49 protein-coding genes and 1 pseudogene (2 of these 50 only partly in view) are annotated in these 57,671 nt (G+C 54.8%); 17 read left to right on the top strand and 33 right to left on the bottom strand.

Annotated features, from left to right (window positions below):
* Both KRAC_RS19805 and KRAC_RS19800 read right to left on the bottom strand, forming a co-directional pair.
* Positions 1–134, bottom strand: partial view of a hypothetical protein gene (locus KRAC_RS19805; protein ID WP_040443910.1) — the beginning only. 259 nt of this gene lie to the left of the window's left edge; only the first 134 of its 393 coding nucleotides appear in the window; the start codon lies at positions 132–134; the stop codon falls past the left edge of the window.
* Positions 135–172: 38 nt separating this feature from the next.
* Positions 173–1,090: a hypothetical protein gene (locus KRAC_RS19800; protein ID WP_007910070.1), complete on the bottom strand. Its 918-nt coding sequence runs from the start codon at positions 1,088–1,090 to the stop codon at positions 173–175.
* A 516-nt stretch (positions 1,091–1,606) separates the two neighbouring features.
* Here KRAC_RS19800 and KRAC_RS19795 point away from each other — a divergent pair.
* A complete protein-coding gene (locus tag KRAC_RS19795) occupies positions 1,607–2,701 on the top strand; it encodes a hypothetical protein (protein ID WP_007910069.1) in 1,095 nt (364 codons plus the stop codon).
* Between the two features lie 205 nt (positions 2,702–2,906).
* Here KRAC_RS19795 and KRAC_RS19790 read toward each other — a convergent pair whose 3' ends face one another.
* Positions 2,907–4,304 carry a S53 family peptidase gene (locus KRAC_RS19790; protein WP_007910067.1) on the bottom strand — a complete coding sequence of 466 codons (1,398 nt, stop codon included), beginning with the start codon at positions 4,302–4,304 and terminating at the stop codon, positions 2,907–2,909.
* Between the two features lie 501 nt (positions 4,305–4,805).
* Entirely contained in the window at positions 4,806–5,681 is an 876-nt protein-coding gene (locus KRAC_RS19785; protein WP_007910064.1) for a sigma-70 family RNA polymerase sigma factor, read from the bottom strand.
* A 200-nt stretch (positions 5,682–5,881) separates the two neighbouring features.
* On the opposite strand from KRAC_RS19785, the gene KRAC_RS19780 reads away from it, so the two are divergent.
* Both KRAC_RS19780 and KRAC_RS66230 read left to right on the top strand, forming a co-directional pair.
* Positions 5,882–6,181, top strand: a complete 300-nt coding sequence (locus KRAC_RS19780; RefSeq protein ID WP_007910063.1) for a hypothetical protein — start codon at positions 5,882–5,884, stop codon at positions 6,179–6,181.
* Positions 6,182–6,316: 135 nt separating this feature from the next.
* Positions 6,317–6,907 carry an IS630 family transposase gene (locus KRAC_RS66230; protein WP_007910061.1) on the top strand — a complete coding sequence of 197 codons (591 nt, stop codon included), beginning with the start codon at positions 6,317–6,319 and terminating at the stop codon, positions 6,905–6,907.
* 131 nt (positions 6,908–7,038) lie between these two features.
* Here KRAC_RS66230 and KRAC_RS19770 read toward each other — a convergent pair whose 3' ends face one another.
* The 4 genes from KRAC_RS19770 to KRAC_RS19755 all read right to left on the bottom strand — a co-directional run bounded on the left by KRAC_RS19770 (position 7,039) and on the right by KRAC_RS19755 (position 11,680).
* Entirely contained in the window at positions 7,039–7,959 is a 921-nt protein-coding gene (locus KRAC_RS19770) for a DUF4118 domain-containing protein (RefSeq protein WP_040443906.1), read from the bottom strand.
* Positions 7,960–8,074: 115 nt separating this feature from the next.
* Positions 8,075–8,941, bottom strand: a complete 867-nt coding sequence (gene argB, locus KRAC_RS19765) for an acetylglutamate kinase (protein ID WP_007910058.1) — start codon at positions 8,939–8,941, stop codon at positions 8,075–8,077.
* Between the two features lie 155 nt (positions 8,942–9,096).
* Complete coding sequence (gene kdpA, locus KRAC_RS19760) at positions 9,097–10,797, bottom strand: potassium-transporting ATPase subunit KdpA (RefSeq protein ID WP_007910056.1); 1,701 nt, start codon at positions 10,795–10,797, stop codon at positions 9,097–9,099.
* Between the two features lie 64 nt (positions 10,798–10,861).
* The gene (locus KRAC_RS19755) at positions 10,862–11,680 is read right to left on the bottom strand and encodes a potassium-transporting ATPase subunit C (RefSeq protein ID WP_007910054.1); all 819 of its coding nucleotides are present in this window, start codon (positions 11,678–11,680) and stop codon (positions 10,862–10,864) included.
* 549 nt (positions 11,681–12,229) lie between these two features.
* On the opposite strand from KRAC_RS19755, the gene KRAC_RS66225 reads away from it, so the two are divergent.
* Together KRAC_RS66225 and KRAC_RS19750 are read left to right on the top strand one after the other, a co-directional pair.
* Positions 12,230–12,892: a zinc ribbon domain-containing protein gene (locus tag KRAC_RS66225; RefSeq protein WP_007910052.1), complete on the top strand. Its 663-nt coding sequence runs from the start codon at positions 12,230–12,232 to the stop codon at positions 12,890–12,892.
* A complete protein-coding gene (locus tag KRAC_RS19750) occupies positions 12,889–14,778 on the top strand; it encodes a tetratricopeptide repeat protein (RefSeq protein ID WP_007910050.1) in 1,890 nt (629 codons plus the stop codon). The genes KRAC_RS66225 and KRAC_RS19750 overlap by 4 nt, the downstream gene beginning before the upstream one ends.
* 305 nt (positions 14,779–15,083) lie before the next feature.
* On the opposite strand, the gene KRAC_RS19745 is transcribed toward KRAC_RS19750, so the two are convergent.
* The 3 genes from KRAC_RS19745 to KRAC_RS19730 all read right to left on the bottom strand — a co-directional run bounded on the left by KRAC_RS19745 (position 15,084) and on the right by KRAC_RS19730 (position 18,742).
* Entirely contained in the window at positions 15,084–16,496 is a 1,413-nt protein-coding gene (locus tag KRAC_RS19745; RefSeq protein WP_040443904.1) for a DUF2254 domain-containing protein, read from the bottom strand.
* A 227-nt stretch (positions 16,497–16,723) separates the two neighbouring features.
* Positions 16,724–18,094, bottom strand: coding sequence for an RNA-guided endonuclease InsQ/TnpB family protein (locus KRAC_RS19740; protein ID WP_075164317.1), 1,371 nt, complete (start codon positions 18,092–18,094; stop codon positions 16,724–16,726).
* Positions 18,095–18,547: 453 nt separating this feature from the next.
* Positions 18,548–18,742: a hypothetical protein gene (locus KRAC_RS19730; RefSeq protein WP_007910043.1), complete on the bottom strand. Its 195-nt coding sequence runs from the start codon at positions 18,740–18,742 to the stop codon at positions 18,548–18,550.
* Positions 18,743–19,497: 755 nt separating this feature from the next.
* Here KRAC_RS19730 and KRAC_RS19720 point away from each other — a divergent pair.
* Together KRAC_RS19720 and KRAC_RS19715 are read left to right on the top strand one after the other, a co-directional pair.
* A complete protein-coding gene (locus KRAC_RS19720) occupies positions 19,498–20,529 on the top strand; it encodes a sodium:calcium antiporter (protein WP_007910040.1) in 1,032 nt (343 codons plus the stop codon).
* A gap of 49 nt (positions 20,530–20,578) precedes the next feature.
* Positions 20,579–20,830, top strand: a complete 252-nt coding sequence (locus KRAC_RS19715; protein WP_040443900.1) for a hypothetical protein — start codon at positions 20,579–20,581, stop codon at positions 20,828–20,830.
* Positions 20,831–21,344: 514 nt separating this feature from the next.
* On the opposite strand, the gene kdpC is transcribed toward KRAC_RS19715, so the two are convergent.
* The 7 genes from kdpC to KRAC_RS19685 all read right to left on the bottom strand — a co-directional run bounded on the left by kdpC (position 21,345) and on the right by KRAC_RS19685 (position 29,098).
* Positions 21,345–21,941 carry a potassium-transporting ATPase subunit KdpC gene (gene kdpC, locus KRAC_RS19710; protein ID WP_007910038.1) on the bottom strand — a complete coding sequence of 199 codons (597 nt, stop codon included), beginning with the start codon at positions 21,939–21,941 and terminating at the stop codon, positions 21,345–21,347.
* Between the two features lie 19 nt (positions 21,942–21,960).
* A complete protein-coding gene (gene kdpB, locus KRAC_RS19705) occupies positions 21,961–24,129 on the bottom strand; it encodes a potassium-transporting ATPase subunit KdpB (protein WP_007910037.1) in 2,169 nt (722 codons plus the stop codon).
* Between the two features lie 4 nt (positions 24,130–24,133).
* On the bottom strand, positions 24,134–25,867 hold the full coding sequence (kdpA, locus tag KRAC_RS19700; RefSeq protein WP_007910036.1) for a potassium-transporting ATPase subunit KdpA: 1,734 nt from the start codon (positions 25,865–25,867) through the stop codon (positions 24,134–24,136).
* 24 nt (positions 25,868–25,891) lie between these two features.
* Positions 25,892–25,987, bottom strand: a complete 96-nt coding sequence (locus KRAC_RS66220; protein WP_007910034.1) for a potassium-transporting ATPase subunit F — start codon at positions 25,985–25,987, stop codon at positions 25,892–25,894.
* Positions 25,988–26,130: 143 nt separating this feature from the next.
* Positions 26,131–26,556: a response regulator transcription factor gene (locus KRAC_RS19695; RefSeq protein ID WP_007910032.1), complete on the bottom strand. Its 426-nt coding sequence runs from the start codon at positions 26,554–26,556 to the stop codon at positions 26,131–26,133.
* Between the two features lie 164 nt (positions 26,557–26,720).
* Positions 26,721–27,428: a response regulator transcription factor gene (locus tag KRAC_RS19690; protein WP_007910030.1), complete on the bottom strand. Its 708-nt coding sequence runs from the start codon at positions 27,426–27,428 to the stop codon at positions 26,721–26,723.
* An 11-nt stretch (positions 27,429–27,439) separates the two neighbouring features.
* Positions 27,440–29,098, bottom strand: coding sequence for an ATP-binding protein (locus KRAC_RS19685; protein ID WP_007910028.1), 1,659 nt, complete (start codon positions 29,096–29,098; stop codon positions 27,440–27,442).
* A 367-nt stretch (positions 29,099–29,465) separates the two neighbouring features.
* Here KRAC_RS19685 and KRAC_RS19680 point away from each other — a divergent pair, with 367 nt between their 5' ends.
* Positions 29,466–29,852: a DUF7712 family protein gene (locus KRAC_RS19680; RefSeq protein WP_007910024.1), complete on the top strand. Its 387-nt coding sequence runs from the start codon at positions 29,466–29,468 to the stop codon at positions 29,850–29,852.
* Between the two features lie 79 nt (positions 29,853–29,931).
* On the opposite strand, the pseudogene KRAC_RS66215 reads toward KRAC_RS19680, so the two are convergent.
* Positions 29,932–31,213, bottom strand: a pseudogene (locus KRAC_RS66215) (zinc ribbon domain-containing protein).
* A 63-nt stretch (positions 31,214–31,276) separates the two neighbouring features.
* On the opposite strand from KRAC_RS66215, the gene KRAC_RS76115 reads away from it, so the two are divergent.
* Positions 31,277–31,432: a hypothetical protein gene (locus tag KRAC_RS76115; RefSeq protein WP_244422312.1), complete on the top strand. Its 156-nt coding sequence runs from the start codon at positions 31,277–31,279 to the stop codon at positions 31,430–31,432.
* A gap of 411 nt (positions 31,433–31,843) precedes the next feature.
* Here the strand turns inward: KRAC_RS76115 and KRAC_RS19660 are convergent, their stop codons facing one another.
* From KRAC_RS19660 to KRAC_RS19605, 12 genes are all read right to left on the bottom strand, one after another.
* A complete protein-coding gene (locus tag KRAC_RS19660) occupies positions 31,844–33,076 on the bottom strand; it encodes an RNA-guided endonuclease InsQ/TnpB family protein (RefSeq protein WP_007910021.1) in 1,233 nt (410 codons plus the stop codon).
* A 157-nt stretch (positions 33,077–33,233) separates the two neighbouring features.
* Positions 33,234–34,265 (bottom strand): endonuclease/exonuclease/phosphatase family protein, encoded by a 1,032-nt coding sequence (locus tag KRAC_RS19655; protein WP_007910019.1) that lies wholly within the window; start codon positions 34,263–34,265, stop codon positions 33,234–33,236.
* A gap of 72 nt (positions 34,266–34,337) precedes the next feature.
* Positions 34,338–35,000, bottom strand: coding sequence for a response regulator (locus tag KRAC_RS19650; protein ID WP_007910010.1), 663 nt, complete (start codon positions 34,998–35,000; stop codon positions 34,338–34,340).
* A complete protein-coding gene (locus tag KRAC_RS19645; RefSeq protein ID WP_052568420.1) occupies positions 34,993–36,099 on the bottom strand; it encodes a sensor histidine kinase in 1,107 nt (368 codons plus the stop codon). The genes KRAC_RS19650 and KRAC_RS19645 overlap by 8 nt, the downstream gene beginning before the upstream one ends.
* Positions 36,100–36,337: 238 nt before the next feature.
* A complete protein-coding gene (locus KRAC_RS19640) occupies positions 36,338–38,743 on the bottom strand; it encodes an ABC transporter permease (RefSeq protein WP_007910006.1) in 2,406 nt (801 codons plus the stop codon).
* Complete coding sequence (locus KRAC_RS19635; RefSeq protein WP_007910005.1) at positions 38,740–39,504, bottom strand: ABC transporter ATP-binding protein; 765 nt, start codon at positions 39,502–39,504, stop codon at positions 38,740–38,742. Before KRAC_RS19635 ends, KRAC_RS19640 begins: the two co-directional genes overlap by 4 nt.
* Positions 39,505–39,636: 132 nt before the next feature.
* Complete coding sequence (locus KRAC_RS19630) at positions 39,637–40,584, bottom strand: LLM class flavin-dependent oxidoreductase (protein ID WP_007910003.1); 948 nt, start codon at positions 40,582–40,584, stop codon at positions 39,637–39,639.
* A gap of 160 nt (positions 40,585–40,744) precedes the next feature.
* Positions 40,745–41,740: an extracellular catalytic domain type 1 short-chain-length polyhydroxyalkanoate depolymerase gene (locus KRAC_RS19625; RefSeq protein WP_007910001.1), complete on the bottom strand. Its 996-nt coding sequence runs from the start codon at positions 41,738–41,740 to the stop codon at positions 40,745–40,747.
* Between the two features lie 23 nt (positions 41,741–41,763).
* On the bottom strand, positions 41,764–43,047 hold the full coding sequence (locus KRAC_RS19620) for an acyltransferase family protein (protein WP_007909999.1): 1,284 nt from the start codon (positions 43,045–43,047) through the stop codon (positions 41,764–41,766).
* Positions 43,022–44,530, bottom strand: coding sequence for an AMP-binding protein (locus KRAC_RS19615; protein WP_007909988.1), 1,509 nt, complete (start codon positions 44,528–44,530; stop codon positions 43,022–43,024). The genes KRAC_RS19620 and KRAC_RS19615 overlap by 26 nt, the downstream gene beginning before the upstream one ends.
* 52 nt (positions 44,531–44,582) lie before the next feature.
* Positions 44,583–45,980 carry an MFS transporter gene (locus KRAC_RS19610; protein WP_007909987.1) on the bottom strand — a complete coding sequence of 466 codons (1,398 nt, stop codon included), beginning with the start codon at positions 45,978–45,980 and terminating at the stop codon, positions 44,583–44,585.
* Between the two features lie 302 nt (positions 45,981–46,282).
* Complete coding sequence (locus KRAC_RS19605; protein WP_007909986.1) at positions 46,283–47,161, bottom strand: AraC family transcriptional regulator; 879 nt, start codon at positions 47,159–47,161, stop codon at positions 46,283–46,285.
* 154 nt (positions 47,162–47,315) lie between these two features.
* On the opposite strand from KRAC_RS19605, the gene KRAC_RS19600 reads away from it, so the two are divergent.
* The 7 genes from KRAC_RS19600 to KRAC_RS19570 all read left to right on the top strand — a co-directional run bounded on the left by KRAC_RS19600 (position 47,316) and on the right by KRAC_RS19570 (position 53,442).
* Positions 47,316–48,128, top strand: a complete 813-nt coding sequence (locus KRAC_RS19600) for a helix-turn-helix domain-containing protein (RefSeq protein WP_007909985.1) — start codon at positions 47,316–47,318, stop codon at positions 48,126–48,128.
* A 116-nt stretch (positions 48,129–48,244) separates the two neighbouring features.
* Positions 48,245–48,511, top strand: coding sequence for a hypothetical protein (locus KRAC_RS19595; RefSeq protein ID WP_007909984.1), 267 nt, complete (start codon positions 48,245–48,247; stop codon positions 48,509–48,511).
* A gap of 63 nt (positions 48,512–48,574) precedes the next feature.
* Positions 48,575–50,479: a hypothetical protein gene (locus tag KRAC_RS19590; protein WP_040443892.1), complete on the top strand. Its 1,905-nt coding sequence runs from the start codon at positions 48,575–48,577 to the stop codon at positions 50,477–50,479.
* Positions 50,480–50,789: 310 nt separating this feature from the next.
* Positions 50,790–51,365 carry a hypothetical protein gene (locus KRAC_RS19585; RefSeq protein ID WP_007909982.1) on the top strand — a complete coding sequence of 192 codons (576 nt, stop codon included), beginning with the start codon at positions 50,790–50,792 and terminating at the stop codon, positions 51,363–51,365.
* A 63-nt stretch (positions 51,366–51,428) separates the two neighbouring features.
* Entirely contained in the window at positions 51,429–51,779 is a 351-nt protein-coding gene (locus KRAC_RS19580; RefSeq protein WP_040443890.1) for a hypothetical protein, read from the top strand.
* Positions 51,780–52,036: 257 nt separating this feature from the next.
* Positions 52,037–52,558, top strand: a complete 522-nt coding sequence (locus tag KRAC_RS19575) for a CHAP domain-containing protein (RefSeq protein WP_007909980.1) — start codon at positions 52,037–52,039, stop codon at positions 52,556–52,558.
* A 101-nt stretch (positions 52,559–52,659) separates the two neighbouring features.
* Positions 52,660–53,442: a histidine kinase gene (locus KRAC_RS19570; protein WP_007909979.1), complete on the top strand. Its 783-nt coding sequence runs from the start codon at positions 52,660–52,662 to the stop codon at positions 53,440–53,442.
* An 83-nt stretch (positions 53,443–53,525) separates the two neighbouring features.
* On the opposite strand, the gene KRAC_RS19565 is transcribed toward KRAC_RS19570, so the two are convergent.
* Positions 53,526–54,071 (bottom strand): NADPH-dependent FMN reductase, encoded by a 546-nt coding sequence (locus KRAC_RS19565; RefSeq protein ID WP_007909978.1) that lies wholly within the window; start codon positions 54,069–54,071, stop codon positions 53,526–53,528.
* 360 nt (positions 54,072–54,431) lie between these two features.
* On the opposite strand from KRAC_RS19565, the gene KRAC_RS19560 reads away from it, so the two are divergent.
* The gene (locus KRAC_RS19560) at positions 54,432–57,014 is read left to right on the top strand and encodes a helix-turn-helix domain-containing protein (protein WP_007909977.1); all 2,583 of its coding nucleotides are present in this window, start codon (positions 54,432–54,434) and stop codon (positions 57,012–57,014) included.
* Positions 57,015–57,107: 93 nt separating this feature from the next.
* Here the strand turns inward: KRAC_RS19560 and KRAC_RS19555 are convergent, their stop codons facing one another.
* Positions 57,108–57,671 carry the 3' portion of a hypothetical protein gene (locus tag KRAC_RS19555; RefSeq protein WP_007909976.1) on the bottom strand. Its footprint extends 438 nt past the window's final position, so only the last 564 of its 1,002 coding nucleotides appear in the window; its start codon lies beyond the right edge, outside the window; its stop codon occupies positions 57,108–57,110.

Below are 57,671 nucleotides of genomic sequence, written 5' to 3'. Positions count from 1 at the left end.
TCGCGCAGGCGTTCCAGAATACCCAGTTCCTGAGCAATAGAGGGCAGGACGAAAGAGGAATCGCTGAGCATGGCCAGCGAGACAAAGCAGATCCCATCCGCGAAGTCGTTCTGGAGAGAGGACGACCCCTTCAACCTCGCCAGGGATTACCCCTGGACCCCTGTGTGCGCTATCAGAAGTATTGATAGGTGCGCCAGGTCTTGTTGGTATAGTGTTTTTTGACGGAGCTAATGTAGTCGAGGGCGTTAGCGGGATACCACTGACCGCTGTACCAGGAGCCCATACATCCCCAGATGTCGCCCGCATGATAGGGGGGATAACCTGCTGTGGGAGCGTTGGTGTAGCTGGCCTGGCCATCATAGCAGGTGCGAATGAGGCCATAGACGTACTCGGCGCCAAAGGCGGTATCGTCGCGCATCATCGGCCAGGCGCTCTTCCAGTACTGGTAGGTGAGCTGGAGCAGGCCCCAGTATTGATAGCAGGCCTTGCCATCCCAGGTGCCAGGCGGACAGACAGACTGATTGGTGGTAGCGCCGCCCTTGGTGCTTTGCACCCAGTAGGATTCTACTACTGCCTGGGCGCGTACGATATCGGGATCGATGCCCCATTTGCAGGCCACCCATTGCAGGATCTCGTCGGTAGTGCCGGTGAAGTTGCCGGTGATCTGGTGGGTGTATTTGTTTTGTTTGGGGTCAAGCTGGGCCAGTTGGGATGTTGTGGGCACGCGATGATTGGCGTCGGCGTTCTGGGGGCGTGGCTCCCAGGATGAGCGTTGAACGCGGGCGGCGCACTCCGCCTCGCCAGGCAGAGCTGAGCCAGGGGGCAGCATGCCCATTGTAGTAGTAACGGTGGTAGGAGCAGGCTTTGTAGGCGTTGGTGGCACGGGAGTTGGCGTTGGGCGTGAGGAGAAGTGCCAGCCATCTTTAGGAGGTGTGGAAATCGGCATAGCAACCTGAGCCTTGCGAGGAAGAGGCGCGGAAGACGATGAGGAACCCATGCTGCACGCGGTGATGACGCAGAGGACGAGGAGCATGGAAAGACTCGCCATTATACGCATACCTTGCACACGTAAAAGAGACATTCGGCGCATGGGTCCTCTCTCCTGATCCTCAGTATCGCTGTTTACTACCTGCTTATTCGCTTTCTCAATATATAAGACGGAGAACATGAAGATCTTTCTATGTGATTCCCCGAAAGTCCTGGTTGGCTTCTTGACTTAGAGCGCGCCCTAAGTATTAAGCGAGGTATAAGCATGAGAAACGCAACAATGCCGCATCTCACATGCTTATACCCCTTTATGGGGATTTTTGACAAACTAGCGCTAAAATGCTGATAGAATGACTTGATTTTCTATACGCGACAATTTATACTTTTGAGGTATTCGATCCTTTCGGAAGTTTTAATCAGAAGTTTAACTTTTTGCATACGTTACGGCGTTTCAGTGGTTAGCCAGAGCTGAAAACTGATAGTAAGCCTCTGTAGGTTGAAGCTTCTGGATAGACGAAGAATTTCTCCTGGGATATCGAGGGGCGCCAAGTTCTGCCTGATTGCTTATAACCCTTATGGCCTCGATGCATATAAAAAATCACAAAAAGGGAGAAAATCTGTGGCCTTACACAAAAAAATGCTAAACCTCTCGTCTCTGGGTGTGTTGATGCTGTCTACGCTGCTGGCTTTAAGCATCTCTTTGATGGGCAGTGGATCGGCAGCGGCTGCCACCAGTGCGGCATCGAACATCACACCACGTTTCTACTATTTCCATCATGACCCGCCCAAGAATGCCTTGAGGAGCAACCATGTTCCTGCCGCCCTGGCGACATGGACCTCGACGTTCACGGTTGATGGAGTCACTTACCCCTATACCATGGTTGGTACCGACCCCACGCAGGGATCGAAGACGACCAAAATTCCAGTCAATATCGTACCCATCAAGGTAGTCTTTGGGAATACTGTGTTTGATGGATCGAAGAAAGTCGATTCTGTAACAGATTCGCCTCTCTTCAAAAAAGAGGATTTCCAGACCGGACATACGCAGTATACCGATGCCATTCAGCGTGCCTCGTTCTGGAAATCGATCCAGAAGTTCAGCCCTAACTATCACGTCCTGCTGGACAAACCCAACGTTAAGAAGACCTTTACTATCAATGTTGCTCCGGGTCAGGGCGAGCTCGTATCCACGAATACCAACCACATTTATGGCAATATCGATGATATCAACTGGTGGGATACACAGATGCAGCAGTTGCTGGGGCAATACAAGGCAACCTCCAACGGCCTGACCATCTTCTTGACCTATGATGTGCTCATCGAGCTGGGCGTGGGTGGTTATCATAACTCGACCGGGCAGGGCCTACCTGGCGACCTGACCTATGCCTGGGCGTCGTACTACGACCAGTACCTCTACAGTGGCTTCTCGAACACGGGTGCCTTGAGTCATGAGCTGGCTGAGTGGGTTGCTGACCCATACACAACTAATGTTGTACCAAGCTGGTCGGTGCCATCTGAGCCGCAGTATGGGTGCAGCGATGTCCTTGAGGTTGGTGATCCCCTGGTGGGCGTCGTCTTCCACAAGGATGGCTATACCCTCCAGGACGAGGTCAACTTCTCCTGGTTCTCGCGCCAGAGTCCCTCTATTGGCTACAAGGGGCGCTACACCTATCTGGGGAACAAAGACTTTACGAGCTACTCGGTAAGCTGCTAGCAGAGTTGGGTCCCTTATCGGATAAGCGTGCAGTAATCAGGCAGAACGGTTTAGCTTCCTCGTATCCCTCTAGAACGATGTGTGGTCCGCGACGCGTGCTTTTGCAGCGTCGGGCTGGGATAGAACACAGAGAAGCGGAGGACTCATTGGCGAGTCCTCCGCTTCTCTGTGTGGGCCTCTTGCTCTTCTTTAGAAGCCTATTACATTAGTGTAGTGAAGCAATGTTTGCGGCATTGTTCTCGCCGCAGGAGAATGGTATAAGCACGGACAGGAGTTTGGAGACGTCGGGGGTACCCCAACCGGTTGCCGCATCCCAGCCTTTACCGGCGCTGTAGCCAGGAATGGTGACCGTATTCCCGTTGGCGTCTGCGTAGGCATAGCCGTTATTGCCAACAGTGGTGTCGTGGAAGACCTGTTTGGCGAGCGAGGTATGCCCAATCAGATAGAAAGCGGGATTGAGGAAGCCCAGGCGATGGTTGGCCTTCTGCGCGCCAAGCGCAGTGATGCCTGCCCACTGGGGAGACCCGGCGCTGGTGCCACCGAAGATGAAGATTCCGCCAGTAATTCCAGACTCACTCCAGACGGTCAGCACACCACCATTGATGGCGGCATTGTAGGAGACGTCAGGCTCGCCACGGAAGTTTTTAATCCCCTGGGTGCCGTACTGGTAGAATGGCTTGCGGTAGATGGTGCTGAAGCCACCGCCGCCCGCGCTGCCAAACTGAGGCTCATTCCAGACTACCTCACTCTGGTACGCACCGGTCACGGGATCAGCGATGAGCTGAGTACCGCCAATGGAGGTCACCAGGGGATCAGCAGCGGGAGAAGATGCGCTCAGAAAGAAGTTGCCGGAGCCATCGCAGCTAGGCTGCGAAGAACCCTGGTCGCCAGCGGAGGCAAAGAGCGTGATGTGCTTCTGGGTCGCCTCAAAGAAGAGCTGATGCTCTTTCTTGAGCAGCTTGGGATCGACACAGGTCTCGCCCTCACCAAAGCTCTGTGAGATCACATCGCCCAGGTTGTGGTCAACCGCGTAACGGGTCGCGCTGAGGATATCCTCATCGTTATTGGTTTTGGCCAGGACCAGGTTGATCGTGGCGTCGGGAGCGACGGCATGCGCCCACTCGACATCCAGGGAGATCTCACCAGACCAGCCGACCTGGTTGGCATCGTTGGGATCAAAAGGTGTTAGACCATCAGGAGCGATGATATTGAGGGGCGCATCCTGAAGACCAAAGGTCTTATCGAAGAGTTGCAAATCACTGGCAATCGCCGGAGCGCTAAAGGCGTCGACGATCACAATGTTGCGACCCTTGCCGGTGATACCGGAATTAAGAACGGACTGAATGTTATATGCCGTGCGAATCTGCTGTGGACCGTAGCAGCGAACTGCCGCAGTCGCAGACTGGCACTTGAACGTGGGACCATCCTGGACCTTACCCGCATATACGTGCTGTGGGTTGATGGTGACCGCATTCGGATTGACGTGTCCAGCCGCGTGCGCCGCCTGGCCGGTGCCTAGCGTGAAGCTAGCCAGCAGGCCAAGCATAGCAGTGGAGGCAAATAACACTCTGGGCATGCGACGAAAAAAGGAATTTTTCGGCATAATGTTCTCCAGCTCTAGGAGTCGTATTAAAAAAGAGTGAAGAGCAGAAATGGCACCAGAAACAGTATAGATGGTTATCTATGTAATTTCGGTGTTTGTAGCATGTCTAGATGGTTGCTATTTGGTGGAGATTCATCGAAATTGGTGAATATTTTACTTCATTTGCACCCGATAGGACATATGGGTAGGTAGCAGAAGGCATGGTGGGCGGTGTGGGGAGGATAGCGTGAGAAATGAGTGAGCAGAAAGTTTGCTTATTGGCTGTTGCTGGACGCTGCGAAAGCTCTTTTAATACCAATTCGCAATCTATCGTAGAAAGAATGGTGGTCTCCCCCGCTTTCTTCCCATCGACTCCACCTGTTTTTCTCCAATCTCCGACCTATAGTGCAACGCATCAAAGGGAATGCGGCCTCCCCCTCGTACTCCGTCTGTTGCTCGAGAGAGCACTGGCGAGACCGCCGAATAGGTATTCAGGTATGTGCTGCAGAGAGCAGCGGCTTGTCAGTCGTCGAGGACCGCAAGGTGCAACTGGCGCAGGCGTGCAGGATCGGAAATCGCGGTGATCGCGGTGATCTTGCCTCCCCTGGTTGAGAGATCGAGGACGCTGAGCAGCCGCCCGTACGGGGCCACGACGACTCCCACTGAGCCATTCACCAGCGCTGGTTGTGTTGCCTGGGCACGTCCCACAAACTGTTTCGCCACAGCCGCCGCACCATGAATCTCTCCTGGTACGCCCGCAGGCACGGACATTTGATAGCGTCGGAGCACCACATCTGGATCGAGCACGGCAAGCAGCGCGTCGAAGTTCCCTTCGCGCGCGGCGGTGAGAAAGGCTTCGACCACTTCTCGGCTGGCGGCCAGGTCTGCATCCTGCATGGGTGCTCTTGCTCGCACCCGGCGGCGTGCACGGCTGGCAAGCTGCCTGGCCGCGGCGACTTCACGCTCCACGATAGGCGCGATCTCGTCGAAGGGCACGGCGAAGATGTCGTGCAGGACAAAGGCGAGGCGCTCGGCGGGAGCAAGCGTATCGAGCACCACCAGCAGCGCCAGACCCACCGAATCGGCCAGTTCCATCTCTTGCTCCGGGTCGATCGCTCTTTCACCGCCCGTCACTGCTTGAGGCACCGACGCTTCCAGGGACTCCTCGCGCCGCGCGTGACGAGCACGGAGCATATCGAGGCACACCCGTGCGACCACCGTCATCAACCATGCGCCCAGGTTCGCGATGCTGCTGGGATCGGAGCTGCTGAGACGCAGCCAGGACTCCTGCACGGCATCGTCCACCTCGTCGAGCCGACCCAGCAGCCGATAGGCCACTGCCCGCAGGTGGGGGCGCTCGGCCTCGAAGCGCTGCGCTAACCAGGTATATTCGTCCATCGGTCACATTCCTTCGTTTTGTTTCGTCGAAGTAATGACGAAGGAAACCCGGCCGATGTGACAGGGGAGACGCACTCCCCGATGATCCGCCGACTGGACGACCCTGTCAAGATCAAGATGCGCCGATGGTGGGTGTTCTCCACCGGCCGCCATTGGAAAAGCACAACGAACCAGGTGTAAAAGTGAAAGGAAATGTTCCCATGAAAGTAGCGATTTCCCATACCAAAGTGAAGCCCGACAAGCGCGCCGAAATCGATGCGGCGGGCAAGCGCGTGCTGGAGGCGCTTGAACGAGAACGGCCGCAGGGCATTCTGTATGCCGTCTGCCCGCTCCCCGACGGTGAGAACTTTGTCACTCTCCTCGTCACTGACGACGGGGTAGACAATCCTTTGTTGGCCTTGCCGGAATATCGGGCGTTCGCAGAGAACTTCAAGACCTGGATAGCTGAGCCGCCGACCGCCGAACAGTTGACGGCAGCCAGCTCCTATCGGTCCTTCTAAAGACCCAGGAGTCAAGGGTCTGGCGAGTATGACCGTGAGAGCAGCCTCGCTCGCCAGGTTCTCACGGCGATCTCCAGTGACCAGCAGTGCGAGAAGACGTGGCCGAATGGCTCGTGAAGCACGTGAGTGCGGCTCGTGAAACAGAGCAGCATCTTTGAACAACGCGTCGGGCACAGTGTCGATGACAGCACCATCTATCGCTTGCTCAATCGGCATGGCTGGCGCAAGGTGATGCCGCGGCCCAAGCATCCGAAAAGCGATCTGGAGACGCAAGAGGCGTTTAAAAAAAACTTCCCCGCTCTGGTGGATGCAGCAGTTGCCATGCGCGAACCGGGCGATGAACGCCCTATCCTCATCATGGCGCAAGATGAAGGGTGTTTTGGCCGGATCAGTCAGGTGAGACGCTGTTGTGCCCCTCCCGGCGTCCGCCCTCATGTCCCAGCTCAACTCGTGCGAGAATATGTGTATGCCTATGCCGCAGTCGCCCCTGCGCAAGGTCAGCTAGTTTCGCTGATTTTGCCGGAGATCTCTACAGCGATGATGAACCTCTTCCTGGAACATGTTAGCCGTAGCTTCTCGGATCATTTCATTGTCATGCAAGTCGATCAAGCGGGATGGCATCGTACTCAGGAGTTGCTCATCCCAGCAAATATCCGGTTGATCCCTCAGCCTGCGTACAGCCCCGAAGTGAATCCTGTCGAGCATGTTTGGGGGCTGCGCTGCTAAAGCACGTGCTTTAGCAGCGCAGCCTCCCAGCACAGCCCACGCGACGATACTCATGTACGCGTCGTCCACAGACGTTCCCAGATTATTTTTTTGAAAGCCCATTAGCAGCGTCCAGCTATCACGGCTCAATGCTATTGTTCATTCGCTGAGAGAGCTTGCATGCGGAAGTGGGCGCGTTCAATGACCAGGATGGCCTGGTCGAGAAAGGTCCAGAAGAAGGTGGCCCACTCTGTATGGCGTCGCTCCTCTTCGTGGAAGAGTTGATCATCGGCCAGCCAGGGGATGGGATGTTTGAGGCGCAGGCAGAGCACGCCCAGGACCTGGCTAGGTGTACGCAGCGGGATGAGACGCAGGATCTGACCCTCCTCCTCAGGGTGCGCGATGGAGGGGAGCGGCTTCTCCAGGCTCGTCTGCCCCGTGAGCTTTTTGGCGGAAGCAAGCTCTGAGGGCGAGAGGACGAAGTCTTCGATGCTTATTGGGGCCTCTGCCTGGCGCACGAGGTTGCCCTGCTTATCGGGAAGGAGCAGGGCGCATGCCTGCACGCCCCAGGGCGCAAAGACTCTGACCATGGACAAAGCAATGCTCTGCAATTGTTCGGAAAGCTGTTCTGTACTATTAATCACGCGCCCAACTTCATAGAGGATACGTGCCTCGCGTTCGCGTCGCCAGGCCTCCTGGATGCTGCGGCGCATGATGCCAGCCAGTTGCCCGGTTAGCAAGGCTGCCACTAGAAAGACAATGAGCGCCAGCACCTCCTCCCAGCGCGAGATGGTAAATGTGTAGAGAGGAGGGACAAGCCAGAAGTCAAAGGAGAAGACAGCTACAAGTGCCGCGAGCAGGGCTGCATAGCGGCCTCGCGTACTTGCCAGGGCCAGAATGAGCAGGAGATAGATCACGGAAATGTTCGGGATCGTAGGATAGAGGTGAAACACGTAGATGAACGCGGTACATAGCAAGGCTCCGGCGATGCCCAGCGTGCTGTCTATAAGGTAACTTCGCCAGTTTCTTTTGAGTTGTACGGGGACCTGGGGAATCTGTTGTATAGTACGCATCGCAGCCTCCTCAAGCATATGTATATTGCGGTGCATTGCACTACTTACGTACGTGTCTATGCAGGGCGCTTACATCTAGCCCGGAGGCGTAGGCGCGTACGTAAGTAGCACTGATTTAGCGTACGAATTTTGTCCCTATCGGGAGGTCTTCCAGAGTATGCAAGAGCACATGTGAGGTGCAGCCATTCGCGATCTGGACGCAGGGTACCTCCTCAAGAGCGTGTAGGCAGGCGTGTACCTTGGGAAGCATGCCGTCTCGAATGACATGTTCTCCAATCAGTGCCTGGGCCTGTTGCTCATTCAACTCTGAGATGATTGTACCATCAGCATTGTAGATGCCGTCAATATTACTTAGAAATGTTAACCGGGTTGCGTTTAGTGCGCCGGCAAGGTGAGAGGCGACCAGGTCCGCGTTCATGTTGAGGCTGCTGCCGTCAGGTCCCAAACCCAGGGGAGCCAGGACTGGTATATACCCATCATCAAGCACCTGGCGTATCAGGGTGGGATTGATCGTGTCTATGTCGCCCACATAGCCCAGGCGCTCGTCAGCGATGTGTCCCTGTATCAGGTTGCCATCGGTGCCACAGAGGCCAACAGCCTGTCCGCCAAGGCGCGCTATCGTGGTCACGATCTCTTGATTGATTTGGCCACATAAAACCATGCGCACCACGTCCAGCGTCTGGGCGTCTGTCACCCGCAGGCCATGTTCAAAGTGAATGGGGATGTGGAGCTTCGAGAGCCACTCGTTGATGATGGGTCCTCCTCCATGTACCAGGACGATGTTCGCACCCAGAATTTGTAAACAGATGCAATCTTGGAGCACGCTCCGCTGATACTCCAGGGTGCTGCCCCCTAACTTGATGACAAAGGTCTTGCCTTTGAGTTGGGAAAATGAGCATTTGTTGGTGCTGGTATGTCCCATGGGGATGAACTCATGCCTGTTCCATGGCCGATCGGCCGCCGGTACTGATGCGTTTATCATAGATCGTAACTCCTCGTGAACGCCTAGAAGTCTTGAACTGCCTCACCTCTACTCCATCAGAGTAGAGGTGTATGCTCTTCTACTGTATCCGATAAACAATCAAAAAAGTGTATGAAGGCGAGTGCTGGATATCAAAAGATGGTCAAGATATAGCTCTACCCCAGGTGTAATTGCTCGGCAATTGGCCCGAGGGAGAGGGCGGCAAAGTAGGTCAGGCCGACAACGATGATGGCGGTAAAAATGATCACCGTGCCAAACATAACGGAATCGGTATGGAATTTTCCGATGGACATTGGGCGTCGATCTTGCATGCTGAACTTGCCAGCCAGCGCCAGGGCTGGAATGGCCAGGCCAAAGCGTCCAATAAGCATGACAATGGCCGTGGTGATGTTGTAGGAGGGCGAGTTCGCGCTCAGCCCCGCGAAGTTCTGGCCGTTGTTAGCCATTGAGGAGGCATAGGCATACAGAATTTCGGTGAGGCCATGTGCCCCGGTATTTGTCGTTAGGCCCGCCAGGCCGGGCGCGGTGACGACCGCCAGGGCCGTAAAGGTCACGACCGCGATTGAACCCAGGAGCGTATAGAGCGCCAGGAGCTTCATCTCGGGTGGTTCGATTTTCTTGCCCAAGTACTCGGGGGTACGCCCAATCATCAGGCCAGTCAGGAAGAGGCCAATTAGCGCTATCATGATGATACTGTAGATGCCGGTCCCTAGGCCGCCATAGATGATTTCGCCCAGCAGCATATTGACGAGTGGTACTGTGCCCCCGATGGGGGTATAGCTGTCATGCATGGAGTTATATGAACCGGTCGCCCCGTTTGACGTAGTTATAGCCGTCAGCACAGAGCCGCCGATACCAAAGCGGACCTCTTTGCCCTCCATGTTGCCGGCGCCGCCGGTGATATAGGGCGTGAGCGCGGGATTGCCGCGTTGTTCGGCCCAGCCGCAGAGAAGCAGACCTGCGACAAAGAGAATCGTCATGGCCCAGAAAAGGACCCAGCCCTGGCGCGTATTGCCAACCATCATGCCAAAGGTATAGGTGAGAGATGCTGGTAGTATCACAATTGCCAGCATCTCAAGCACGTTTGTCAGGGGAGTGGGATTTTCAAAGGGATGGGCGCCATTGACGTTAAAGAAGCCCCCTCCATTGGTACCCAGGTTCTTGATCCATTCAAGCGCGGCAATGGGGCCTTGCGCTATCAGCTGCGTGTTGCCCTCAAGCGTCTTCACCTCGGTATAAGGATGAAAGTTCATGGGCACGCCCTGCCAGATGAGCACCAGGCTACCAAGCAGAGAGATGGGGAGAAGAACCCAGAGGAGAGAGCGTACTAAGTCGAACCAGAAATTACCCAGAAAGGGTGTGCGCTCCCGAGCCAGACCGCGAATAAAGGCTATCCCAATTGCCAGGCCCGCCGCCCCGGCCAGGAAGTTTTGTGTCGCGAGGCCAACAATCTGTGTCAAATAGCTCATAGTCGTCTCACCCGCGTAGGCTTGCCAGGTGGTTGTGGTAGAGAAGCTAATGGCGGTGTTGAAGGCCAGGTCTGGCGTCATTGGTGTGGTCATATGGGCCGCATCGAACCAGGGGAGGAACTGTTGCACACGCAGCAGAGCATAGAGCGCCAGCGTGCCAATCAGCGTGAAGACGATAAAGGAGATACTATATTGTCTAAAGTTCATCTCACGCGTGGCATCAAGTTTACTTACGCGGTAGATGGCGCGTTCGACTGGGCAAAGGAGCGGATCAAGCCAGGTTCGTTCACGCGCGAAGACACGCTTAAGGTATATCCCCACGGGCTTCACCAGGAGGATCACCACCAAAAGAAAGGCTCCGTATTGCAGGAGGGCTAAGGAACTCATCTTCGTTCTTCCTTCGTTACATTTCGTTTTGTTGCAGGCTTCCTGCTACAAGGACGCCAGGTATTTAGTGCGACCCGCTGGGTAAACCATAGTTGGTATCCAGGTCAAGGTTGAGTTCCAGCACATTGACGCGTGGCTCTCCAAAGATGCCAAGATCCCGCCCATCGGTATGTTTGGCGATAAGTGCTCGCACCTGCTCAGTTGTCAGGGTCGCATTCTTGCGGTCTGAGCCATGGCGGGCCTTTACAATGCGTTCTACCTGGAGCAGGGCGGCTTCGACAGAGATATGCGGATCGAGGCCACTGCCGCTGGCGGTAACAATATCGGCCGGAAGCAAGGTATTGGGGGGCAGGTCATTTTCTTTGAGGAACTGGGTGGCGTAGGTCTTGATACCATCATAGGTACCGGGGACGTAGTAGGTATGAGGTTTGCCCGCAACGGGGGTCGCGTTGTCCGGGATCTTGTCACCAGGCTTGAGTGTAACGAGTGTGCCGTTCCCTTCAAGCAACTGGGGGTTTGTCGGCCCCAGGTTAGAGCCGCTAGAACTGCTGGCGTTATAGCCCGCGGCGCTTGGGCGACCATGAAAATATTCAGGGCGGGTAAATTGCTGTCCAATGAGACGGGAACCAATTACCTGGTGTTGCTGATTGTAGAGGAGGCTACCGTTGGCCTGGTCAGGGAAGAGGAGTTGACCCAGGCCGTAGACGAGGGCGGGAAAGATCACCCCGCAGAGCAGTAGGAGGAGAGCGAAAAGCTTGAAGGCGCCCCAGGAATAGCTCAGGATGTTATTGTCTTTCCTGGGAGAAGGCTCGTGTAAGCTCCTGGAAGATTGCTCAGGTTCTTCCTTCGCGGCCTCAGGACGTGTGGTTTGTTTTTGCTTCATAAAAATCCTCGCTTGATGTTGCTAACGTTCAGGGCAAGGATGCGTGAACGCTGGTGATAGCTGGTTAAAGACGGATACGAGTGTAAGCACGCTCGTTTATTGTTCTCTATATAGTCTAGCTTTGGAGATATCAAAGGGGTGTAAGAGGAGAGGGAGAAGCCTTCAAAAAGTGCTCAAGGAAAGGGTCTGTTATGGTAGCATTCAGAAGAAAAGCTCCCTCTTTAACGAATATGTCCATTCTTGAGCGAATCTTTATGTGTAGCTCTTGCTTTTTCTCAAGTTGGTGGCGTAGTGTTTTGGAGGTGAATCCTTTCCCATTCCTGCTCTGCCTGCCCCCACGTGGAGAGGTGTGGAGTACACAGAAGACTCTCTGCTTTCGATATTGCTGGCAAACCTTTTCTCTCGACTTTTCAGCGCCTTCGGCGCTTCACATCATTTGTGTGGTGGCAGGTTGAGCGGCCATCACATATCAGAAAAAGCGAGCCGCGGAGCGGCGAGGAGAGTTGGCCAGCAATATCTGCTTTCGGAATGTCTCATGAGGAGATTTCTATGCGCAACTGTCCTAATTGCCATCAACCGGTCGGTGCCAGTGACGATATCTGCGAAAATTGTGGCGCTGTCCTTGATAGTGCACTGGCTGCTCCGACTTTTACTGCTGCCTCCGCTTCAATGCGGCTACCTGCAGCCATTCCATCTGCCGTGATTACTGCGACAACTCCTGCTGTCTGCCCTAACTGTCACAGTGCTCTACAACCAGGCGATGATATCTGCGAGCAGTGTGGCATGGTTGTAACTGCAACTACGAATAGTGCTGTTGTTAATCCTACCAGCACGCCGACAGCTCAGCAGTGTCCCCAATGTCACGGTCCACGCATACCGGGCGTTAAGTTTTGTAATCGTTGTGGCTTTAGTTATGTAGGTGTTACGGGACCGACTACTTTGAGCAACTCTACCTCGGTTGCAAGCCCACCATCTACCTTACAGGTGGGAAATATACTTAATAATAAATATGAGATTATCCGTGTCATTGGGGCGGGCGGTATGGGTGCGGTCTACCTGGCGTATGACCAGGTCTTGAAACGCCAGGTGGTGATTAAGGCGCTGCTGAGCGATGATGATCCTGATATGGTGGCTCAGAGTGTGAAAGAGCGCGAGTTCCTGGCTGCGATCAAGCATGCCAATATTGTCTCGATACGCTTGCATATCTCATGACGCAGATGGACCTGGCAAATCCGATCTTTGGCATGCCATCCTCCGAATACTACAAGGCTTTTCGCGATTATCCTGCGCTCTATCGTCTGCTGGCCAAGGGGACGCACAGCAAACCTGCGCAACGTTTTCATAGTGCGGAACAATTGAGCGATCAGCTGGCTGGAGTTCTGCGTCAGATTGTGGGTGGCACGCTAGGCGTACCTGTGAGCTCGAATCTCTTTGTGCCAGGGATTATGACGACGACTGGCAAGTTGGGCTTTCGCGGTGAGGCGGTCTTAGATGAGGGTGATAAGGCGATCGACCACCTGCGTTTTGGTGACCAGGCGCTACGTGGAGGCAACTACGTTAGCGCGGAAAGTTTTTACAAACAGGCCGCAAAGATTAACCCCAACAGTGTCGACGCCCATCTCCGGCTCGCTGAAGTGTATATCGATACCAGCGAATTTGGCATGGCTCTGGCTGAAGTTACGAAGGTACAGCGTATGGCTCCTGGTAACTGGAAGGTTGCCTGGTACACCGGACGCTTACTGGAGGCGCAGGAGAAGTATGCTGCGGCGGCTGACTACATTGCGACTGCTCCGCTGACCCAGATAGAAGCGTACAGTGTCGTTACTGCCAGTGGCAGCAAAAATGTAGGACCCAGGCGCGTCCATGACTGTGATCAGCTCAATATCGATGCTGAAATTATCCTGGCTAATCAACAATTGTTCAATGCTGCCCACAACGTTACCTACCCTGGCGAGCGTACTGCTGTGGAGCGCATTACTGCTGGCATGGAGGAATATGTCGGGCACCTGACTGTCATGCAGCACGAGTTTGACCAGGCTAGCAACACGGCTAATGCGCAGGATAGTCATCTCCGTAATGCTTACCAGGCCTACCTGGCAGCCAGCAGTGTCCTGCACACCAGGATTCAACGCCAACCGAGTATCGTTGAAGATAGGTCAACGCTGCCAGCCTGCCACATTGGTATCGACCAGCACCTGGCGCAACCCAACACCTGGGTCAACGGCGGCATTGCAGACAATATCGACTGTTTGAGCGATATCAACTATACCCACCTGCAAGGGACAACCAGTACTGGTGGTGGCTACAATGATGTAATATCATTTTTAAACACCGCACTTATCGGCGCCATACTGCTCAGTATTATCTTCGTAGGCTGGCTGCTCATCTCTACCTGGCGTATGGCGGCGGTCACTCACCGTGTGATCAATGTCGGGCTCAGCCTGTCGCTACTCGTCGGACTGATCTTCAGTCTTATGATCATTGGTACCCTGCTCAATTTCACCGGACTCCCAGGCACACATACTGCCAGTCAGGACGGGGCCTATCGGCAACTAGTCAAAGACGATTACGACAGTGTCTACTACGCAGCAAAACTGAAACGCTACGGCACCGATGCCAACGCTGATGAGTCTCGCTGGCTGATCGCGCTGACCTTCAACGATACGACCACAGCGAGTGGTGCAGACCACTGGGCCGCTGACTGGGGCACCAACATCCAGCAGGTACAACAGCTAATCGCCAACGCCCAGAACAACCAGACCTGGAATGAAGAGATCCAACCTCTCTCCGATATCCATTCTAGCTGGAACAAATACATTACCATCGACAGACAGATCCGCGCAGCCGCCAACAACGGCAGCGATCCACAGCATATCCATAACGCTGAGGTCATCAGCACCGGACCATCCAACGCTGCCTTCGGCACCTTCTCAGACGCCGTTACTGCTCTGAGCAAAGCCAACTACGATCACTACAATATCACACTCAGTAGCACCCAGAACACCCTGAACATCTACACCTCGCTCAGCGCTATACTCTACCCCCTCATCGGTCTCTGCGCCGCCTGGGGCATTTACACACGACTCAACGAATTCTAGCCAACCACACAGATGGGCCAGCATACACCACGAGGAAAACAATCCTATACTGGCCCACCTTCTACCTCACCTCCACAACGATCATCACTATCATCCTGCAAGGCAAGTGCCTCATTGATACGAATATAAGACGTGGGAGACGCCAAGGTTGCGCTTGTCACCCATCTCCGCATAGGGCAACACTTACCACTCAGGCTCAATCAGTTATTCTCACTGTGCTGATTGCCAACAAGGTTTGCCTCAATCGATTCTATCAGTCAATCCGGCAAACTTTGCTGGCGAGTTACATGTAGCCTTCTTGCTTTTCAGAGGAGAGTGCAAGGCAGATCGCTCGTTGCCGGCTGAGATTCGAGAGCGCTGCCAGTGGGGGCAAAATCGGCGATGAAAGCCGCCAGGAGATCGCTATCCTCCTCATTGCGGAGTCGGGTTGCGACATCGTGAATAGCATTGAGCGCGTTCGCCAGGACGATCTCGACGCGCTGGTTGCCGCCGGTGTAGTGCTTGATCTCGGCGAAGACTGCCAGGTACTCCTCGAAGGAAGGCTGTCGGATTTTCAGTATGCCTGCCCGATTGTTGAAGTAATAGGTGTCCGGCTGCGATTGACGGCGTACCAGGCGTTCAAGCACGGCTTGCAGATACTTAATGCAGAGAATACCGGTTGTCGGGTCGTTGACTGCGGGTGAGAGCGCACGCAGAGCGATATCTGCGAGTTGGCGAACGCCGAAGCGGATATCCTGGGCAATGTCGCGCTCGCGCTCGATGTAGATACAGTGCAGCAGCGTTTTCCGGAAGGCCTCATCGACGGCGTGCGCGGGCCAGATATGCGCGATGACCGTCTCCTCTGTCACGAAATCGCCGGGGCTGACGAGCAGGTGGACCTGGAGCCGAAGGAACTCGATATCCTGGAGCAGGTGCGTGATCGAGATGCGCTGAATGTAACCGGCAAGGGGTGCGCGCAACTGGGCTGGTTTCTCGCTTGTATGCCAGGTCTGGATGAGGGAGAAGACTTCGTCCTTGTGCAGCTCATGCGACCAGGTGGGGGACGGCGCATCAATGGCCTCCATCGTCTGTGTGGCGATGCGCGCGGCGATATCCGATACCTGGATGATCTGCCCGGTATGGTGAATAAAGATCAGCAGCAGAGCTAGACCGAGGAAACCCAGATTGATCCCGACGGTGATGCTGACCGTGGGAAGAAAGCCGGGATCAAAAGGCGCGGGGTCGCGCACGGTCATAAGCACAATCAGTGAGTAGGCGAAAATGGCGAAGAAGCCCCCTGCAACCACCTGCGTCACGCGGTCCTGAAGGAAGCTACGCAGCGCGCGTGGTGTATACTGACTGGAGAGCAGTTGCAGGACGACGATGGTGATGGAGAAGGTGAGGCCCGCGACCGTGATGAGCGAACCCGCAATAATCGAGAGAATCGTGCTGGCTTCGGCTGACCCACCACTGAAGAGCAGAGGCACGTTTTTGACCTGAAAAGTGTGGTCAACCATCAGGAGAAAGATTGCCAGAAACGGACCAAACAACGAGACAAGCGCGGGAACGAACCAGAATGAGTTCAGTAGCGCACGCATGGAGTCATCAAGCGTCTTTTTGACCTCATCAAACATGGAGACCTCGCTAAAGCTGGCTACCAGCCAGAGAAGGATAGACGCTCCCACAACCCACAACAAACAGAGAGCGCCGATAGCCGACCAGACTTCCCGGCACTCCATCGAAATTATTTTTCAAGCATTTTTTTCAAGACATATAATACCATATTTTTACGCCGCGCGGTACGACACATCGAGTGCCTGCTGGGAGATGGTGCGTTAAGCGGCAACGATCCACTACGCACCCTGATGGGACCTTGCCTTATGACGCTTAATGTCTGTGCACAGTCCTATTGGGTGAAGTACCCCACGCCTAAAGGCGGGGGCTTCGACAGTGGCCAGCGCCCTCCTCAGAGGACACCAGTTGCTGTGGGACGCTTCCCGCCCCGACCCACCTTCCTGGTGGGGTTGCCTTTCTTGCGATCAGGAATGGCTCCTTGCAGCTCATAGCGGCGCAGAATGTTTCGCGCGGCATTTTCATCGCGATCCAGCTCGGTCCCACACGTGGGGCAGGAATGCCATCGCACCGAGAGATCCTTGGGGACCAGAACCCCGCAGCCACTACATTTCTGGCTCGTCTGCTGGGGCGCCACCTTCACCACCATGCCGCCAGCCTCTTCCGCTTTGCAGGCACACAGCGTGATGAAACGGCCCCAGGCCGCGTCAAGGATACTTTTGTTCAGGCCGCTCTTGGCAGCCGCTCCATTGGGCAGATAGTGCGTCGCCGCCCCTGCTGTCGCGCCACCTTCGCTTCCCTCTGTCGTTGTAGGGGCCTCCTCCTTCTTGGGCTTGGGTCTTGCCGTCATATTGGGGATCTGCAATGCCTCAAACACCAGGATCCCATACTGATTGACCAGGCGGTGAGACGTTTGGTGCAGGAAGTCCTGTCGACGATGGCGCACCTTGCGATAGAGTCGTGTCAACGCCCGCTTGGCCCGGCTGCGTCGATGACTGCCTCGCTTGCGCCGAGAGAGCCTACGATAGGCCTCTTTGATCTGCTGCTCGGTGGAACGGTAGATGCGAGGGTTGGCGATCTGCTCCCCCGTAGAGAGGGTAGCATAGGAGGTGATGCCCACATCAACCCCCACCGTCTTGTTGGAGAGATGCACCAGCGTTGCACTGACGGCCTGCTCCACGCTGAAGACGGCATACCATTGATCTCCATCGCGTTTGATCGTGCAGGCTTTGATGCTGCCTTTGATGGGTCGATGCATCAGCATCTTGAGATGCCCAATCTTCGAAAGCTTCAGCCGACAGGTTTTCTTCCCCTTTTTGTCATGAGAGGTGAGAGCGCCAAGGATCTGGTAGCCGCTCTGCGGATAGGTGAAGGAATGATAGCGGGTGGCGGATTTGTACCTCGGGTATCCTGGAATTTGACCCTCAGCGACACGACGAAAGAAGGCTTTCATGGCTTTGTCGAGGCGTCTCAGTACATCCTGTTGCACCTGCGAATAGATCTCCTGATACTCGGGTCGCACTTCTTTGACCTGAGGCAATTGATCGGCTTGCATACCATAGGAGACCGAGATGCCTGCCATCTTATAGGCGGCGGTGCGTTCTTCCAGACTCGCATTGTACAATTCTTTACAGCGCCGAAGGGTCCACAGAAGAGTGCTTTCTTGTTTGCGAGTGGGGTACAAGCGATAGACATAGGCTTTGAGGCGTTCAGGCAACGCTATCTCATCTGGCTGTGATCCTGGTGTCTCCTTCGCGTCTTCCATGTCTCCCCTCCTCTCACGGCATTTCTGCTCACTTCGGTGCTGAGACCTTGTTACAGGTATAGAACATGTTTTCAAGAATCAGTATACAGAAGCCTCGCTTTTCTGTCAAATCCTTGCATTCCTTTGTTGCCCCAACCACCCAAGCCACTCCCAAACGGAACGGCCCTTGTATCCTCATGGCTCAAGCCAGGGGTTTTACGGGCCGGTTCGATAAAAACGGAGTACTCCTCTCCACCGAAAGTGAGCAAGACCCTCAAATGGCTCATCCGCACTTCCCATGCTCCATACTAGAGCGGCTTCCTGGGTGGAAGAGAGCTTGGTATCAATGGATAATGCGTGCGTAATAACCAAGTTCTCTGGCCTGAGGATCAACGTTCTCGGCCAGAGAACCTGGTTGGGTGCTTGTTGGGACTCTACAACTAGCCACGAAGAAAAGAAGAGTATCTCACCCGATTAGGGAGCGTGGTTTTCCCTTTGCTCTTGGGGAAGAATAATGCGCAGGTAAACGAAAGCCAGCGCGAGCAAAAGGACGCCAAAGAAGGCTCCGCCAACGCGCATCGAGGTGGGCGAGGATGAAGCAACAATGCTCCAACCAATACAATAGAGGCCGAAAAGCAAACTGAGAGATGGTGCGAAAAATCGACGCATAGCCGTGCTCTTTCTCCTTGTGAAAACATGAGTTGTCCACTGTGGTGTTTGCTACAAACGATCACAAGCTTTGACAAAGCTTATCAAGATCGAGAACGCTCCGATAACGACAGCCACAACCAGTAGATCAAGCATGCTCTTTCTCCTTTGGAAGAGTGAAGAAGAGGCAAAAAAGATATTGAAGAAACGCTTTGGAAGGGAAACAAGGGGCACCGCGATTGTGTGCGATGTGGTCATCTCTCGGAATGGGGGAAATGTACCAGAACCGGTCATCTTTCGGAGTCCCTTCTTTTCTGCCTTTTCAAGACACAAAGACATCTGAAAACCGACCAGCCTTCCCGGTACACCTTTCTCCAGGCAAAAAGCTCGTGTAGGTATATGCTTCTGCCTATTGCTTCATAGTATAGTTCATGCTTCTCGAAAATGCAATCTGGCATTGTGTCAAAGACTGTCTACTTCCTTGTCTTCACAGCCTCATCATGCTATACTTATTGCCACAATCTATATTTATGTATTTCTGGAAAGCACCGGGAAGTCTGGTCGGTTACGGTGTCTTTGTACATTTCATCACCATGTGATGGATGCACAAAGGCGCAGCAACCTGATCGCTCTCGGTGCTTTTCTTTGTGGAAAATTAGAGTCCATCACTTGACACACGAAGTGGAAACGTCCTGTCGCCGTTGATATGATGCTTCTGCAAAATAATGCTTTGCTCTGCACGAGCCGAAACCTTGGCTTAGAACAGGACTATCAATATGTTTCCTTTTAATATCTCTTCATCTTTGCCTGTGGCTCTTGGGCTGTTTTTCGTTTCGCTCATCATCGTGATCGCCGCATCCACACGGTTTACACGCAAACTAGAGGAGTTATGTGTCGCATTCAATCTTTCGATTGGTATGCTGAGCCTGTTGAGTGCTCTCGGAGCCAATATTCCAAATTATGTTGCTTCCGCCCTCGCGATTTTTGCTGGTCATGACGATGTTGGTATTGGCATCATCGTTGGCTCGAATATTTACAATCTTGCCATTATTCTCGGTCTCTGCACCTTCTTTACTCCTGAACGTGCTGGGATGACATTGAATACACAGGAGAAACGAGATATCCGCACGATTGTCCGTTATACCTTTGTGATTACGCTCCTTTCATTCGTGGTCATCGCCTGGCTTCCAGGCGAACCTAGCCTGAGCACCATCCATACCACACACATTGCCCTTCTATTGGCTGCCCTGGGGACACTGGGCATCTTTGGCGCATTCCTGCTTCACCTCATCAGGCGCCCACGTGGCGGTGAAGGAACATCTCTGCATCCTCATGATCATTCCAAACGGGAAGCGTCATGGTCCATGCTTCGCCTAGGGAGTGAAATCATCTTTACTCTGGTCGTTGCATTGGGTGGGGTCCTGGTAATGGTCCAGTCAGGACAAACGATGACTGCCGATGTCCATATGCCCTCAGTTCTCGCAGGCTTGCTTGTGCTTGCTGTCGCCACATCATTGCCCAACACCGTCGTTGCCATCAGCCTCGTGCGTACTGGTGAAGCTGCGGCATGTATCGAAGAAGTTTGTAATAGTGGAAGTATTAATACCGCGCTGGGCATCGTCTTGCCACTCGTATTTTGGCCAGGTTTCCTGAAGGACCGTTTCGTGCTCTTTTTGGATGCTCCGCTTACCCTGGTGCTCGCCATAGGTGTATTCTTCTGGGTAGTGAGAGGCCGCATCAGTCGGATCGCGGGTGCTCTCCTGCTCGTGACGTATATGGCTTGGGTGCTTCTCCGTTTGTGGATGTAGACGACATCTTGCTATTTTTCTCCCTTCTGCTCAGGGAGAAGTCAAGACGTTGATAGCAGAGGAACGTCAGGACGATCGTGAAGAACATGGGAAAGACGCTTTTTGCGAGGAGGAAGAGAGCAAAAGCGAAGACTATCGCGAGCAAAGACAAACAAATCACCATGAACCGTTTCTTTTCGTTTTGGACAACACATCTTTCATGGCTCTGCTGACTTTGTTGGCCCGGTTGTTCTTCTTGAACATCTGTCATGGTGATATCCTTCTTGCCGAGATCTCCTGCTTTTTGAAGAACAGACTGTGATAGTTCCTACTATAGCGCACAGATGATCAAAAGATTGTCAAGAAAAGACCTACGGAGGTAAGAGGTCACTCAGAAGCTTTCGGCGTAGAGTATTTGCATGAAATACATGTTTTGCAGAATAACAGCAGACTCTTCTGACAGAGCTTCCGCCTTGCCTCTTTCCTCTCACAGGCAGTTGATGGCAGTGAAGTTGCCTCAATGCAGGAGGAGCCAAGAACAGAATGAACGTTTCCATCTCCTAGAGATTGGAGCGTTCATCATGATGAGAACGCAAAAGAGGCTGAAGCGATGCGGTTTCACTTCAGCCTCTTTCCCTTTGACTCCAGAACCTGGATAGATAGTAATCTTCTATTCCCTTCACCTCCAACAGCTCATGGATGTCACTCAGTAGTTCCTCTACTTGGCATAAGCACGTACAAAAAAGCGTGGCTCTCGCTTATGAGAGCCACGCCCAACTGAGGTGCGGGAGGGTACAGGGAGTGCCCGTGTAGTGGACAGGCACTCCCCTACGTAATTAGGAATTTAGCTTGTCCAGGTCGAGATTGAGTTGCAGGACATTGACATGTGGCTCGCCGAAGATCAGGAGGAAGCGCCCCTGGATATGATCATCAACAAGCTTCTTGACGACGTCCTCACTCAGACCACGCTCACGCGCGATGCGTGGGACCTGGAAGTAGGCCCCGGCGGGCGTGATATCGGGGTCCAGGCCTGAGGCTGAGGTCGTAACCAGGTCAACGGGAACTGGCACGCCTGGATTTTCCTTTTGCAAGGCCTGTGTGCGTTGCTGGATAGCATCTTGCAAGTTCTTATTGGTTGGTCCCAGGTTGGAGCCAGCCGAGTTCTCGGCGTTATAGGGCTGAGCCTTGCTGCCATCATCTGACAGGGTTGCTGAGGGACGGCCATGGAAGTACTTTGGCAATGTCCACTCCTGCCCGATAAGATCGGAACCCACGAGTTGCCCATTCACATAGTGCATGCTGCCATTGGCCTGGTAGGGAAAGAGTAACTGGGCCAGGCCAGTTACGATTCCGGGATAGATCAGGCCCGTCACGATAGTGAGAACGATAGTGATCGCGATGGCAGGTCGAAGCACTTTAATAACGGTTTTCATAGCGTAACCTCTTCTCCTCCTAAAGCGTCAGGTGCAAGGCGACCAGGATCAGGTCGATCAATTTGATGCCGATGAACGGGATGATGATGCCACCAACACCGTAGATCAGCAGGTTACGGCGTAGAAGAGGACCGGCGCCAATCGGGCGGAACTTCACACCGCGCAGGGCCAGGGGGACGAGCGCGATAATGATGATCGCGTTAAAGATAACCGCCGAGAGTACCGCGCTATGTGGCGTCGCCAGCCCCATGATATTGAGTGCGTTCAGTTGCGGATAGGTAACCGCGAAGGCCGCTGGAATGATCGCGAAGTACTTGGCAACGTCGTTGGCGATGCTGAAGGTGGTCAGCGCGCCACGGGTGATCAGCAACTGTTTGCCAACCTCTACGACCTCAATCAACTTGGTAGGGTTGGAATCGAGGTCCACCATGTTTGCAGCCTCTTTCGCGGCCTGCGTGCCCGTATTCATCGCCACGCCGACATCGGCCTGGGCCAGGGCGGGCGCGTCGTTGGTGCCGTCACCGGTCATGGCAACCATACGGCCGCCGACCTGCTGCTCGCGGATAAGCTTCATCTTGGTCTCAGGTGTGGCCTGGGCCAGGAAGTCATCGACGCCAGCTTCTTTAGCGATGGCTGCCGCGGTAAGGGGGTTATCGCCCGTGATCATGATGGTGCGGATGCCCATGGAGCGCAACTGGTCGAAGCGCTCGCGCATACCACTCTTGACGATATCCTTGAGCTCAATGACGCCCAGGATGCGTGCCCGGCTACCGCGAGTCTCGGCGACCACCAGGGGCGTGCTACCAGCCTTGGCGATGGAGGAGACTAGCTCGTCCAGCTCGGTACTGCTTACGCCACCGTTCCCTTCAACGTAGGCTTTGACGGCGTCGCCCGCACCTTTGCGGATGGCGAACATGTTCCCATTCAGATCCACGCCGCTCATGCGCGTCTGCGCGGTGAAGGGGATGAAGGTTGCGCCTTGAACATTCTCTGGGGAGAGGCCATACCGCTCCTGCGCCAGCTTGACAATCGAGCGACCTTCCGGGGTCTCGTCAGAAAGGCTTGAGAGGAGGGCCGCGTGCGCCAGGTCGCGCTCATCGACACCCGCGACGGGAACAAAGCGGCTCGCCATGCGGTTGCCCAGCGTGATGGTGCCGGTTTTATCCAGCAGCAGCACATCGACATCGCCCGCCGCCTCAACTGCGCGACCACTCATAGCCAGCACATTGCGCTGGACCATGCGGTCCATACCCGCGATACCGATGGCCGAGAGCAGGCCACCGATGGTTGTTGGGATAAGACAGACCAGCAGGGCGATCAGGGTCGTCACGGAGACCGCCGTCCCCGAATAGATGGCAAAGGGTTCGAGCGAGACGCAGACCAGGACGAAGATAATCGTCAGGCTGGCCAGTAGAATGTTTAGCGCGATCTCGTTCGGTGTCTTCTGGCGTTTGGCGCCCTCAACCAGGGCAATCATGCGATCCAGGAAGGTCTCACCGGGGTTGGCGCTGATCTGTACGACGATCCAGTCGGAGAGGACACGTGTGCCGCCGGTCACGGCACTGCGGTCGCCACCGCTTTCGCGAACTACGGGCGCGGACTCACCAGTGATAGCCGACTCATCGATAGAGGCCACACCTTCGATGACGTCACCGTCACCAGGGATGACATCGCCGGCCTCGACCAGTACATAGTCGCCCTTGCGCAGGTCTGGGGCCTGAACTTCTTCGAAGGTCGAAGCGCGCTCACGCGATTTGAGACGTTTGGCGATGGTCGTCTTGCGTGTGCGGCGCAGCGTATCGGCCTGGGCCTTGCCGCGACCCTCGGCCATGGCTTCAGCGAAGTTGGCGAAGAGCACGGTAAACCAGAGCCAGATCGCCACGGCGAAGACAAACCAGGTCTCAGCTGTGAGCTGATCACTTGTAAATGAGCCGGTTGGCGTGGTAAAGAGGAGCAGGCGCACAAACTCAAGGGTCGTAATGACGCTGCCAACCTCAACCACGAACATGACCGGGTTCTTGGCCTGCCAGCGTGGATCGAGTTTCTTAAATGAGTCGAGCGTGGCGCGACCGACGATCGCGGGATCAAAGATCGAGCGATCCCCCTTGCGGCGCGATTTGACCGGTTTTGTTGCGAGCCCGCTCTGCTCTTGTATATCTGATGGATCTTGATTCGTCTGAATGCTCATGTTCTTAGAATGCCTTTCCCGACAGCATCAGCAGATGTTCCACAATCGGTCCCAGCGAGTAGGCAGGGAAGTAGGTCAGGGCGCCAACGATCAGGATAACCCCGATGAGCAGGGACACGAAGAGCGGTCCCGTCGTGGGGAAGGTGCCTGCACCTGCGGGTACGACTCTCTTCCGTACCAGGGAGCCCGCCAGGGCCATGACCGGGATGACGAAAGCGAAACGGCCAATAATCATAGAGAAAGCAAGGGTCCAGTTATAGAAGGGCGTATTGACGGTAAGGCCACCAAATGCTGAACCATTGTTGCCGTGTGTTGATGTATAGGCGTAGAGAATCTCCGAGAGTCCGTGTGGACCAGGATTGAGAATCGAGTTTGTGCCAACCGGAAGCACGCTCGCGACTGCCGAGAAGAGTAGGATACCGGCGGGCAGGATCAGGATGGCGAGCGAGGCCATCTTCATCTCCTTCTGTTCGATCTTCTTGCCCAGGTATTCGGGGGTGCGACCTACCATCAGGCCCGCGATAAAGACCGCGAGAATTGCGAAGATGAGGATACCGTAGAGGCCGGAGCCGACACCACCAAAGATGATTTCGCCTAGAGCGATATTTGCGAGCGGGACCATGCCACCCAGCGGGGTAAAGCTATCATGCCAGGCATTGATTGCGCCACAGGAGGCATCAGTGGTAATGACTGCGAAGAGCGATGATTGGGTGATGCCGAAGCGTACCTCTTTACCCTCCATATTGCCACCCGCCTGGGTAGCGGAGACGCTCTGGTCGACGCCCAGGTTATTCCAGGCGGGGTTGCCAGCCTGCTCGGCAGGAAGGGCGACGGCGACGCCGACCAGGAAGAGAACGAGCATGGCCGCGAAGAGCGCCCAGCCCTGGCGTGTATTTTGGACCATTTTGCCAAACTGGTAGGTCAGGCCCGCGCCAATGGCGAAGATGGCAAGTATCTCGATCAGTTCGGTAGCTGCATTGGGGTTTTCGAAGGGATGGGCCGAGTTGGCGTTAAAGAAGCCGCCGCCGTTGGTGCCGAACTCTTTGATAAACTCCTGCGAGGCCACGGGTCCCTGAGCGATGGTTTGGGTTGCGCCATTGATCGTGTGCACGACCGTGTAGGCGTTAAAGTTCTGCACCACGCCCTGTGAGACTAGGACCAGCGCGCCAATGGTGCAGATTGGCAGCAGCAGGTACAGGGTACAGCGGGTGACATCGACCCAGAAGTTGCCCAGGTGCTGCGCACTCCTGCGAGACAGGCCGCGAATAAACGCGACTGCCAGGGAGATACCAACCGCGGCCGAGGTAAAGTTGTGGAAGGCCAGACCCATCATCTGGGTCAGGTAGCTCATTGTCTGCTCACCAGTGTAGGCCTGCCAGTTCGTGTTACTGGAGAATGAGACCGCTGTATTGAAGGCCAGTGCTGGTTCCACGGGGCCCATGCCCTGTGGATTGAGCGGCAGCAACTGCTGAACGCGCTGCTGCAGATACAAGAGCAGGATGACTACGACGGTAAACACGATCATGGAGACGGTATAGCCGACCCAGGTCTGCTCTTCGTCCTCCCTGGTACCATAGATCTTGTAGAAAACGCGCTCTACCGGGACAAATACCGGCGAGAGCCAGGTTCGTTCGCCGGCAAATATCTTGGTCATATACAGGCCCATCGGCTTGGTAATGAGGATGAGTATCACCACATAGACCAGGACTTGCAAAACACTATTTGATGTTACAGGCATCTGTGTTCCCTCAACATCTTGCGACTAAAACTTCTCTGGCGCGAGCAAGGCTATCACCAGATAGACAACGATAGCTAATGAGACAATCCCCACGAGGATATATTCAAGAGGGGTATTCATAGATCATGCCTCCTTACAATTTGTCACAGGCGATAGTAAAGCCTATGAGCAGCAAGAAACTTGCAATGGTCACTACAACAATGATGAGATCGAGCATAGAAATCCTCCCTTCTGGCGAAGCGCTCGCTCCCCTGGGGTTGAGCCTAAACGATCTTACGAGGTGGAGATGGGTTGCGAATGGCGGCTTGCGACGCAAAGCGTAACAGGGTCTCCATGGGGAAGGGTTTGGGCAAGTAGGCGAGAAGCTGGAACTCCGCGAGGCGTTCCAGGCTAACGCGTACGGCGGAGAGCACTACAACAGGTATCACCTGGCGCTGTGCCTCATTGATACAGGCTGGCAGAAAGCCTTCTCGCGACGCAATCCGCAAAACCTCCCATCCGGTGTGACCGGGTAGATCGATGTCGAGAAAGATAAGGTCGAAGATATTGTCACGGAGAAATGTAAGTGCTGTGTGCCCATCATAGGCCACATCAACGCGATAGTGGCGCGCCTGAAGATTGCGACCAATGACCTCGCTTAAGACTGCGTCGTCTTCAACCAGCAGAATACGTGTTTGAGAGTTTTGCATGAATGGACTCCTTTTGCTTCTCCTCCTCTCCCTCCCCTTTTGCTTCTCCTCCTCTCCCTCCCCTTTCGTTGTAAGTATAGGTAAGAACATATCAATGTGCGTTCCGGGTCCAGTCGTGTATTCTAAAAAAATCCTCATCGAAACGGCATACATCTGGTTCAATGCTAGCTTGCTCCCTGTTCGTCGTCGAAGCGATAGCCAACGCCAGGCGTAGTGAGGATAAAGCGGGGGTGATCTGGGTCTGGCTCAATCTTTTGTCGTAGCTGCGCGACATGGACATGAAGACTATGGAGCTTACCCTTGCTCTGCGCGCCCCAGAGTTGCTCCTGAAGCATGTCGCGCGTGAGGAGCTTGCCGCGATGGGTCAGGAAAACCTTCAGCAGATCGTACTCGGTTGGCGTGAGCTTTATCTCTGTTTCTCCCACCCAGACCCGGCGCTGGGCAAAATCGACCCTGAGCAGGCCAATCTCGAGCCTGGGTGCAGTACCGACCTGTATGCGTGCCAGGTGGCGCAAGGCGACCTGTATGCGTGCAATAACTTCACGCATACCGAAAGGCTTGGCGATATAGTCATCGGCTCCCAGGTCGAGTGCCTGGACCTTATCGCGCTCCTGGTCTTTAACGGAGAGCACAATGATGGGGACATTTGACTCCTCGCGGATGCGCCGGCAGACCTCTAGCCCGCTGATGGTTGGCAGCATCAGATCGAGCAAAATAAGGTCTGGTCGCTGCTGAAATACTATTTTGAGAGCCTCTTCGCCATTGCGCGCGGTCAGAACGCGGTAGCCGTGCGCGGTCAGCCCGCGCGAGAGGGCGCGGATAATCTCTATTTCATCATCAATGATCAATATATAGGCCCCTTGTTTATGCATGCTTGACTCCTTTAGTGTTCAAATGGTCGCAGGGGGAGCGCGATAAAGAGTTGAGCGCCCCCCTGCGGGCGTGATTCCACCCAGATGCGTCCCTCGTGCGCTTCAATCAGGCCTTTACAGACGGCCAGGCCCAGGCCTGAGCCGGGCGTAGAGGTATTACTGGTTCCAGGTTGCTTATGGTGTAGCACCCGGTAAAATTTATCAAAGACCAGCTTTTGTTCCGCCTGTGGAATGCCGGGGCCGCGATCCGCGACGCTAATGAGCATCTCATGCTCCTGTGGCTGGATCGTCACGTCGATAGGGGTGCCAGGAGGAGTGTAGCGAACGGCGTTCTCAAGGAGATTGGTGAGGACCTGGTCGAGGTAGAGGTAATCCAGCTCCACCGGGGGCAGGTCGCGTGGCCCATGGAGCTGAATGCTACGCCCTTCGAAGAGAGAGGAGAGCCGATCAAGGACATCCTGAATCAGGGCGCGCACCTGGTACCACTCTTTCTCGGGTTTGAGCGCTCCCTCCTCGATGCGCGACATATCAAGCAGATTCCCCACCAGGCGGTTCAAGCGGTCTGCTTCGCGCTCGATGGAGCGGGCGATACTGTGCTGGACAGCCTCTTCCCAGTGAATATCCTGCTCTAAGAGGGTGCTGGCAGAGGCTTTGATGACAGTGAGGGGTGTGCGCAAGTCATGTGAGACGGAGGAGAGGAGGGCGGCGCGCAGAGCATCAGTCTGTTGTAGCACCTCAATGCGCAAGTTCTCTCTTTGCAGGCGCGAGCGCTCTATAAGTAATGTAGCCTGGTCCAGGAAGGCCCAGAAGAACGCATTGTGAGGATATTTGTGGGTGTCTATGCGTGCCTCCTGAGAGAAATCAAAGTGCTCTGCCTGTCCTCCCTTTTTATGCATGTGCAGGCGCAGGACGCCGACTGCTTTAGCCCCAATGATGAGCGGTAGCCAGTAGCACGTGTGGTAGATGGAGTGTTCGAAGGCATGCTGATGGTGTTGTGTGCTGGCGTGTTCGATGGTTTCCAGGCTTTGCCCGTGCTTGATGACCCAGGCTGCATGAGTTCTCTCACCTGGCAATAAGGGTGAGGGTTGGTCCTGGCTTGCGCATACTTGCACCTGCAATGTCCCCTGAGCATCTGGTTGGATAATCTCGCAGTCCTGAACGCCCCAGGAGGTGAAGACATCAACAATAGCGCGTGCGATCACCCTAAGTTGTAGCTCGGGGCGGCCCTCCTGGTTAATTAGACGCACAAGATTGTAGAGGATACGCGTTTCATTCTCTTTGCGCGCGATCCGCAGGCTCTGCTGGCGCAACGTGGCGGTGAGATGTCCGGTAAGTAGACCGCTAACGAGCAAGACAAAGAGCGCTATCCATTCTTCCGTACGATAAACGGTAAACGTATGGACTGGTGGAATGACAAAGAAATTAAAGGAGAGAAAGGCCAGAAGCGAGGCCAACGTTGCCGCGTACCGTCCACGCCAGGTTGCCAGGGACAGGACAGCGAGCAGGTAGATGCTGGAGATATTGGGAATGCGTGGATAAAGCTGAAAGAAGGCAATGAGTGTGGTAATCAGCATTACGCCCGCAACGGCGAAAAGGGTATCGAGGAGGTACGCGGTCCAGGTACGCTGTTGCCCCTCAACCAGGGGCGTTATTTGATCTATGCCATGCATGCCAGGTCAACCTTTCAGGGAGTGCTAAGTGCTGTCAGCGAGGCGCAAGTTGTTTAACGTGAGCCGTTTACCATTGAGGGCAGAGCATACCCAAATATCCATGTTAGAGAAAGTATAGGCCAGGAACGCTCAATGATTTCTGCTGAAAAGGAGCTATTTATCTCAAGAATTGTTCAAGATTTTGCCATGTATGCATGGACCGCGAGGTCCGCAGACCGATACTCAGACGATGGGAAGGTCGCTGTGCTCGGAGGCCGAGCAATCTCAGGTCTTTTGTGGTTACCCCAGAGGAGCGAGATGCGTGTTTAGAGAGCAGGTGATAAGTACACCTGCTCTCTTCGCTTGCTCAAGCATTGGAGGATGTGTTATGTCACAAGGTGAAAGACAAATTTGGGATCTCTGGATGCCTGGTGCTGGAGCGCAGGGGCTGCCCTTTGCACGTGGGCGCTGTGATAAGACCGAGTTTATGCTGGTACATGCGGCGCCACTCTCCCTCTCAGTTGATGTCTGGAGTGACCAGGGGACCCTGCTGGCGCGGGGAAGAAATCTGGAGCGTCGGGCCGCAAGGACACCGATCACCAGGCTTCAACTTCAGGAAGGGCAGGTCACGCGTGAGGAGATCTGGCCAATCGAGACAGACTATGGCCTTCCAGTGATCTTGCCGGGAGGCGAAATTGGGATTTTACGCGCCTGGTGGAATGCCCCCGATCACCAGGAATGGCGCTGGAGCGTTGAGTTTTATAACCATCAATAGTGACACTCCGCGTCGGCTAAAGCCGAGCAGCTTCTGACACTGTGCCGTAGTCGGATTCGTGAGATAGGTGGCGTAGCCACTACTCAAAGTGAATCCGTAGTTGGGACGCAATATCTGGGAGAGGCACGCCCATCCGGCGCCTTCCTCTCTGGGCGGTGCCAGGCCCGTTGGCATGATCTCCACGCCTTGCCGCAGGGATAGATGGTCCCAACTGGCGTTTGGCATCCTGGGAGATCCCAACACCTGAGCCTTTCGGCTCCCTCTTCGCACGTCGCGTCAGAGCATGAGGCTTTTCCTTCAAAGGTGCTTGCGTACGCTCGATCAAGCGCTGTCCGACTCTCAGGCTGGCATTTCTGTCGGCATGGTCGCGCATCTGGCACTGTGGGCAGAAGCAGAGGGCGGCGCCGGGAGTATAGCCCTCCTGGGGTTGTCCCTGGTTGTAGCGCACGACCAGGCCATGACAGCAATGGCATTCCCGGCTCGTATTGCGCGGATTCACACGGGCCGTGATGAGACCGCCTCCATTCCACGCCTTGTACTTTGCGTAGCGGAACATGCGGCCCTTCATCCAGTAGGCCCGTTTCGTATTGCCCCGACGCGAATACGTGCCCTGCTCTGGTCGCAGGTTGCCTAGATGCTCGAAGACGAGAATACTCGCCTCGTGCTTGGTGGCGAACTGGACAATGCGGCTGCTCACCAGGTGCGCGATCTGTTCGTCCACGTGCCTGATTTTGGCCCAGAGGTCGGCATTGTCCTGTTCGTTCTCGGCAATGATGCCAGTCTGTGATCGGTTGCGCGCAATACGTCCAAGCAGTTGCGCGCCTTGTGCCCGATACCGCTGTGCCATTTCCAATGAAGGAAGTAGCCAGGATGGTGCCGTCAACGGTCTGGACGCTGCACACAGCGAGATGCTTGTCGAGATTGAGATCCACCGCGCAGAGACGTCTATCGGCGGCGGTGAGTTGCTCTCTGACTTTTGCGGGCGCCTCGAAGGTCTTTTCGAGAGGGGGATGCAACCACCAGCGATCTCCCTTGCGCACGAGTTGCGGACTGCCCATCAGATTACCATCAGGGAGATCGCGACCGAGCGTGTGTAGTTTGAGCCAGGACCAGCACGAGCCGGTCCAGACTTTGAGCATGATAGAACGGGTACAACGCTCGCGCCAAAGGCTTGCGTAGAAGGGAGCTGACTTCTTCCATGATCGGGGCGGGACTGGTGGCCGCACCCTGAACGGCCTCCTCTTGCCCTTCTTCGTTTGTTTGGCTTCGTGTTTCTGCTTCCGTGCTCGCCATGTTTTGAGAGAGGAGAAGAAGGAGCGAGCCGAGCCGAGCGCGGCATTGATAGCAGCGCGTCGGAACAGAGCAGGGATATCTGGCGCGAGATCGGTGAGTGGCATGATTGGATTGGGGTTGGACTCCGTTGTATGCGTGAGTTTCTCCAGGGCCGTGAGGGCCTCCTTATTGTTGAGGGCAAGAAGACCTTCGTGTGCCTGGATGACTTCAAAATAAAAGGCCACGACGCGATTGAAGAGGACCTGGTTTGCCGCGAAGTAGGCAGCATACTGCGGTGGATAGTGTAACGCCTGCCTGATGGTTTTCGTGGCTTTTGCCATGTAGTACCTCCTCTCGCAAAAATATATGGTATCTCTCTTCGAGAATACCAGACTGATGTAAAATTGTCAAACATGCGTTCTATATAGTACTCTCTTGTACAAGGGCTCAAGCCTAATAACACGCCTCACCACGGTCGAAAGAACCGTGGCTTGCGGCGGGCTAAAGCCCTATCCGGTCAGATATTCAAAGAGCATCTCTGCATATACGAGATGCTCTTCCTTATCCCTGAGTACTGCAGGCGCGAAAGATAAAGATAACTTTTGTCAAGGGAAGGAGCAGAAGAACAGTCAGTACCCTACGGCGAAAGCCGAGGGCTTGGAGTTGTGTCTGAACTCCACCGCAATTCAGCATACCTTTTCAGGCGTGCGGCTTTGGCTTCATCGTCCGACACAGAAGGCGCGTACTGACAAGAGGCCCGTTCCTCTCCAGTCTTGCCGGAGAAGAAGCGTTCGCATCGCAATGTTTCTTGCACCAACCAGATCGGCATGGAGCGTGTACTGACAATTCTGACAGACGAAGAGCAATCCTTTGTTGGGTCTATTCTCTTTGCAGGTGTGCCCACATTTGGGGCACGCTTGCGAGGTAGAGTTGGCATCGACCTTGATCGCCATACTTCGATGCAAGAGCGCTTTATAGGCAATCATGCTATGCAACTCAGCGAAGGACCATTTGGAGAAGGTACGATTGGCTTTTCGCTGTTTTGCATTTTTGCCTTTGCGTCGTTTGGTACGCTCTCGAATGTCTGTCAGATGCTCCAGTCCAATCAAGCTTTGAGGGTGCTGTAGGACAATCCGCTTACTCACGACATGATTGGTATTCTGCTTCAACCGTCTCTCTCGTCCACTGATGGCAACGAGCCTTCTTGTCGCTGAACGAGTGCCTTTCTTTTGCAGATGTTTTCTCAGTCGTGCGGAGTGGTTTGCCTTGGGGACAATCTGTTTGCCTGAATGGAAGGTGCAATCCCCTTGCATCGTCGCCGTGACGGCAAGGTATCGCATCCCCACATCCACTCCGGCGACCTGCTTGTGCGTTTCAGGTGTAGGATCAGCCGTCTCAATTGCAAGAGAGACAAGGAGGTAAAATTGTTTCTTGGGCTTGTCATACCAGAGTTTCGATGCACCAATCTCCGCTCCACGCTGGATCAATGCCACATGCTTATTGTAGCCAGTATAGGGCACGATAACACGTCCCTCAAGGGTCAGGATGCTCACCTGCTGCTCTTTCTTGAAGGTGTAGTCTTTCTTGTACTGATAGGTCAACGTGGGGGAGATGAACGTGGGAGCCTTATCAAGCCCTTTGTAGCGTTTCTTGGTCTTCCCTTCCTTACGATGAACAGCATTGTTCTTGACCTTTGTCCAGAGGGTTTTATACGAGGCACCAACTTGGCGAGGAACAGAACAGGCCATTTGCGAAGGCAGATGAAAACGGAGGCGGATCTCTTCGTAGGTGGCATCTTGCAAACGAACAGCATTGCTCATCTTGCCATGCGCAAAGGCGTACTGGCTCACATAGTTGAGAGAATCCCGATACGCCAGTTGCGTTGTACGTAATGCCTTGAATTGCTCGGGCGTTGTATTTAATTTGAGTTTCGCTGTTACTACCGTTTGCATACGCTAAATTATACCATAGTTTTCATCTGACTGTCAACAATACATGAGCAGATGAGAGCATGTCTACGGCGTATTCCACCCAAGCCACCGACAAAGGAACGCCGCATTCCTCCCCATGCCTGAAAGGGCAGGGGCATCCTGCGGCGTTTTGGGTGAATCAAGTGGAGAATTTGCCGATTAGGACGCAGTGGTCGCTACCGCGCGAGGTGCAATCGGTATCGAGGTTGAGAGGTTTGACCTTGGGCGTGACGAACATGTAGTCGATACGCAAGAAGGCCCAGTACTGGTTGAGCCCGCGAATGCCCCATGAATGGCCACTGCCTTTGCCAACGAGGAGGTGCGTGTCCTGTAGCCCCGCAGAGAGATCTTGATAGGCTGGTTCGCGATCCGTCGTATTCATATCACCCAGCATGAGCAACCGCTCGCCATGCTGAATGAAGGGCTGCAAGAACTGGTGAAGTGCCTTGACCTGGCTATCGCGCCGCTGGGGACAGAAGAGACAGCCATATACCGTGTTGATGGATGAGATGGGGTGTGCATTGACCACGAGCAGCGTTTGTCCATGCCCTAAATCCAGGCGCGCCCAGAGAATACGAGGAATATCCCAGACTGAGCGTGAGCCATCCGGGGCCGTGACCTGCCCATGATCCAGGATGGGAAGGGTACTGAGCAGGACCTCGCCCGGTGGTGCCTCTCCCGATCCATAGAGGTGATAAGGATATTGCCGTAAGATGTCCTGGGCCTCATCGATTCCGTTCCAGTCCGCCTCTTGCAGGGCGATAAGGTCAGGATGGTGCGTGTTGATAAGTTGGCGTACATAGCCGCCCCGTGTGTTGTCGCCCAGGAAGTTCCAGGTCATGGCGGTAATGGTTCGTCCCCCTTCGATGCTCTGAGCGCTGCCTGTTCCCAGGCGTGGCGAGAAGCAGAGACTGAAGAGGATGACGCCGATGGCAAAGGCAATGCGTAGCAGCGCGGTAAAACGTAGAAACAGGAAAGGAACGAGGAGCGCGAGGGGCGCAAAGAGATAGGGCGCAAAGATTCCTGCCAGCGCGAGCAGACCCACGCGCTGAGGAGCAATGGCATGACTTATCAGAAAGATCAAGACGAGCAATACATAGAGAGATGCTCCTATTGTCAGCACCTTGAAGCGTTGTTTCTGCCAGAGATGTACAAACCAGTTGTCTGCCACTGTTTTCTTATCCTCGCTTTACGACGTTAAAGGTCTTTTTATTGTAGCACAACCGCGCCTGTCCGGTAGAGGTTATTCTCGCTCAACGCGTTTGACCATGCCTTCGCGCCAGACGTAGATGGCGGCCTGGGTCCTATCACTGACCTGAAGTTTGCCCAGAATGTTATTGACATGGCTCTTGACGGTGCGCTCGCTGATGACCAGGCGGGCAGCGATCTGACCATTGGAGAGGCCCTGCGCAATCCAGTTGAGCACCTCACGTTCGCGCTCGCTTAGTGTTGCGTATAGTTTAGAGGCATCCTTGTTGGTGCCGCGAAGCTCTTGCAGAACGCGGGCGGCGACGTGGGGATGTAAGACTACCTCGCCCCGAGCAGCCTTGCGGATGGCTTCGGTGAGTTCGCTGAGGGCGGCCTCTTTCAGAAGGTAGGAGAGCGCGCCAGCGCGGATGGTGGGAAAGATATGTTCATCCTCGTGATAGGAGGTGAGCACGATAATCTGTGAGCAGGGGCTACGCTGTTTGAGCAGGCGCGTGGTCTCCACGCCATCCAGCCCGGGCATGACCAGGTCCATCAGGATGACGTCAGGCACTGTGTTGTCTACCAGAAGAAGTGCCTCTGCGCCAGAGGCAACATCCCCGACGACTTCGAAATCAGCCTCGGTCTCAAGGAGAGTGCGGAGGCCGTGGCGGACGATGGCATGGTCGTCAACGATTAATACACGAATGGATTCAGACATGTGTTGTTCCTCTCGTTAGATCTGCCTGGCTCTGATGAAGCCCTATGGGCTTAGGAGTGGATAAGGGGACTGTTGCGGTGAGAAGTGTCCCCTGTTTGGAACTCTCTATTGCCAGGCAGCCAGCCAGAAGACGTAGGCGCTCCCGCATGCTTGAGAGGCCCATGCCGCCGTTAGAGATGTTAGAGAAGCCCTCTCCATCATCGTGTATCGCAAGCGCGAGCTGAGACTGCTCCCACGCGAGGGCGATCTCGGCTCGCCGGGCCTGGCTGTGGCGCGCAATATTGGACAGGGCCTCCTGAAGCACGCGGTAGAGCGCGATCTCTGTATCTAGCGGTAGGGGAGACGCTCCCTGTACCTGGAGGTTTGCCTCGATATGGGTGCGCCTGGACCAGTCGTTGAGGTAGGCGCGCATAGCTATGACCAGGCCCTGCTCAACAATACTGGCTGGACCCAGGGAGTGAATCATGGTGATCAGCTCTTGTTGAACCTGCTCCGTAATCTTTTCCACTTCTAGTAGGTGCTCCTGCGCTCTTTGTGGATTCTGGGTCAGGATGTTGCGGGTGGCGCGCACAAGCAGGGCCAGTGAGAAGACCTGCTGTTTTACGGAATCATGCAGATCTCGTGCCAGGCGGTTGCGCTCCTCGAGCGCGGCCTGCGCCTGGCGGGTCGTGAGAAGGAATTGGAGTTGCTCGGCCATATGATTGAGTTCACGGATAAGTCGCCCCACCTCGTCCGAGGTATGGTCCTTGATAGTAATCGCGAACTCGCCCTGGCTCCATGCCTCAGCTGCCTGAGCAATGTGACCAAAGCGAAGTGTAAGCCTGCGCGATATGAGGAGCCCCACCAGGGGACCAAGCAGACTGGCAAGCAGGAGGAAGAGCAATGCCTGTGGATGAAGATTCTCCTGCAAGGCTGCCAGAAAGTTTGGCCAGACCGCATCCGCGGGCGCCGATTTATCCAGGAGGATAGAGGCATCGGTCCGTCCACGCTGGATCTCCTGGATGGCTGGGATCAGTGTCGTCGCAATCTCCATCGTAAGGACGGAGACGAGTGTCACCAGGATATAGGAGAGCATAAGTTGTCTGGAAAGTTTTCCCATGGTTCTCTCTTTCCATCTATGTTGTTTCTCTTTCGGTACCTGTCTCGGCTTGCTGCACTCGCCTTCAAGGGTAAGGGATGTGGTGGAAAACGGCTTTGCCGTTTTCCACCACATCCCTTACCCTTGAGCGCCGCAGGCGCAAAGGTGCTCCTGGCCAGGGGAAGGTACTCCCAAGACGTCTGATATCGAAAAGCGTTGACCCTTGTAGAAGAGTATAGCATGCCTCTTCCTCAATGTTCTACTCATAATGCAGCATGGGGGCAATGCGCTGGGTTGAGGCGCGCTGGGCCGGGACCGTACTCGCGAGGGTCGCAAGCAGCAGGATCGCGCCGAGCATGATGATAAAGCTTAGAGGGTCAATGTTCAGTGAGACTGGAAGGATCGTGCTGCTAAAGAGAGAGACAAAGGCGGCTGCTAGTGGGACTCCAAGCAGCACGCCGACACACCAGGCAAGTAGGCCGAGCGTCAACCCCTGGACCCAGAATATCAGAATAATATGGCGTGCCCTGCCTCCCAGGGCACGCAGAATGCCAATCTCGCGCTGGCGCTCCAGAATGGAGGTTCCCAACTCATTGGCCAGGCTGAGCAGGCCCGCCAGGCCGATCAGGAGCGCTATGCTATAGAACAGGCCATAGACGCCAAACCAGCCGCGTTGATGACGCACGCTCTCATCGCGCAAGAGAAAGACGCTGGTAATCCCGCTGCCCTTCTTGCCTTCAGAGCTGCTGGCACGCGCCTCCTCACCAATCCTGGTGGCGAGCTGGTTGATGGCGTCCAGCGAGTTATTTTGGGTCTGGAGCAGGAGGCGCATGGCTGCATCTGGCACAGCCGCATCGGGAAGGCCCATAAAGCGGTAGAGTGCGTTGACGGGCAGGACCGCCGCGCCAATCTGCCCCAGGCCATCGACTGGCTGTTGGACCGTTCCTATTATTGTCCAGGTAGCGGAGGCATGGTTCTGCCCCGTGAGGGTTAGCCGATCACCGACATGCAAACCTGAGCGTGCGGCGAAATCGTCGCTGAGGAGCAGGGCGTTGGTATCATCGTTGTGTAGCCAGCGCCCACTGGTCAGGTGATAATGATAGAGGCGGGTGCCGGGATCGAAGCCCCAGAGGACGATGCGTCCCCAATGTGTACTAGCTCCGCTGGTCCCATAGCGCTCAATATGCTTGACACCCGGCAGGGTAGATAGCTGTGTGTGTGCCTGGCGGTAGGAGGCATTCTCCAGATCAATCTCTAGCTGCGCGTCAAACTGGCTATAGACCGAACCAACCGAGGTATTGATTGAGCTGTTCAGTGTCTGCACAACGAAAAAGCTGATACCAGTGCTGCTAAGCACGCAGAGCAGGAGGAGCACACGCCAGCGCCGGCGCGAGAGGTTGCGGAGTCCGAAGGCTGCAACCTGCGAAGGCCATGGAAGAGGTAGGCGTGCCAGCAAGCCAGGTTTCCTCCCTGTTGGTGCGTGGATGCCATAGGAGGAGAGGGCCTGGCGAACTGTTATCCGGCATCCATTCCAGATGGGCGGCAGGCTTGCGAGGAGCGGCAGACCACAGCCGAGCGCCAGCGCCAGAGGAATGCTCTCAGGTGGGAGCGTCCAGGGTGATGGAGCCATGGGAATGCTGGCCGCGATCATGGTCGCGAGCTGGAAGCCGCAGAGGAGCCCCAGCAAGGTGCCGGGCATGGTGGCCAGCAAACTATAGAGGCCGATGGTCAGCAGGTAGCTGCGCATCACCTGTCCATGCGTGCCTCCCAGCGCCTTCATCGTGCCGATCAGGGCCGTTTGCTCTGTGATCAGCGTCGTGATGGTCATAAAAATGAGGAGTGCGCTCAGGGCAACAGTCAGCAGCAGTAACAGGCGCAGCAGGGAGAAGATGTTGGCGAATTGCTGCAATGGCAGGGTGGCAGTTGCCGGGAAGGCCATCAATTGTACCTGTACCTGGTGGGCTTGTAGAACGTGTTGTAGTTCTTGTGCGGTGGCATCAAGCGCCTGAAGCGACTCAACCTTGACCGCGATAAAATTGAGCCGGGTGGGCTGATTGGGATGGTCAGGTGTGGTGAATGCGGCGATTTGCAGAATGCCCTCATTGCTCATATAGCCTTGAGCCTTATCAGAGATGGCTGGATTTATGCCGGGGGTGCGTGTGAAGCCTACCACGCGCAAGGATGCTGGACCTTTGAGCGTATCAATGGTCACCTTGTCGCCGATAGTAATGGGTTGGAGAGCCTGGTCGCCAAATTCGAGCACGATCTCGCCCGCGCGTGGGTAGCGTCCGGCGATGAGTTCAAAGGGAGGCAGCGCGGGATGATGCAGGTCGGGATAGCTGATGATCTTGAGCGGGGCGAAGCCAGGGGCGCGTGCCACATGCCAGAGCGTCTCCAGCGTAGTCTCGTATTGGACCGCTCTCGTATTGCTTATAGTCATTAAGTTGGGCTGTACCGCTGGCTTGAGCGTATCGACTGCCAGCAGAATATCTGCCTGGTCTGCCTGGTTGCCCACGCTAAAGGCGAAGGCGGAGAAGAGGGCATCCTCGCTTGTATTGATGCAAGTGAGGCCGAAGACGGCGATGAAAAGCGCGCACACTACCAGGAGGGTACGCCGCTTGCGCTCCCAGAGATCGGCCAGGGACTTCTTGAGATAGATGTTCATGGCTGTGTTCCTCCTCTAGCCGTGAGCCGGGCCTGGGCATTCCGTTCGCGAACGATACGCCCATCAGAGAGATCGATGCCCGCGCTGGCATAGGCGGCAAAGGTCGGGTTATGCGTGACATAGATGACCGTGCGGCCCTGCTCAACCAGGTGTATAAGCAGCGAAAAGACCTGGTGGGCCGTGCCTGAGTCCAGGTTGCCCGTTGGCTCATCGGCCACCAGGACAGGGGGATCGTTTGCTAGAGCGCGGGCGATAGCGACCCGCTGCTGCTGGCCCCCCGAGAGCTCAGCGGGGAGTCGCAGGGCATACTCCTGCATGTCCACCTGCTCCAGGCAAACAAGGGCACGCGCACGCCAGGACTTGCGGGGGAGACCATTTCCTCCACCCAGTTCGAGAGCCAGTAGAATGTTCTCCAGCGCGGTCAGGGTTGGAATGAGCTGGAAGAACTGGAAGATGATGCCCACATGTGTTCCGCGCCAGCGCGCCAGCTCGTTCTCTCCACGGGCGCGTAGCTCTGTGCCAGAGAAGAGAATGCGTCCATTGCTGGGGCGATCAATGCCTGTGAGCATATTGAGAAGTGTTGACTTTCCGCTCCCGGAGGGACCATTGATCGCGAAGAGCGCCCCATGTGGGACGGAGAAGGTGAGATTGTCGAGAATTGTTAGGCGCTGATTACGTGTCGTAATGGTATGCGTGAGTTGTTTAACGTGTATAAGGGGATCATGCGTTGAGGTTGTTGTGAGAGGGCGTGGCTGTGACATTGGGTAAAGATATCCTTTCACTAACATGAATTGTGTTGCTCGTTAGTGAAAGGATACGTGAACGCGTGGGGAAAGGGATCGACCCGGAGGTGGATTGTTCCCTGTCCCCAGGTTGGATTACTGGCGAAGGCGTTAGATGCTGGCGAGAATCTCCAGGATGGTCTGCTCTTCGCGCTCGGGGTCTTCGAGACCGCTGATGGTGGCGACGACCTCATCGACGCCAGCAGCATGCATGGAGTAGAGCCGCTGGCGAATGGTATCTTCGTCTCCATAGAGGAACAACTCGTGGATCAGTTCATCACTCAGCTTGCCATCTGCCAGGAGAGGATAGCCAGCCTCGGCAAAGAGTTTCTTATAGGTAGGGAAGGATGAGTAGACCGAGAAGGCAGCCTGGGCCGCCGCACGCACTTTGCCGAAGTCCTGTGTGAGAAGAATCGGCGCGCTGACGAGCAGGGGAGGCCGGGGGCGATTGGCGAGGCGTGCGCCCTCCTCCATCGTTGGGAGGGCGACATTGCGCACGTATGAGAGCGGCGACCATATGAGCATGGCTCCATCTGAAACCTCGCCCGCCAGGCGGAGCATGTTCTGGCGCAGGGCCGCGAGGACAATGGGGAAGCGTGGGGGTGTAGTCATGGGAGGCAGGGCCGCGTGGACGCGGTAATACTCGCCTTCGAAGTCGACGCGCCCCTCCCAGAGCATCCCACGCAGGACCGTGACATATTCGCGCAGGTGGGCTATGGGTTTGGCGAAGTCTAGCCCATAGAGTCCCTCAATGGCTGGTTTGTGGCTGGCGCCAACGCCCAGGCGGAAACGATGGGGGGCCAGCTCGGCCATGACCAGGGCCTCGTTGGCGCGGGTCAGTGGATGGCAGGGATAGGTGATCGAGATACCCGTACCCAGTCCAATACTCTCAGTCTGGACTGCAGCGGCCGTCGTAATACCGAAACCATCCGGGCCTACGGGCCAGGAGGGAACCCAGGCCATTGGTACTCCTGCCTGCTCAGCTTGCTTGATGGAGTTGAGCACCTTCTTCACAGTTGGAGGGAAAATAGCAACACCAACGGGAAACGTAGTCGTCATTTCAGGTATCCTTCTTTTATTATGCCTACTCGCTGTATGGTACCATAAAATGCTTTCCCTATCCAAATATTCGCATGAACTTTACAGCACCCTAAAAGCTGGTACCACCCTATTGAACCTGAATAAATCTTACACATTCAGCAGGGGGAGCAGCACTCACTTATGTGGGCGTTGTAAGCGTATGAGCCTGGAGAAAGTGCCAGATGAGATCCGTTGCGCTGGCATACTTTTGCCCCTGCTCGTCGACAAAGCTGCCTTTGGGCCAGGTGTGCTGACCGCCAGTGATGCGATAATGTATGACTACCGCGTGGGCGCGGCATGATATCCACTGCTCGCCCAGGACGTCGCCCTGCTTAAAAAATGGTGTGGGTGTAGGCTGGCAGCCATCTCTCTCGACCCATTGGGAGAGCCAGGTGTGAATGGGAGGCTCTTGATCATTGGCGTTATTGCCGTTATAGGGCACGGTGTGGTCTCCCGTGCCGTGGAACTCCAGTAGGGAGATTGGGCGTTGTGGAGTACAGCCACCCGCGACGGGATGCATCCCTCCCGAAACAATTGCCACGGCCGCGATCCGGTTGGCGAGCTTACACGCAAGGATATTAGTAAGCGAGCCTCCATTAGAAAAGCCTGTGGCATAGATGCGATGGGGATCGATGCAGAGCGTTTGCTCCAGGTGCCTGATCAAGTCGCTTACGAAGCGCACGTCATCGACATGGGGATAGCTACGTGGCCCGGTATTCCACCCATGCAGATGGTCGGGGCCAATGGTGCCCTGGGGATAGGCCACAACAAAGTTTTTTTGCTCTGCTAGCGTAGAAAGGCCGCTGATGCGCTCTTGTATGAGAGCGTTGCTGCCATGCCCATGGAAACTCAGTACTAATGGATATTTGAGTGTGCTGCGATAGGTATGGGGAATGTGCAGGCGATATTGACGTGTGCGCCCTCCTGAGAGAAGGGTCGCATTGACGCTGGTTGTGGGCGGAGGCGTGAAGGATGCGCCACAGCCATGCCCAGAGAGGACAGCGACCTGGGCTATGGTGCTGTCCGCCTGGGCTTTTTCTCCTGTTCCGCAGCCTGTCAGTATACAAAGCAAGATGATGATGAGTCCATATGATCCATATTTGAGCGAGCTGCCCGTAAAACGAAAGAAGCGCACGGTTTTTTCTCGATTTCGCTGGGTTAACGATTCTTTGCGATTGATAGGCGCTCCCAGGCTCTTCTGGGAACGTTTGCCAGCCAGGACGGCAATGGTTGGGATCTTCCAACCAGACGGCTAAACACTGGCGTCTGGGTAAAGGCAATACTGATCAGGGCCGAGCTTCCGGCGGTAAAGGCCCAGGCCAGAAAGACACGGAGCGCGACGGGCCAGAAGGCTGGCATGTGGGGTACAAACCAGTTCATGGTCGCGGCCAGAATCAGCGCGTGAATCAGGTAGACGCCAAAGGAGGCATCTGAGAGCATATGCCAGAGCGCGTACCAGCGTGGACGCTCACCTGGACGGCGTCTGGCTGGATTGGCCCAGCGGCACGCCAGCCAGAAGGCCCCTACGATGATGGCGCCGCTATAAGGGACCATGATCGGCTGCAATACCGAGACCGCCAGCCCCATCTCTTCATGCAAGAGTTGAATCTGAGCATAGAATATCAGCCAGAGCATACCCAGCGCCAGTAGCATACCACAGACAATCCAGCGACCGTGGCGCAATAAGAAAGCGCGAATGGACTGGAAGTGTAGCGCGGTGATGCCGCCGAGCACAAAGTAGAACTGGTACATCAGGGCTATACGCTCCTGATAGAGCCAGAGCGTGTGCCAGGGGTCAACCTGGTTAAGGGTTCCTATCTGAATATACCCGAAGTCCAGGGCGAAGACAAGGACCTGGAGGAGGAAACTGACGCCCAGCACCTGCCAGGGATAGGCCCGGACCTGCTTTAGAAACCAGAGAAAAAGCGGGAGCAGCAGGTAAAACTGGATCGTGAGCAGAATGTAATACAACTGAAATGACGCGCTCCCGGTCAGGATCGCGCCCGGACTTTCTTGCAGTAATTGGAGCAAGGATTGAGGGTGCTTGTTAACCCAGACATAGACGATGCTCCAGAGGCAGTATGGAAGTAGCACACCTATGCCGCGCTTCTTCCAGAATTGTATTAACGAGAAACTCTGTCCCTGGGCGAAGCGGTCATAGTAGACATAGGTCATCGCGAACGCCGTCACGAACATGAACAGCGCTCGCGTGAAATGCAGAGAAGAGAGCACGGCATTTTGTAGCTGTACGCCCATCGTGCTTGTATTGAGAAACGCGGTAAAGGAGACAACGTGAACGGCCACGACGACGAGCGCGGTAATGGCCCGCAACGGGTCTAGCTCGTAGACGTGAGGTTTCCGCGCCGTGCGTTGCTGCGCTACGCCTGCCTGATTTGTTGCTTCCCCCTGTTCCTGCCTAGCGGGCGTTAACGTTTGCTCCACAGGTCATGGCCTCCTCTCGCTGCTTGAGTTGCTGACGATCAACCTTCCCCATTCGATTTTTTGGCAAGGCGTCGAGAACGATCAGGTCAACCGGTGTCTTGGGTGGTCTAAGGTGGCGCCTGACATGGGTCCAGAGATCTTCTTCTAGCTGCCTGGTTTGTGGCTCATTCAGCGCCAGGTAAGCCACGACCTCTTCACCATAGATGGGGTGTGGACGCCCTACGGCTACGCTCTCGCGAACCGCTGGATGGGCCTGCAATACCTCCTCAATCTCGCGTGGCGCGATGTTTTCGCCGCCGCGATTAATGACCGCCCTCAAACGGCCAACCAGGAAGAGATAGCCATCTCTATCCAGGTAGCCGAGATCGCCGGTGCGGAACCAGTTCTCCACAAAGGCCTCCTGTCCGGCATCCCCATAGTAAGCCTGAATGACGTTAGGCCCCTGGATGCAGATTTCACCGACCTCCCCTGGCGCGACATCATGTAGATGCCTCTCTTGCTTTGTGGGTTTACATATGCGTAGCGAGACGCCCGCAGGGCGCCCTGCCGAGCCGGGTTTGTGGAGTTCTGGTGGCAGGGGATTGGCCACGATCATGCTTGCCGCCTCGGAGAGGCCATAGGTCTCGATGACTGGCACACCGATATACTCCTCGAAACGTGCGAGATGGGCCGCTGGTAGAGGTGCCGAACCGGTACGTACAAAGCGTAGTGTCGAGGGCAGCAGTGGTGGAGGATCACCCTCCAGGAGGATAGCGATCATGGTCGGGACCAGGCTAGCCCAGGTAATATCCTGCTGTTCGAGCCAGGTCCAGAACTGGCGACGACTAAAGCGCCTGGCGATGACCAGGCTGGCCCCTGCCAGCAGGGAGGCGCACAGGCTAACTACGGGGGCATTGATGTGGAAAAATGGGAGCGGCGTCAGGCCACGATCCTGCGGCCCTAAGCGATGCACCGTACGTACCTGGTCCGCCGTCCAGACGATCTGCTGCTCAGTCAGTACTACCCCTTTGGGTTCTCCCGTGGTTCCCGATGTCATGATGCATATGCGCCCTTCCTGCGGAGGTGTCGGGAGCAGATTAGGCCTGGCGAGAGGCTGTGTGAGCCAGGCTTCACACTCCTCTCGCGTTACGACGCGGGTGCCACTGGCCTCAAATTGCGCCACATCGCTTGTTTGCTCCACGAACACGATATCAGGATGAAACATCTCTGTCGCACGCGCAATATCGCGCTCGGAGAGATCGGGGGCCAGGGGCAGCAGGACATGCCCACCCGCGAAGGCGCTTAGCCAGACAAGCGCGTTGAGGATGCTATTCTGAAACTGTAAGAAGATGGTCTGGGGCGAACCCAGGTGCTGGCATAGGCATTGTACGGCCTGTGTGGATTGCTGATAGGTGAAACTTTGCCCTGTCTCAATCTCAGTGAGAAAGATGTGCTCAGGCCTATGCTGTGTCCAGTAATGTAAACGGGTATAGAAGGTGCTCATAAGTGTTCCTCATCCCTCGCGATATGACACTCCTTGTCAATGAATGATTTGTTCAGGCGATGCGCCGTTCATCTTCAATGATCACGGCCTGTTCCAGAGTTTTTCCACGCGTTTCATGTCCAAGGAAGGCGACGGCCAGGACCCCTACCAAGGCCACCGTGGCCAGGAAGATATACGATCCCGCGATCCCGCCGCCAGCGATGATAAAGGCCATGATAAAGGGCGCCAGTGCTCCCCCAAAGAGGCGTCCCACGCATTCAAATCCGCTGATGCCAAGCGCGCGTATGCTGGTTGGATACTGCTCAGCGCCGTAGATCTTAATGCCTGGATCGACGCCGATGCCAAAGAACGACATGAGCGCGCCAAAGGCGAGCGAGAGAAGCACGGTATGGGAGAAACCAAAACCGATAGCGCTCACTGCTGCGATAAGCGTGAAGACGATCAGGGTCTTCTTGCGCCCCCAGCGTTCCAGGGCGTAAGCCACGGCATACTTGCCAGGAATAGAGGCAATGACAATGAAACTAGTATAGAGGAAAGCATTATCCAGACCATATCCTTGCTTAATCAGGACGGTTGGTGTATAGGTTTGAATGGCATAGAAGATGAATAGGATGCAGGCGAAAGAGACCCACATCATCAGCGTACGTTTAAGGTAGGGTCTACGCAGGAAGGCGAGCGGAGATGCACTCTCCTCGGAAGATGCCAGGACACTGCTCCGGGGCATTGGAAGAGGTTTCTGGAGACGCTGTTCGATGGAGGTTTCCAGGTGATGCACAATGCCATCCGCTTCGCTGCTTCTGCCCCGAATCTGTAGCCAGCGTGGGGATTCTGGCATCCATTTCAGCAGGGCGGGGACATACAGGAGTGGGAATCCACCGAGAAGGAAGAGAAAGCGCCAGCTTTGACCACTGGTAAACCATGAGTTTGCCAGGAAGCCGAGCAACGGCGCGGCAAAGTAGCCCACTGAGAGAAAGGAATCCAGAATTCCAGTCATTAGGCCACGCTTATGACCGGGTGTGAACTCAGCGGCCATCGCATACGGAATGGGGAAGATCGCGCCCATGCCAAAGCCTGCCACAAATCTCAGGAGTAGCAGGAGGGGAATATTGGGGATAAAGGCGCATAGCAGAGAGAAGAAAGCGTACCAGGCGGTCCCCAGGGCCAGCATATACTTACGCCCAATCCGGTCAGTGAGCCAGCCTGCCGGGAGAATGGCGACGACAATTCCCAGCGTGGACGCAGTCGCCAGCCAGCCTACGGTAAATGTATCAAGGTGAAATTGCTTCGTTATAGTTGGGAGAACGGTGCCAATAATGCCGATATCATATGATTCTAACAGCCAGGAGAGACCTGCTAGAAAGAGAATACTCCAGATTTCCCGACTCAGTGGCAAGCGATCAATGCGTGCAGCAATATTTTGACGCTGGATACCCGGCGTGGAGACTTCCATGAAACATACTCCTAATTCATCCTACGACACCCTGTTTGCATTGAATAAATTCAATGCAAACTGCCTGTCTCTATCTTCGATCTCCTTTAAGAGTAGCCCATAAAATTAAAGAAAGATTAAAAAGAGTTTGTGAATTTCCTCAATTTATTTTTTTGATGGGGGCAAATTGGATACTTTGTCTCTCGGACGGGTGAATCTTTGACTGAAAGAGGGAGGGGCATGTGGCGCGGAATTGTCCGCGCCACATGCCCCTCCCTCTTTACCCTGTGCGCCGCAGGCGCACAAGCAGACACTTAGAAAACTCAGGCTTTTTTCTTGATGGGGATATAGATCTCTACTTTGGTGGCATCGTAGTAGAGCTCGTAATCGACTTTGCCCTCGGCGAACTCGTAGCCGGACTCGGGGAACCAGGTGGTCATGATATATTTCCATGTCCCCTGAATGGCATTCGAGAATTCCGGCCCTATGTTCTCAACCGGAGGCACGGTAAAGACGGCATAGGTTGCCTCAGGTACCTCACCGCGAAACATGTCTGCCGGAACGCCATCATAGTTCTCGACCTCGACGGCGATGACATACGAGAAGTCGCCGGTAACGCTGTCGGGCGGATAGCAGAGGCCCAACTCATTGTGATGCACGACAGGAAACGTTTTATGGAGTGTGGCGAACTTCTCCGGGGTCATGGCTGACCAGAAGGCCGGAATCTCCTGCAAATTTTTGCCCTCAAGACATGTCGTTTTGAGTTCATAGCCCGCGACTTTAGCTGCGGGTTTGCTGATAATCTTTGGTTCCACAACGATTCCTCCTAGGATATTGTATTCCTGAAAAAGAAGCAAATTTACCTTTTGGGGTAGCTGCCCTGATACATGGCTGCGGTACTGTTCTGGTGAACAGCCATACGTCTTACGGAACGCCTTCGCGAAGCCATTGTAGGTATCAAAGCCATAGTCCATGGCGATATCGAGGATACGCTTGCCGCGTATGAGTTCAGTGGCGGCGTACGCCAGGCGCCTGCGTCTGATATACTCCACCACTGGTACACCAACGTAGGCATTAAAGATTCGATAGTAATGGTAGGTGGAGAACCCGGCGATCTGTGCCAACTCATCGACGGTAATACAGGCGCGCAGATGCTCCTCAATATAATCAATACTCTTCTGGATGCACATCCGGTAGTCCATGGCGTTCCTCCTCCTCGTGATCACTACCCCAAGTATAGCAGGAGAAAATCCGTTCTAGTGGTCCATTTTTGCGCTGTTCTTCATCGTTGCCGCCTTTGGCCCGGTCGAAAAGAATAACCTCATAACAAAAGCTCTAATAGTAAGGGAGGCTATCATGCAAATCGCATCGCCAGCGTCGGATCAAGGCCTTGCGCGCTATGAGACGCTGGATATTCACATGCAGGCCATTGAATGTGTGATCCAGGTCATGCATGCCCACATGAATGAGGACCTGGCGCTGGAAGACCTGGCTTCGGTTGCTTGCCTGAGTTCCTATCACTTTAACCGGGTTTTTCGCCGCCTGATCGGCATTCCTCCAGTGGAATTTCTCTCAGCCTTACGCTTTCAAGCGGCCAGGCGTTTACTGTTGACCACCTCGCTCAGCGTGACCGATATTTGTTTTGAGGTTGGCTATACCAGCATGGGTTCTTTCACAACGCGTTTTACCCAACTGGTGGGCCTGTCTCCTCGCCTCTTGCGTCAACGCGCGCATGAATTTGAGCCGCCCCTTATAGAAGAACTGGTAGAACCGGCGGCGAAGCGTTTCCCAGGAAGCCCTAATACGCGGATGAAAAACACGATCCGGGGATGGATCAGTGCTCCTGCATCTTTTCAAGGCACAATCTACGTTGGTCTCTTTACCAGCCCTATTCCTCAGGGGGCACCTGTGCGTTGCACGAAGCTGCACGCAGCAGGCACATATGCGCTGCATGGGGTTGTCGACGGGGTGTATTACCTACGTTCCGCCGCGTTTCCGCAGGCTGCGGATCTCCGGGCCTGCCTGCTTCCGGGCGAGAAGATCTTGCTCGGCAGTAATATGTCCCCGCTTGTCGTCCAGGCTGGTCTTGTGTCTGGCAACGCCGACCTGGTCCTGCATCCCCCGCGCCTGACTGATCCGCCTCTAGTTATGGGCTTGCCCTTGCTGTAGTTGATAGCGTGTCAGCCTTGGCAAATTCTGTTCGAAAAGCTGTATAATCTTGTAAAAAAAAGATATATTGCTTGCAAATCGCTATGATGCGATGTCATTGAAAAGGATTTCCGCCTATGCACACGCTACGGCAACGGCTGAGTAGTAGCTCACTGCTGGCTCTTTTATGCTGCGTACTCCTTCTAGTGGGCTGCGCGCCAGAGAATACGCTCTCTTCGATGAGTACGGGAGGCTCTCAGCCAGCACAGATTCCCTCAGCCAACTGGGAGCGTATACCACTGCCTGGTCCATTGCTTGCCTATACGGTTGCTCCCCATGATCCCGATATGCTCTATCTCTGCACTGGCCCACGAATTGCGCAACGAGGTGTAATCTGTAGCTAGCAGGCCTAAAAATATGCCTTCTTTAGAGGAAGAATGAAAAGATTCCTGACAAAGGAGGCATATGTGAATACTATCACTGATTCGCCGATCACCATCCAGGCCACTTCGCACTCCGTCTCTTTGACACCCTCCTGGTTTGGGGAGGTGGTGGTCATCGCTCAGTATCTTCGACGCATCGGCGTGCTCACGAAGATTTCCGAGCGTGTGCGCTTCGCCCGGCGTCGGTTCGGGCACTATGAGGTCGTCGATTTTCTGGCGGTGCTCTTCGGCTATGCCGTGAGCGGCGAACGCACGCTCGAAGCGTTCTATGAGCGCCTGCATCCCTTTGCGCCAGCTTTCATGGCACTCTTCGGACGAGATTGTTTGCCAGCTCGTTCCACGCTCTCGCGTTTTTTGGCCGCCCTGACCCCGGAAGCAGTCGAAGCCTTGCGTGCGCTGTTTCTCGAAGATCTGCTCGGGCGACAGCCAGACTTCGAGCAGCAACCCAGTGGGCTCACCGACCGAGCAGGGAACGCGTGGAAGGTGTTCGATATTGATGGCACACGCGAGGCCGCCCGGCAACGTGCCTTACCACAGAGCCCGGAGTTGCCTGTCTGCCAGCGTCGGCTGGAAGACGTGTGCACACCTGGCTACACGGGTCGCAAGCGAGGGGAAATCGTGCGGACCCGCACAACCGTCCTGCAAGCGCATTCCTCCCAGTGGCTCGGCACCTTCGGCAACCCCGGCAACGGGGAGTATCGAAAGGAGTTGCGTCGAGCAGTGGAGATGATTGGCTCCTACCTGAAAGCACACCAGTTTCCAGACAAGCACGCTCTGCTGCGGCTTGATGGTTTGTATGGGACTGGAGCCGTCCTGGCCGATTTGCGCGGGTTCGCTTTCGTGATGCGCAGCAAAGAGTATGGACTCCTTGATCTGCCTGTCGTCCAGGCACGTTTGCACCTGCCTGCTGATCAGCAATTCTCTCGCCCGGAAAGTACCCTGATCCGCACGCTCTATGATTGCCCAGAGGTTGCGGTGGGCAGCAGCGGATTGTGTTGCCGCCTCGTCGTAGCGACCCATCCTGCAGGCCCGACAAAGAAGCGCATTGGAGTCGAACGCGATGGGCTCATCTACGAACTCTTCTTGACGAAATTGCCGCAGGAGGCCTTTACTGCTGCCGATGTCGTCGCGCTGTATCTGCATCGTGGCGCCTTTGAAACGACACTCTCCGATGAGGACATGGAGCAAGAGCCTGATCGTTGGTGTTCTCATGCCGCTTGCGGGCAGGAAGTCTGGCAGATCGTCTCACAGTGGGTCTGGAACTTGCGCCTGGAATTGGGGCATCACCTGGAGCCTGAACCACTCCGCACCACCGAGTTTGCTCCTGCTCTCTCGCCAGCCAAAGAGCCCACCGCTCCTGCCTGCGGCTATGCCCCAGCAGTAGTGGCCTTGCCGTTCAAACAGGGCCGCTTCTCCGGATGCGACTTTGCCCTTCAGCCTGATGGCACCTTGCGTTGTCCGGCCGGGCAAGCACTGTTTGCAACAGAAGAGCGCCGGGAGGCTGATGGGAGCCTGCGGCTGGTGTACGCAGCGCGTATCAGCCACTGTCGAGACTGCCGGTTACGCGAACAGTGTCAGTGGCATGGCGGGAACACCCAGAAACCACGTCGGGTCAGTGTGCTGCTTCATCCCCTCCAGGTTGGCTCTGCTCCCTTGCTCTGGCGTGACTGGAGCCGCAGGCAGCACCGTCGAGCCTGTATGCAACTCTTACGTCACCAACGAGTTGACGTGCACCTGGAGTCTCTCGATCAACCTGGCCCTGCTCCGTCTCCACCGATCCTTTCTCGGGCAGAGCGGGCCCATTTCCGGCTCTCGTGGGAAGAGCGATTCGCACACAATGAGGCTGCTTCAACGATTGGTCGGTGTACGATCACCCTCTTCGGGGTGCCGGAAAGCTTTGCGGCCTCGCTGGGTCTATTGACCGCCTAACCCCGTGATCGCTCGCCGTTGGGTCTCTCTCCTCGGGAAGGCTGACTTCTCCGTGCAACGCTTCCTGCCTTCTTTGCCTAATTTTTCCTCTGTTTCCCTTACTTTCTGATCTTTTTGCTTCCTTTTACCCTGTTTTGCTTCCTTCTTTTGAGCATGTCTTCCTGTTCCGAGGAGCTTTCGTCTCCTCACTCAACGATAAGCTCTTACACAGTCTCGTTGCGCAATTCGTGGGACTGGTAGTGCCGTAGCTCCAGGCCCTATTGTCCTTTGGAAGAAGAGTCGTGGCGAGGGGCAGTGGAGGCGTATCAACTTGCGAGGGGCTACGGGCACTGGTTGCTCTTTCGCAAGCACGGAGGCTCAGTCGGCGCTGGTCGCGGTCATGATTACCAATAACGTCGAGAAGCAACGCGCCTGCGACCAGGACATGCTCTTTATCAGTAGTAACAATGGGGATAACTGGCAGCGTGTTCCCCATGCCTCTATCGCACCCACGGGAAAAGGGGCAGACTTTTGCCAGATTGCAGCCACTGAAGAGCATCTCTACTGGTGGTATGCATATAGTTTATCCGAGCACGGTCCCCAGGTAAGTATCCTGGAGCGTTTCGCTGATCATCGTACCTGGACGCACGCGGATAGTGGTCTGGGGCAGGGGGTCTTCTTCTCGCGACCTCAGGTGACAGGCGATGGGAAGGGCCTGGCGACCATCGTGACCCATCTCTCTTCTACCTCCGGGTCTTCGCGCTCCATCCTATGGGTGAGCCATAATGCGGGCAATTCTTGGCAGGCGCAGGCCTCATTACCCGAACAGGTCGGCACCTTTTTACTAACTGCGCCGGGACAAGAGCCATCCCAGGCGACTCCTCTCTATGCCTTGGCCCATGAGTAACTTCCATCTCACCTGTATCAGACGCAGGTCTACCAGAGCGAGAATGAGAGAGAGTGGGCGCAATTGCCTGCCCTGCCTGTGCCGGGAAGAAGTGGTGAGCGCTCTGGACTGCTCCAGGTGTTGGCAGTCACCAGCGATGGACGTTTGCTCGCCTTTGGCGCCGATCCCCAGACTGGAATAACAAAGCAGGCCTTGCAACAGCCAGTGGCCAGCTTCAGACTGTGGATATGGAATCCACATCTAGCAGGTTGGCAGGTGCTCTCAAGTCCATTACGCTATACCGCCAACGAGGGATGCGCTTTCTGCTGGAGCGCCAGCATCGCCAGGAGTTCGAGCAGCGGGGCCTATCTCTATGCCCACTACTGGGAGGATGGGAATAGCCTTTTCCATATCCGTATTCCTGATGCTCGTTAACGCCATTGTGCAAGCTTTTGGCGTGACTTCTCGCGCCTGCGGCGCTCGCTCAGGTAGGTGATGTGATGCAGATTGGCAGCCACAGGCTGCCAATCTGCATCACATCACCTACCTGAAATAATTTGCAAGTAGTATTAGTTAGAGGTTGTTGAAGCAGAGGTTATGAAAGAAAGGATAAAGCATGTAAATGTTGCTTAAATGCCTTCAGGGAATAATGGATTAAGTATTAGCAAATAGCTGTGGAGAAGGAATTGTCTATGAAAGTATCCCCCTGGAGACAGTACGCCCTGGTCATGTTTCTATGTGTCTTACTTCTCAATGTCATCCCCCAGGCAGGCTATGCCTCTGTCGCTATCTCGCATCGTATGACGCATACATTACTATCTCAGGCATCAGCGCAGAGGAGCAAGACCTCTAGCTCTCGAGACGCGGTATATTGCCAGTGTGGTACATATGTGGATCGCTATGTCAATGGCAATATAGGAAGTTTTGCCCAGGCCAGTGAACTTATTTCTTTGCTCCCGCAAAAAGGCTGGCACCAGGAGCCATGGGGCTTTTTGCGTGTTGGCGATATTGCCGTCTGGGATGGCAGTTTCGCTCCGCCGTATGGCCATACCGCCGTGGTCGCCGATATCTCTGGTTATGGCAATCGGATAAATGTTACTTTTAAGGGAACCAATCAGACAGGAAGCTGGTTTCGAGAGCTCAATTGCAGCAATGTGAGCTATTGGAATGATTCAGGCTCCGGGTGGAGGCGCGCCCATTACTTTTATCATTAGCTTGCTCTGACTGTGTCTTTGTGGCTTTCTGCTCTCTTTCCTGTTCTGCTTGCTGAAAATTATACAGTGAAACAGAGAAATACTAATAGTGGAGAGATAAGATGCAAGAGGAGACACCACCCAGGGCATGCAAGTTGATAAGCGAGAGCCTCATCAGCTACTCATTGCTGGAGATCATCCATCACGTTATGGGTAATGGGCTCGCGACAATTTCGGGATACACTCAACTTCTCGAACGAGTTGTGCATAGCGAAGCACAGGAGATTTCACCTGATGTTGCTAAAAGAGGGTGGGAGCAACAAAAGCAACGTTGTGCGCCCTATTTACAAGCCATGCATTCTACAGAGATGCGGCTGAACACTTTTCTGGCCCGGCTTCGTGACTTATCTGCCAATCTGGATAAAGAGCATTTTTCTGCGCGTTTTGTGAAAAATAATTTGAACTTGTTGGTAGAGGAGATCACAAACCAACTGAGGTTGCTCTACGAGAGAGATGTTTGGTATCTAGAGCTGTCGCCTACACCTTGCTATATTATGTGCGACTCGCAGTGGCTAACCTTTGCGTTAGAGCATATTCTCATGCATCTAACCACTAACGATGCCAGGACGGTTCCAGTAGATGTCAAGGTAACATTGTGTCAGGATGCCGCATACGCTCTTCACGAGGCCAGAATAGCCATACACATACATGACGCTTTGATGGCTCGGAGGTCAAAGTCGACTGAATTGTTTGAAGTATGGTCTCAGACGCTTGATGAAAGGGATCAGAATCTCTGTATGGCCCTCTGTTACAAACTGATTAGAGAGCATGGAGGACATATGTGGAGTGAGCAAGACTCAAGTGAGCAAGAGATCATTTACGTTTCCTTCCCATTGGCAGCATGAGAAAAGCTGGGGACGAGGGTATGGTGTGCCCGGAATGTAGCGGCGAGATCATCACCGCTACATTTTTATAGGGATGCTTTTTTCTATTTATCAGATGCCGCAGTAATGGTCTGAGCCAGGGTCTCGAGGAGCCCTGTGAGTGCCTGCCTGGTCTCGGTATCTGAGATATCGCCATTGGCATCCAGTTTCTTGTTGATATGAGGAATCATGAGCTTCCCTTGCTCGGGAACTTTGGTGCCTAGCGCCTTCAGCGTGAGCAGGAGCGAGGCATGGGCATTCTCCCCTCCACCCCATAATGGAGAGGCGCTGATGGCGGCGACCGGTTTATCTGAGAACTCTCCCGAAGATACCGTCCAATCGAGCGCATTCTTGAGGACTCCTGGAACACCGAAGGCGTACTCGGGCGTGCAGATGAGGACGCCCGCGGCATTTTGAAGTTGCTGACGTAGAGTACGTACTGTCGCTGGCGGCTCGTCGCCATCCAGATCGGGCGAAAAATGGGGCAGATCGGCCAGGCCTTCGTAGAGGGTAAACGTCATATGCGAAGGTGCCAGGCGCATAATTGCGCGCACCAGGGTCGTGTTCGTCGAACTGGCGCGCAGGCTGCCAGAAATGGTCAGGATATGCATACTATGTTCCTTTCGATTGCTATTTACCAGAGGTTAGCCGCCAGTATACATGTTCAAGTTGACTTGAAGTCAAGGAACTAATCTTCACAGAAGTGACGTGCGGAGGGAGTGTGAAAAGAACAGTAGAGGTGAAAAAGAAAACTCTCAGATGGAATTTTTGCCTTTATAATGTACTTTGCGATGTATCTGTACAATCTGCCTACCAATATGTTTTAATAAAAGTTGAAAATATCACATGCTTTGATGCACTTCGTTATCCATACCAATGTTTTGCCTCTCTTCAGTGCCCGGAGGGAGCGTAGGCATGTACTGCTCCTGATTGTAGACGTTGCCCTTATATGAATGGGGGAAAGCACGTATATGGCAGATGCCACTATGCAATTGCGTCACTATCGTATGCAGCGTAACTGGACGCAAAGCCAGCTCGCGCACCAACTCGGAACAACCTTTGTCAACATTAGCCGCTGGGAACGCGGTGAAACTACCCCTTCTCTCTATTTTCGCCAGAAGCTCTGTGAACTCTTTCAATGTACTCCGCAAGACCTTGGCTTCCTCTCGGGCGAGGTGACGTCAGAGGAGGATGCTATTTCAGTCACGCCACTGCGTCAGCAGGAGAGGCCAGCATTACCTGTACCTCAGGTACCCTATGCCCTGGAACAGGTTGTACCGCTTGTTGGACGAGAAGCTTTGCTGTCTCAATTTGTTTCTCAACTCTGTGGTGGAAAGGGGGTATTTGCACTGACAGGCTTGCCAGGTGTAGGGAAAACCTCTTTTGCCTATGCGCTGGCTTCTCACCCAGAAGTTCGGCAGCACTTTGTCGATGGCATCCTCTGGGCCAGCCTGGGGCAAGAGCCTCATGTGCAGGAGGAACTCAATCGCTGGGCGCACTTGCTGGATATTCCTCTGGGGGGCATGCGAGGCCTGCGTACTTCTCAGGATTGGGTGAGGATGTTGCGTGAATATATTGGCGAGCGGCGAATGCTTCTTATCGTGGATGATGCCTGGACCCTGGCTGAGGCTGCACTGTTTCAGGTTGGAGGGTCTCGGTGTGTCTACTTAGTAACGACGCGTTTTCCAGCTATCGCGCTCTCCCTGGGACGAGAGCAGACGACACGTCTGGAGGAATTACCGGAAGAAGAGGGGCTAAAGCTGCTTCATCATCTTGTGCCTCCGCTGAAGCAATGCGCGTTAGAGGACCTGCGTACACTTACCAATGCCGTTGGAGGATTGCCACTGGCCCTAACCCTCCTGGGGCGACATTTGTATGTACATGCGCATAGTGGACCTCCACGTCGTTTGCAAAAAGCTATCCTGAGTTTGCAGGAGGATATAAACGAACGCTTCCAACTTGGAGATCCTGGTCCTATACGTAAGGCGTCCGCGCAGAGTTCTGTTGGTGCAACCCAATCGCTTTATGCCGCGATCTCGATCAGTGTCCAGGATCTTCCCACGAAAGCGCGAAAGGCGTTGCGCGCCCTGGCGGTTTTTCCGCCTAAACCGCATAGCTTCTCAGAGGAGTCCGCGCTCGCTGTCTGTCACTATCCGCCCGAAGTTACGCTTGATCCCCTGGTTGATAGCGGATTACTGGAAAGCGATATGGCGGGGAGATATTGCCTTCACCAGACCGTTGCCGATTATGCCAGGCTCCAGCAGCCATTGGTGGAGGCCAGGCGTCGCCTGGTGTGCTTTGTAGAGGAGTATGTGCGCCAGCACCAGGACGAAGATGTCTTGCTTGAGCAAGAGTTGGTCACAATTACCAGCACGCTTGAATTGGCGCAGGCGCAGCAGTGGCATCGTGAATTGCTGGATATTGTCTTCCTGCTTTTGCCATTTCTGAAGCGCCGTTTATTACATTCGTTATCGCACGCCTTATTGCAAAAAGCTCTCCAGGCTGCTCGCGCTTGTAGTGAGCAGGAAAAGCTTGGCTGGGCCTGGTTCTACCTGGGCGAAAATGCTGAGCTAATCAGTGAATTGAGCCAGGCTAAGCAAGCCTACCAGGAGAGCGCTATCCTTGCTCGTGATCTTGGCTGTAGAGATCTACTGAGTCCTGCCCTTATTCGTCTAGGGGAAGTTATTGTCTCACAGGGAGACCATTTATGCGCCGAAAAGTATTTGATTGAGGGATATGAAATAGCGGTTGAGCCGCATTTGCGGAAGTATCAATGCGTGGTCTTGCAGCTACGAGGAGAGATTGAAGCCTGGAAGGGAAACATCGAACAGGAGCAAGAATATTATCTGCAAGGATTAGAGCTTGCGCGAGCTATTCAAGCGGATGAGTGTATTGGTCCGCTCTTACAGAACCTGGGGGTGGAGGCGGCACGCAGAGGCGTATATGAAGAGGCCGAGCGCTACTATGAAGAGGGACTCGTGGTAGCCTTATGCAGGCAGGACATCCAACGGCAGAGCGCCATCCTGATGAACAAAGGAATGCTCGCCTTTCAAAGGGGGTATCTTGAGCAAGCCATTCGCGAGACGCACGTCGCGCTCGACCTGGCGCGTCGCTGCGCGAATTCGATCCGTATCAGTTCAAGTTTGCAGAACCTGGGCATCTTTGAAAGTCATCGCGGGCATGTTGAGGAGGCTGAGAATTTTTTTCAGCAGAGCCTGGAATTAGCGCAGAGTATGTCCCATAGCTGGCTCATCTATGAGGGAAAGTGCGAGTTGGGAATGCATTATGTTCGTCATCGACAGTGGACGCAAGCCGATTGTACGCTCCGAGAGGTCTTGCCCTCGGTGCGAGAGGCCCATGCTCCTCAGCTTGTGGCTCATGCGCTCTTCGGTCTTGCCCAGATTGAGGCATATTATCAGCGCCCCCAACAGTCCCTTGCTTATGCGCGAGAAAGCCTCTGTCTCTATGCCCAATTTGACCATACAGATGGACATGGTGTGGCCCGGTGGCTGCAAGAGCAGAAACAAGCAAGCGTAGAGAAAAGCGTCCGGTGAGAGAAAAATAGACCTGTCATCTAATACAAGCGAGCAATGGAAAGCATAAGCCTGTAAGTATGCTTCCCATTGCTCATTATCTATGCGCGAGAATTACCAGACCAGGGAGCCACCATAATTGAGGATGCCGTTGAGCAACTGTTGCTGTGAGATGGTGTGTTGACCATACGCGGAGGTGCCACAGGTGGCGGGGCCACAAGTTTCCTCGTAGGTGAAGGTGCCGGCCGAGTTATTGTAGCCTATGATCGAGACGTAGTGGCCGTGGCCCTTGTAGGGGCTATTGGCCCAGTCGGGGAGATAGGCATCATTGACGAGAACGACTGGAGGGATGCCATTGTTATAGATGTCTATAGCCACATCTGTTTGTAGCTGAGAGAGGGTTGGATTCGAGACGATGAGATAGAATGGCTTGCTCTGCCAGGTACTGCTGTGGTTGGAGCTTTCCCAGTTCATGGCGTCTACGAGGTCCTGGAGATAGGTAGTGGTATTATTTCCCGCCCATGTCATCATTCCGGGCGAGACATACGATGGTGGTTTGACCTGGGTCGCCAGGTACATTAGGTAGGCTGTATCTTTCAAGCCACCGGGATTGGAGTCGCCCCACCAGGTGGTGGTATTGGGTGTGCTGTAGGCATGGAGGCCGACTGCACGTGTATT

It is taken from the genome of Ktedonobacter racemifer DSM 44963, assembly GCF_000178855.1.
In the GTDB taxonomy this organism is placed as follows: domain Bacteria; phylum Chloroflexota; class Ktedonobacteria; order Ktedonobacterales; family Ktedonobacteraceae; genus Ktedonobacter; species Ktedonobacter racemifer.
The sequence above is the reverse complement of the archived record's forward strand: the minus strand, read 5'-3'. Positions and strand labels throughout refer to the sequence as shown.

Bases quoted from the DNA above. Each gene is read 5' to 3' on its own strand.
- KRAC_RS19800 (WP_007910070.1), bottom strand. From the start codon at position 1,090: ATGCGCCGAATGTCTCTTTTACGTGTGCAAGGTATGCGTATAATGGCG.
- KRAC_RS19790 (WP_007910067.1), bottom strand. From the start codon at position 4,304: ATGCCGAAAAATTCCTTTTTTCGTCGCATGCCCAGAGTGTTATTTGCC.
- KRAC_RS19785 (WP_007910064.1), bottom strand. From the start codon at position 5,681: ATGGACGAATATACCTGGTTAGCGCAGCGCTTCGAGGCCGAGCGCCCC.
- KRAC_RS19780 (WP_007910063.1), top strand. From the start codon at position 5,882: ATGAAAGTAGCGATTTCCCATACCAAAGTGAAGCCCGACAAGCGCGCC.
- KRAC_RS19770 (WP_040443906.1), bottom strand. From the start codon at position 7,959: ATGCGTACTATACAACAGATTCCCCAGGTCCCCGTACAACTCAAAAGA.
- argB (WP_007910058.1), bottom strand. From the start codon at position 8,941: ATGATAAACGCATCAGTACCGGCGGCCGATCGGCCATGGAACAGGCAT.
- kdpA (WP_007910056.1), bottom strand. From the start codon at position 10,797: ATGAGTTCCTTAGCCCTCCTGCAATACGGAGCCTTTCTTTTGGTGGTG.
- KRAC_RS19755 (WP_007910054.1), bottom strand. From the start codon at position 11,680: ATGAAGCAAAAACAAACCACACGTCCTGAGGCCGCGAAGGAAGAACCT.
- KRAC_RS66225 (WP_007910052.1), top strand. From the start codon at position 12,230: ATGCGCAACTGTCCTAATTGCCATCAACCGGTCGGTGCCAGTGACGAT.
- KRAC_RS19750 (WP_007910050.1), top strand. From the start codon at position 12,889: ATGACGCAGATGGACCTGGCAAATCCGATCTTTGGCATGCCATCCTCC.
- KRAC_RS19745 (WP_040443904.1), bottom strand. From the start codon at position 16,496: ATGGAGTGCCGGGAAGTCTGGTCGGCTATCGGCGCTCTCTGTTTGTTG.
- KRAC_RS19740 (WP_075164317.1), bottom strand. From the start codon at position 18,094: ATGGAAGACGCGAAGGAGACACCAGGATCACAGCCAGATGAGATAGCG.
- KRAC_RS19730 (WP_007910043.1), bottom strand. From the start codon at position 18,742: ATGCGTCGATTTTTCGCACCATCTCTCAGTTTGCTTTTCGGCCTCTAT.
- KRAC_RS19720 (WP_007910040.1), top strand. From the start codon at position 19,498: ATGTTTCCTTTTAATATCTCTTCATCTTTGCCTGTGGCTCTTGGGCTG.
- kdpC (WP_007910038.1), bottom strand. From the start codon at position 21,941: ATGAAAACCGTTATTAAAGTGCTTCGACCTGCCATCGCGATCACTATC.
- kdpB (WP_007910037.1), bottom strand. From the start codon at position 24,129: ATGAGCATTCAGACGAATCAAGATCCATCAGATATACAAGAGCAGAGC.
- kdpA (WP_007910036.1), bottom strand. From the start codon at position 25,867: ATGCCTGTAACATCAAATAGTGTTTTGCAAGTCCTGGTCTATGTGGTG.
- KRAC_RS66220 (WP_007910034.1), bottom strand. From the start codon at position 25,987: ATGAATACCCCTCTTGAATATATCCTCGTGGGGATTGTCTCATTAGCT.
- KRAC_RS19695 (WP_007910032.1), bottom strand. From the start codon at position 26,556: ATGCAAAACTCTCAAACACGTATTCTGCTGGTTGAAGACGACGCAGTC.
- KRAC_RS19690 (WP_007910030.1), bottom strand. From the start codon at position 27,428: ATGCATAAACAAGGGGCCTATATATTGATCATTGATGATGAAATAGAG.
- KRAC_RS19685 (WP_007910028.1), bottom strand. From the start codon at position 29,098: ATGCATGGCATAGATCAAATAACGCCCCTGGTTGAGGGGCAACAGCGT.
- KRAC_RS19680 (WP_007910024.1), top strand. From the start codon at position 29,466: ATGTCACAAGGTGAAAGACAAATTTGGGATCTCTGGATGCCTGGTGCT.
- KRAC_RS76115 (WP_244422312.1), top strand. From the start codon at position 31,277: ATGCGTGAGTTTCTCCAGGGCCGTGAGGGCCTCCTTATTGTTGAGGGC.
- KRAC_RS19660 (WP_007910021.1), bottom strand. From the start codon at position 33,076: ATGCAAACGGTAGTAACAGCGAAACTCAAATTAAATACAACGCCCGAG.
- KRAC_RS19650 (WP_007910010.1), bottom strand. From the start codon at position 35,000: ATGTCTGAATCCATTCGTGTATTAATCGTTGACGACCATGCCATCGTC.
- KRAC_RS19645 (WP_052568420.1), bottom strand. From the start codon at position 36,099: ATGGGAAAACTTTCCAGACAACTTATGCTCTCCTATATCCTGGTGACA.
- KRAC_RS19640 (WP_007910006.1), bottom strand. From the start codon at position 38,743: ATGAACATCTATCTCAAGAAGTCCCTGGCCGATCTCTGGGAGCGCAAG.
- KRAC_RS19635 (WP_007910005.1), bottom strand. From the start codon at position 39,504: ATGTCACAGCCACGCCCTCTCACAACAACCTCAACGCATGATCCCCTT.
- KRAC_RS19630 (WP_007910003.1), bottom strand. From the start codon at position 40,584: ATGACGACTACGTTTCCCGTTGGTGTTGCTATTTTCCCTCCAACTGTG.
- KRAC_RS19615 (WP_007909988.1), bottom strand. From the start codon at position 44,530: ATGAGCACCTTCTATACCCGTTTACATTACTGGACACAGCATAGGCCT.
- KRAC_RS19610 (WP_007909987.1), bottom strand. From the start codon at position 45,980: ATGGAAGTCTCCACGCCGGGTATCCAGCGTCAAAATATTGCTGCACGC.
- KRAC_RS19605 (WP_007909986.1), bottom strand. From the start codon at position 47,161: ATGGACTACCGGATGTGCATCCAGAAGAGTATTGATTATATTGAGGAG.
- KRAC_RS19600 (WP_007909985.1), top strand. From the start codon at position 47,316: ATGCAAATCGCATCGCCAGCGTCGGATCAAGGCCTTGCGCGCTATGAG.
- KRAC_RS19595 (WP_007909984.1), top strand. From the start codon at position 48,245: ATGCACACGCTACGGCAACGGCTGAGTAGTAGCTCACTGCTGGCTCTT.
- KRAC_RS19575 (WP_007909980.1), top strand. From the start codon at position 52,037: ATGAAAGTATCCCCCTGGAGACAGTACGCCCTGGTCATGTTTCTATGT.
- KRAC_RS19570 (WP_007909979.1), top strand. From the start codon at position 52,660: ATGCAAGAGGAGACACCACCCAGGGCATGCAAGTTGATAAGCGAGAGC.
- KRAC_RS19565 (WP_007909978.1), bottom strand. From the start codon at position 54,071: ATGCATATCCTGACCATTTCTGGCAGCCTGCGCGCCAGTTCGACGAAC.
- KRAC_RS19560 (WP_007909977.1), top strand. From the start codon at position 54,432: ATGGCAGATGCCACTATGCAATTGCGTCACTATCGTATGCAGCGTAAC.